Annotated in this window: 45 protein-coding genes and 4 pseudogenes (1 of these 49 running past the window's edge); 22 read left to right on the top strand and 27 right to left on the bottom strand. The window is 74.7% G+C overall.

The window, feature by feature from the left end; genetic code table 11:
- Positions 1-1,114 carry the 3' portion of an MFS transporter gene (locus ACIQI7_RS31085; RefSeq protein ID WP_401116516.1) on the top strand. 410 nt of this gene lie to the left of the window's left edge, so only the last 1,114 of its 1,524 coding nucleotides appear in the window; its start codon lies off the left edge, out of view; the stop codon is at positions 1,112-1,114.
- Between the two features lie 211 nt (positions 1,115-1,325).
- Here the strand turns inward: ACIQI7_RS31085 and ACIQI7_RS31080 are convergent, their stop codons facing one another.
- From ACIQI7_RS31080 to ACIQI7_RS31070, 3 genes are all read right to left on the bottom strand, one after another.
- Positions 1,326-2,060: a DUF305 domain-containing protein gene (locus ACIQI7_RS31080; RefSeq protein ID WP_401116513.1), complete on the bottom strand. Its 735-nt coding sequence runs from the start codon at positions 2,058-2,060 to the stop codon at positions 1,326-1,328.
- Positions 2,057-2,722 carry a DUF3105 domain-containing protein gene (locus ACIQI7_RS31075; RefSeq protein ID WP_387758082.1) on the bottom strand — a complete coding sequence of 222 codons (666 nt, stop codon included), beginning with the start codon at positions 2,720-2,722 and terminating at the stop codon, positions 2,057-2,059. The genes ACIQI7_RS31080 and ACIQI7_RS31075 overlap by 4 nt, the downstream gene beginning before the upstream one ends.
- A gap of 102 nt (positions 2,723-2,824) precedes the next feature.
- Positions 2,825-3,364, bottom strand: coding sequence for a hypothetical protein (locus ACIQI7_RS31070; protein WP_401116509.1), 540 nt, complete (start codon positions 3,362-3,364; stop codon positions 2,825-2,827).
- 316 nt (positions 3,365-3,680) lie between these two features.
- Between ACIQI7_RS31070 and ACIQI7_RS31065 the strand changes: the two genes are divergently transcribed.
- Positions 3,681-5,396 (top strand): hypothetical protein, encoded by a 1,716-nt coding sequence (locus ACIQI7_RS31065; protein WP_401116506.1) that lies wholly within the window; start codon positions 3,681-3,683, stop codon positions 5,394-5,396.
- Positions 5,397-6,192: 796 nt separating this feature from the next.
- Here the strand turns inward: ACIQI7_RS31065 and ACIQI7_RS31060 are convergent.
- The 4 genes from ACIQI7_RS31060 to ACIQI7_RS31045 all read right to left on the bottom strand — a co-directional run bounded on the left by ACIQI7_RS31060 (position 6,193) and on the right by ACIQI7_RS31045 (position 10,383).
- Positions 6,193-6,792 carry a TetR/AcrR family transcriptional regulator gene (locus ACIQI7_RS31060; protein WP_401116503.1) on the bottom strand — a complete coding sequence of 200 codons (600 nt, stop codon included), beginning with the start codon at positions 6,790-6,792 and terminating at the stop codon, positions 6,193-6,195.
- Positions 6,793-6,887: 95 nt separating this feature from the next.
- Positions 6,888-7,934 carry an agmatine/peptidylarginine deiminase gene (locus ACIQI7_RS31055; RefSeq protein WP_401116500.1) on the bottom strand — a complete coding sequence of 349 codons (1,047 nt, stop codon included), beginning with the start codon at positions 7,932-7,934 and terminating at the stop codon, positions 6,888-6,890.
- Between the two features lie 20 nt (positions 7,935-7,954).
- The gene (locus ACIQI7_RS31050) at positions 7,955-9,676 is read right to left on the bottom strand and encodes an urease subunit alpha (protein WP_387758090.1); all 1,722 of its coding nucleotides are present in this window, start codon (positions 9,674-9,676) and stop codon (positions 7,955-7,957) included.
- Positions 9,673-10,383, bottom strand: coding sequence for an urease subunit gamma (locus ACIQI7_RS31045; protein ID WP_387758092.1), 711 nt, complete (start codon positions 10,381-10,383; stop codon positions 9,673-9,675). Before ACIQI7_RS31045 ends, ACIQI7_RS31050 begins: the two co-directional genes overlap by 4 nt.
- A 780-nt stretch (positions 10,384-11,163) precedes the next feature.
- On the opposite strand from ACIQI7_RS31045, the gene ACIQI7_RS31040 reads away from it, so the two are divergent.
- Both ACIQI7_RS31040 and ACIQI7_RS31035 read left to right on the top strand, forming a co-directional pair.
- Positions 11,164-11,550: an ATP-binding protein gene (locus ACIQI7_RS31040; protein WP_387758094.1), complete on the top strand. Its 387-nt coding sequence runs from the start codon at positions 11,164-11,166 to the stop codon at positions 11,548-11,550.
- A gap of 486 nt (positions 11,551-12,036) precedes the next feature.
- Positions 12,037-14,268, top strand: coding sequence for a SpoIIE family protein phosphatase (locus ACIQI7_RS31035; protein ID WP_401116495.1), 2,232 nt, complete (start codon positions 12,037-12,039; stop codon positions 14,266-14,268).
- A gap of 50 nt (positions 14,269-14,318) precedes the next feature.
- On the opposite strand, the gene ACIQI7_RS31030 is transcribed toward ACIQI7_RS31035, so the two are convergent.
- The 5 genes from ACIQI7_RS31030 to ACIQI7_RS31010 all read right to left on the bottom strand — a co-directional run bounded on the left by ACIQI7_RS31030 (position 14,319) and on the right by ACIQI7_RS31010 (position 19,502).
- Entirely contained in the window at positions 14,319-15,416 is a 1,098-nt protein-coding gene (locus ACIQI7_RS31030) for a DUF2637 domain-containing protein (RefSeq protein WP_401116492.1), read from the bottom strand.
- Between the two features lie 214 nt (positions 15,417-15,630).
- Positions 15,631-16,614, bottom strand: coding sequence for a (2Fe-2S)-binding protein (locus ACIQI7_RS31025; RefSeq protein ID WP_401116489.1), 984 nt, complete (start codon positions 16,612-16,614; stop codon positions 15,631-15,633).
- A 160-nt stretch (positions 16,615-16,774) separates the two neighbouring features.
- A complete protein-coding gene (locus ACIQI7_RS31020; protein WP_401116486.1) occupies positions 16,775-17,641 on the bottom strand; it encodes a hypothetical protein in 867 nt (288 codons plus the stop codon).
- A 197-nt stretch (positions 17,642-17,838) separates the two neighbouring features.
- Positions 17,839-18,687: a hypothetical protein gene (locus tag ACIQI7_RS31015; protein ID WP_401116483.1), complete on the bottom strand. Its 849-nt coding sequence runs from the start codon at positions 18,685-18,687 to the stop codon at positions 17,839-17,841.
- Between the two features lie 173 nt (positions 18,688-18,860).
- Positions 18,861-19,502: an NTP transferase domain-containing protein gene (locus ACIQI7_RS31010; protein WP_401116480.1), complete on the bottom strand. Its 642-nt coding sequence runs from the start codon at positions 19,500-19,502 to the stop codon at positions 18,861-18,863.
- A 258-nt stretch (positions 19,503-19,760) separates the two neighbouring features.
- On the opposite strand from ACIQI7_RS31010, the gene ACIQI7_RS31005 reads away from it, so the two are divergent.
- On the top strand, positions 19,761-20,525 hold the full coding sequence (locus tag ACIQI7_RS31005; protein WP_401116477.1) for an HNH endonuclease family protein: 765 nt from the start codon (positions 19,761-19,763) through the stop codon (positions 20,523-20,525).
- Positions 20,526-20,616: 91 nt separating this feature from the next.
- Positions 20,617-22,191, top strand: a complete 1,575-nt coding sequence (locus ACIQI7_RS31000; RefSeq protein ID WP_401116474.1) for an alpha/beta hydrolase — start codon at positions 20,617-20,619, stop codon at positions 22,189-22,191.
- 65 nt (positions 22,192-22,256) lie between these two features.
- On the opposite strand, the gene ACIQI7_RS30995 is transcribed toward ACIQI7_RS31000, so the two are convergent.
- Complete coding sequence (locus ACIQI7_RS30995; RefSeq protein WP_401116471.1) at positions 22,257-24,644, bottom strand: glycosyltransferase family 39 protein; 2,388 nt, start codon at positions 24,642-24,644, stop codon at positions 22,257-22,259.
- Positions 24,645-24,717: 73 nt separating this feature from the next.
- Complete coding sequence (locus ACIQI7_RS30990; protein WP_387758114.1) at positions 24,718-25,839, bottom strand: alpha/beta hydrolase; 1,122 nt, start codon at positions 25,837-25,839, stop codon at positions 24,718-24,720.
- A gap of 247 nt (positions 25,840-26,086) precedes the next feature.
- On the opposite strand from ACIQI7_RS30990, the gene ACIQI7_RS30985 reads away from it, so the two are divergent.
- The 4 genes and pseudogenes from ACIQI7_RS30985 to ACIQI7_RS30970 all read left to right on the top strand — a co-directional run bounded on the left by ACIQI7_RS30985 (position 26,087) and on the right by ACIQI7_RS30970 (position 29,637).
- The gene (locus tag ACIQI7_RS30985; RefSeq protein WP_401116467.1) at positions 26,087-27,052 is read left to right on the top strand and encodes a hypothetical protein; all 966 of its coding nucleotides are present in this window, start codon (positions 26,087-26,089) and stop codon (positions 27,050-27,052) included.
- Positions 27,053-27,165: 113 nt separating this feature from the next.
- Positions 27,166-27,915, top strand: a pseudogene (locus ACIQI7_RS30980) (trypsin-like peptidase domain-containing protein); the annotation flags it as partial.
- A 204-nt stretch (positions 27,916-28,119) separates the two neighbouring features.
- A pseudogene (locus ACIQI7_RS30975) lies at positions 28,120-28,848 on the top strand (putative Ig domain-containing protein); the annotation flags it as partial.
- Positions 28,849-28,971: 123 nt separating this feature from the next.
- A complete protein-coding gene (locus ACIQI7_RS30970) occupies positions 28,972-29,637 on the top strand; it encodes an HAD family hydrolase (protein WP_387758116.1) in 666 nt (221 codons plus the stop codon).
- Here the strand turns inward: ACIQI7_RS30970 and ACIQI7_RS30965 are convergent.
- Positions 29,625-30,368, bottom strand: coding sequence for an SDR family NAD(P)-dependent oxidoreductase (locus tag ACIQI7_RS30965; protein WP_401116463.1), 744 nt, complete (start codon positions 30,366-30,368; stop codon positions 29,625-29,627). The two genes, ACIQI7_RS30970 and ACIQI7_RS30965, sit on opposite strands and share 13 nt — an antisense overlap.
- Positions 30,369-30,471: 103 nt before the next feature.
- Between ACIQI7_RS30965 and ACIQI7_RS30960 the strand changes: the two genes are divergently transcribed.
- On the top strand, positions 30,472-31,326 hold the full coding sequence (locus ACIQI7_RS30960; protein WP_401116460.1) for a helix-turn-helix transcriptional regulator: 855 nt from the start codon (positions 30,472-30,474) through the stop codon (positions 31,324-31,326).
- Here ACIQI7_RS30960 and ACIQI7_RS30955 read toward each other — a convergent pair.
- The gene (locus ACIQI7_RS30955; protein WP_401116457.1) at positions 31,302-32,201 is read right to left on the bottom strand and encodes a LysR family transcriptional regulator; all 900 of its coding nucleotides are present in this window, start codon (positions 32,199-32,201) and stop codon (positions 31,302-31,304) included. The genes ACIQI7_RS30960 and ACIQI7_RS30955 overlap by 25 nt on opposite strands.
- Positions 32,202-32,269: 68 nt before the next feature.
- On the opposite strand from ACIQI7_RS30955, the gene ACIQI7_RS30950 reads away from it, so the two are divergent.
- Both ACIQI7_RS30950 and ACIQI7_RS30945 read left to right on the top strand, forming a co-directional pair.
- Positions 32,270-33,001 carry an SDR family NAD(P)-dependent oxidoreductase gene (locus ACIQI7_RS30950; protein WP_401116454.1) on the top strand — a complete coding sequence of 244 codons (732 nt, stop codon included), beginning with the start codon at positions 32,270-32,272 and terminating at the stop codon, positions 32,999-33,001.
- Between the two features lie 103 nt (positions 33,002-33,104).
- Positions 33,105-34,025: an aminoglycoside phosphotransferase family protein gene (locus tag ACIQI7_RS30945; protein ID WP_401116451.1), complete on the top strand. Its 921-nt coding sequence runs from the start codon at positions 33,105-33,107 to the stop codon at positions 34,023-34,025.
- Between the two features lie 137 nt (positions 34,026-34,162).
- Here ACIQI7_RS30945 and ACIQI7_RS30940 read toward each other — a convergent pair whose 3' ends face one another.
- Together ACIQI7_RS30940 and ACIQI7_RS30935 are read right to left on the bottom strand one after the other, a co-directional pair.
- Positions 34,163-36,007 (bottom strand): CocE/NonD family hydrolase, encoded by a 1,845-nt coding sequence (locus tag ACIQI7_RS30940; RefSeq protein ID WP_401116448.1) that lies wholly within the window; start codon positions 36,005-36,007, stop codon positions 34,163-34,165.
- A gap of 238 nt (positions 36,008-36,245) precedes the next feature.
- A pseudogene (locus ACIQI7_RS30935) lies at positions 36,246-37,193 on the bottom strand (hydrolase); the annotation flags it as partial.
- Positions 37,194-37,439: 246 nt separating this feature from the next.
- On the opposite strand from ACIQI7_RS30935, the gene ACIQI7_RS30930 reads away from it, so the two are divergent.
- Positions 37,440-38,552, top strand: a complete 1,113-nt coding sequence (locus ACIQI7_RS30930; RefSeq protein ID WP_401116445.1) for a HoxN/HupN/NixA family nickel/cobalt transporter — start codon at positions 37,440-37,442, stop codon at positions 38,550-38,552.
- A 92-nt stretch (positions 38,553-38,644) separates the two neighbouring features.
- Here the strand turns inward: ACIQI7_RS30930 and ACIQI7_RS30925 are convergent, their stop codons facing one another.
- Complete coding sequence (locus ACIQI7_RS30925) at positions 38,645-39,583, bottom strand: SGNH/GDSL hydrolase family protein (RefSeq protein WP_401116443.1); 939 nt, start codon at positions 39,581-39,583, stop codon at positions 38,645-38,647.
- Between the two features lie 334 nt (positions 39,584-39,917).
- On the opposite strand from ACIQI7_RS30925, the gene ACIQI7_RS30920 reads away from it, so the two are divergent.
- The 4 genes from ACIQI7_RS30920 to ACIQI7_RS30905 all read left to right on the top strand — a co-directional run bounded on the left by ACIQI7_RS30920 (position 39,918) and on the right by ACIQI7_RS30905 (position 44,489).
- Positions 39,918-41,573 (top strand): FAD-binding dehydrogenase, encoded by a 1,656-nt coding sequence (locus ACIQI7_RS30920; RefSeq protein ID WP_401116441.1) that lies wholly within the window; start codon positions 39,918-39,920, stop codon positions 41,571-41,573.
- 194 nt (positions 41,574-41,767) lie between these two features.
- The gene (locus ACIQI7_RS30915) at positions 41,768-42,184 is read left to right on the top strand and encodes a (2Fe-2S) ferredoxin domain-containing protein (RefSeq protein ID WP_387758131.1); all 417 of its coding nucleotides are present in this window, start codon (positions 41,768-41,770) and stop codon (positions 42,182-42,184) included.
- Positions 42,185-42,353: 169 nt separating this feature from the next.
- Entirely contained in the window at positions 42,354-42,608 is a 255-nt protein-coding gene (locus ACIQI7_RS30910; protein ID WP_387758132.1) for a hypothetical protein, read from the top strand.
- A gap of 213 nt (positions 42,609-42,821) precedes the next feature.
- Entirely contained in the window at positions 42,822-44,489 is a 1,668-nt protein-coding gene (locus ACIQI7_RS30905; RefSeq protein ID WP_401116438.1) for a fibronectin type III domain-containing protein, read from the top strand.
- A 100-nt stretch (positions 44,490-44,589) separates the two neighbouring features.
- On the opposite strand, the gene ACIQI7_RS30900 is transcribed toward ACIQI7_RS30905, so the two are convergent.
- Both ACIQI7_RS30900 and ACIQI7_RS30895 read right to left on the bottom strand, forming a co-directional pair.
- Complete coding sequence (locus tag ACIQI7_RS30900) at positions 44,590-44,922, bottom strand: YnfA family protein (protein ID WP_387758136.1); 333 nt, start codon at positions 44,920-44,922, stop codon at positions 44,590-44,592.
- 30 nt (positions 44,923-44,952) lie between these two features.
- Positions 44,953-46,167 (bottom strand): pyridoxal phosphate-dependent aminotransferase, encoded by a 1,215-nt coding sequence (locus tag ACIQI7_RS30895; protein WP_401116434.1) that lies wholly within the window; start codon positions 46,165-46,167, stop codon positions 44,953-44,955.
- Between the two features lie 97 nt (positions 46,168-46,264).
- On the opposite strand from ACIQI7_RS30895, the pseudogene ACIQI7_RS30890 reads away from it, so the two are divergent.
- A pseudogene (locus ACIQI7_RS30890) lies at positions 46,265-46,618 on the top strand (winged helix-turn-helix transcriptional regulator); the annotation flags it as partial.
- Between the two features lie 312 nt (positions 46,619-46,930).
- Positions 46,931-47,722: an SGNH/GDSL hydrolase family protein gene (locus tag ACIQI7_RS30885; RefSeq protein ID WP_401116431.1), complete on the top strand. Its 792-nt coding sequence runs from the start codon at positions 46,931-46,933 to the stop codon at positions 47,720-47,722.
- On the opposite strand, the gene ACIQI7_RS30880 is transcribed toward ACIQI7_RS30885, so the two are convergent.
- Entirely contained in the window at positions 47,719-48,375 is a 657-nt protein-coding gene (locus ACIQI7_RS30880) for a GNAT family N-acetyltransferase (protein ID WP_401116557.1), read from the bottom strand. The genes ACIQI7_RS30885 and ACIQI7_RS30880 overlap by 4 nt on opposite strands.
- A 128-nt stretch (positions 48,376-48,503) precedes the next feature.
- Between ACIQI7_RS30880 and ACIQI7_RS30875 the strand changes: the two genes are divergently transcribed.
- Positions 48,504-49,430, top strand: a complete 927-nt coding sequence (locus ACIQI7_RS30875; protein ID WP_401116428.1) for a pentapeptide repeat-containing protein — start codon at positions 48,504-48,506, stop codon at positions 49,428-49,430.
- 60 nt (positions 49,431-49,490) lie between these two features.
- Here ACIQI7_RS30875 and ACIQI7_RS30870 read toward each other — a convergent pair whose 3' ends face one another.
- From ACIQI7_RS30870 to ACIQI7_RS30850, 5 genes are all read right to left on the bottom strand, one after another.
- Positions 49,491-50,051, bottom strand: a complete 561-nt coding sequence (locus ACIQI7_RS30870; RefSeq protein WP_401116425.1) for a DinB family protein — start codon at positions 50,049-50,051, stop codon at positions 49,491-49,493.
- 170 nt (positions 50,052-50,221) lie between these two features.
- Complete coding sequence (locus ACIQI7_RS30865) at positions 50,222-50,959, bottom strand: tyrosine-protein phosphatase (protein ID WP_401116422.1); 738 nt, start codon at positions 50,957-50,959, stop codon at positions 50,222-50,224.
- Between the two features lie 23 nt (positions 50,960-50,982).
- Positions 50,983-51,672 (bottom strand): TetR/AcrR family transcriptional regulator, encoded by a 690-nt coding sequence (locus tag ACIQI7_RS30860; RefSeq protein WP_401116419.1) that lies wholly within the window; start codon positions 51,670-51,672, stop codon positions 50,983-50,985.
- 112 nt (positions 51,673-51,784) lie between these two features.
- Positions 51,785-52,126: a hypothetical protein gene (locus tag ACIQI7_RS30855; protein ID WP_401116416.1), complete on the bottom strand. Its 342-nt coding sequence runs from the start codon at positions 52,124-52,126 to the stop codon at positions 51,785-51,787.
- Positions 52,127-52,186: 60 nt separating this feature from the next.
- Positions 52,187-53,086 (bottom strand): aminoglycoside phosphotransferase family protein, encoded by a 900-nt coding sequence (locus ACIQI7_RS30850; protein WP_401116412.1) that lies wholly within the window; start codon positions 53,084-53,086, stop codon positions 52,187-52,189.
- Positions 53,087-53,451: 365 nt separating this feature from the next.
- Between ACIQI7_RS30850 and ACIQI7_RS30845 the strand changes: the two genes are divergently transcribed.
- On the top strand, positions 53,452-55,926 hold the full coding sequence (locus ACIQI7_RS30845; protein WP_401116409.1) for a Tex family protein: 2,475 nt from the start codon (positions 53,452-53,454) through the stop codon (positions 55,924-55,926).
- Positions 55,927-56,136: the final 210 nt, after the last annotated feature.

Below are 56,136 nucleotides of genomic sequence, written 5' to 3'. Positions count from 1 at the left end.
CAGCGTCGCCCTGGTGGCGCGCGGCGTCCCCGAGCGCGCGATGCGGCGCGCGCTCGGCATCCAGGCCTCAGCCCAGGGCCTCGGCCTGGCGCTCGGACCCAGCCTCGGCGGACTGCTGGTGGAGCACGCCTCGTGGCGCTGGGTGTTCTGGGTCAACGTGCCGATCGCGGTCTTCGGCATCGTGGCCGGCTGGTACCTGCTGCCCCGCACCCGCACCTGCGCGTCGGACGCCCCGGCCGCCCCGGCCGCCGTGCCGGGCCCCCGCCTCGCCGGGGCCGGCCGCAGCGAAGCCCGTCTCTCCGAAGCCCGGCACAGCGAAGCCCGTCTCTCCGAAGCCCGACTCGACGGGCCCCGCGAGGACGCCCGCTTCGACCTGCCCGGCATGCTGCTGCTCACCGGGGCGACCACCGCGCTGCTGCTCGCCCTGTCCACCGCCTCCGGACTGCCCCTGCCCGGCTGGGCGGTGGCCGCCCTGCTGCTCGCCTCCACCGCCCTCACCCTGGCGCTGGTGCGCCAGGAACGGCGGGCCGCCCGGCCGATCCTGGCACCCGGCCTGATCAACACCTCGGGTGTGCGCTCCGGCCTGGTGGTGGCACTGATCGGCTACCTACTGCTGTTCTGCCCGCTGGTGCTGGGCCCGGTGCTGCTCACCGGCGCGGGGGTGTCGACGGCCCACGCGGGCCTGGTGGTCACCCTGCTGCCCGCCGCGTTCGCGTTCGCCGCGACGGTCGGTGGCGGGCTGCTGCCCCGTGCCTGGTCGGACGTGACCAGGTGCCGCCTCGGCGCACTGCTCGCGGCCGCCGGACTGCTGCTGTTCGCCGTGCTTCCGGCCTCGGTCGCGGCGGCGCCCCCGCTGCTGATCGCCGGGTACGGGCTGGGCCTGCTGCTGCCCGCCAACAACGCGCTGGTGATGCGGGCGATCCCGGCGCAGTGCTCGGCGGTCGGCGGCGGCATGGTGAACATGGCCCGCAGCCTGGGTACGGCCCTCGGCATGGCGCTGTCCGTCCTCGGCGTCCACCTGGCGGGCGCCGAGTCCGGTGGGCGGACGGTCCTCCTCATCCTCGCCGCCGTCGCGGCCGCGGCCGCGCTCCTCACCCGGCCCGCCCGGGCCTGAGGGCCACGGCGGGGAGGAACCGGCAGAACGGCGGACGGCCGGGGCGCGGCGGGGACGGTACGGGACCGTCCCCGCCGGCGCCCCGGCCGTCCGGGGAGAACGCGGGGCTCACGGAGCACACGGAGCACACGGCCTGCGGAACGCCCGCAATGCCCGCAACGCCCGGAGCGCGCCCGAGGCGGCCCAGCCGCGGAGGGTGCGGAGCGGTCGCTCAGGAGGCGGGTACGCCGGGGGCGGCGCCGCGCTCCTTGAGCATGTCGGTCATCAGCTGGAGCTCGGAGGTCTGGCCGACCACCATCGACTGCGCGAGCCGCTTCTCCGTCTCGTTCCCGGCCTTGTCGACGTAGCCCTGGGCCATCTCGACGCCGCCCTTGTGGTGCTCGATCATCAGCTGGAGGTAGTACACCTCGGCGTCCCGCCCGCTGAGCGTGCGCAGCTTCGCGATCTGGGTGTTGGTGGCCATGCCGGGCATCAGCGAACCGTCGTGGGCCTGGTACTCGTGGCCCATCTTCATCCACGCCATCGGCGTGGCGGTCGCGTGCTGGGACAGCCCCCACTGGTCGAGCCAGCCCATCATCATCCCGCGCTGGTTGGCCTGGGTGTTGATGATGTCGAAGGCCAGGGTGCGGGTCGGCTCGTCGGCGGTGCGGTCCCGGACGACGAACGACAGGTCCACGGCCTGCTGGTGGTGGGTGGCCATGTCGCGGGCGAACCCGGCCTCGGGGGAGTCGTCGGCCGGGACGGACAGCGTGGACGAGCCGGACGCGGAGGTCCCGCTCGCCACCAGGGCCGGCACCCCGAGCGCCAGCGCCACGGCGGCGGCCAGCGCGGCCGGCCACCACATCCGGCGGCGGTGCGAGGGGCCGCCCTCCTCGACGGCGTCCGCCTCGGCGTGCGCGGCGTCCTCCGTCACGGCCCCGTCGGGGCGGCCCGGCTCGGCGGTCACATCTGCCCCATGGTGCAGGAGGCGCCCGGCTCCTGGGTCTGCTTGCCCTGGACGTACTTGGTGAAGAACTGCTCCACCCGCGGGTCGCTGGCGCTCTCCACGATCAGCTGGGTGCTCCAGGCGTTGAGGGTGATGGTGCCCTCCTCGTCCGGGTACGGGCTCATCAGCGAGTACGGGGTCTTCTTGACCTTGTCGGAGAGGGTCTTGAGGTCGTCCGGCGTGGCCTTGCCGTTGTACGTCACCCAGACCGCGCCGTGCTCCAGCGAGTGGACGGCGCGCTCGTTCTCGACCGGCTGGTCGTAGACGTGGCCCATGCAGTCCAGCCAGATCGCGTTGTGGTCGCCGCCGACCGGCGGGGTCATCGGGTACGTGACCTTGTCCTTGACGTGGGTGCGGCTCAGTTCGCCGAATGTCTTCACACCCGGGATGTCCGCGTTGGCGGCGGTCTCCTTGTCCTTCTTCTTCTGGTTCTGGTCCATGACGACCCAGGTGCCGGTGGCTATCGCACCGATCACCAGCACGCCTGCCGCCACCGAGGCGAAGATCTTGTTGCGGCGGTCGCGGCGCTGCTCGGCGGCGCGCAGCTCGGCGATCCGGGCGCGGCGGTCGCCGCCGGCCTGCTTGCCGCCGGGCTTGTTGGACTGCTTGGAAGCGGAACCCATGGTGGTCGTCCTTGTCCCCGCCGCACCGGGTCGGTGGCGGCGGTCAGCTGGAGTGAGAGGAAGGGCGGATCCGTCGGCGGTCGTGCCGACGGCGGGTTCCACTCAGGACCGGTGGACCTGGAGTTCGTGCAGGTCGGGAACCGGGTGCGAGCCGTCCAGCAGACCGGTCGGCACCACCCGGGGCAGCGCCTCGGGCGCGGCGGGGGTCAGCGGTGACACGGCGGGCTGCGGCTGCGGCGGCGGGTTCGGCAGCTGGGCGTCCTGCGGGCAGTACGGGTGGCTGGAGCAGCCGTTGTTGCGCGGCGGCTGGCCGTCGGCGGTGCAGAGGATCCAGTGCCCCTGCTCCTCGGCCGTCCGGTGGTGGTCCGAGGACTGCGCGGACTTGGTGACCTTCGCGGCGCGGCCGCTGTGGGAGGTCTGCCCGGTGGCGACCTGGACATTGACCACACTGACGACGGTGACGGCGCCGACCGTGGCCGAGGGCGGCGCCGGATGCCCGGAGCCGTCCGCCGCCTTCGCCGGGCCCGCGCAGGGCAGCAGCGTCAGCAGCGCGGCGAGCAGCAGGACCAACAGCCGACCCACCGGGCGGCCCGCGGACGCGGCCCTCCCCGGTCGGGGTGAACTGGGGGCCGACGCGGTCATGCGCACATTTAATCAGCCGAACGAGTGATGCGATGCCCCCCATTGGCCCCCATTTTCGGCGGCCAGGACACCCGGATGGCCAGGAAACGCCCTGCTCCGGACACATCCGGCAAGCGCGGACGGAACGGAAGCGGACGAACCGATGACGTACCCGGCGCCGGTCCGGCGAACCGGCTGGTGAGCGCGGTGGCCGGGACTTTCCGGTGGGTGACCGGTTGTCGCCGAAACCCGGACAGGGCCGTCGCGGGTGGAGAACAATGTCGTCAGCCCGGCCCGCCGGGGGCGGCGCGACCACGGAACGACCAGGAGCCGTCAGATGAGCAAGCAGGGTGCACCCGCACAACCGCACCGGCCGGACGACGGTTGGTGGGACGCCGTCTACGACGGTCCGACGGGCACCCTCCCGGACACCCCGCACGCCGACCCGGGGGACGGCAGCGTGGACGACTGGTTCGACACGGCGGTCGGGCTCATCGGGCAGCAGCGGTCGGCGGAGCCGGAGGCGCAGCCTGAACCGGAGGCGCAGCCTGAACCAGAAGCGGAGGCGAAGGCGGAATCCGAGCCGGAGACGCCCGGTGAGCCTGACGGTTCCGAGGGGCCGGCGGGCTTGCCGGGCCCAGGGGGCTCTGAGATCTCAGCGGGCTCGGACAACCGGGACAGCATCGACGACTGGTTCGACACCGCGGTCGGCGTGATCGGAGGCACGGAGGGGATCGGGAGTCGGACCTCCACCGAGACCCACCAGTTCCCGGCCCCCGCCTTCGCCGACGACGCACCGAAGGCGGCACCGGAGCCGGAGGCCGTACCGGTCTCGGACCCGGTCTCCCTGGAGAAGCCCACCCCGGTGCCCACCCCCGAACCTGCGCCCGAGCCCGAGCCCGTCGTCGAGGCACAGCCCGAGGCCGGACCCGATCCCGAACCTGCGCCCGAGCCCGAGCCCGTCGTCGAGGCACAGCCCGAAGCTGGGCCCGAACCCGATCCCGAACCGGAGCCCGAGCCTGGGCCCGTCCACGCCCCGGAGCCCGACTCCGACCCCGACCCTGAGCTCGTGGTCCAGGCCGCGGCCGTCCCGGACCCCCGCCTGGCCGTCCGCGCACCGCTCGCCGACGGCGGCGCCGCCGTCCCCCACGTCGGCGAACGCCCTCCGACCTACGGACCCGAGCCGACGGCCGTACCCGAGGCGGACCCGGGCGCACTGCGCGCGCTCGTACCGGACACCGTGCTGGACGGCGCCCAGTACGGATCGTCCGTGCTGCGTGCCGCCTCCGTGCGGGGTGACTCCGCGCGCTACCGGGGCGAGCCGCGCCGCGACTCCCTGTTGGTCACCCGGTTCGGCGAGGGGCCCGACGGCCTGCTGCTCGCCGTCCTCGGCGGCTTCGACCGTACGGGCGGGACTGCCGAGGAGGAGGCGGTCACCGCGGGCGCGGTCGCAGCTGCCACCGGGGAGGCGTGCCACCAGCTCGCCGCCGCGATCGGGCGCAGCCGGGCCGGACTGGCCGCAGACCTGCGCGACGGCGCCCGCGACCGGCTCCGCTACGGCCTCCAGCGCCTGGCCACCGGTGCGGCCGCCCCGCTGCGCGCCCTGGTGCCCCGGGCCGAGGGGGACGACAGCTCGTCACCGGCCTCGCTGCACTGCCTGATGGTGTCGCTCGACCCGGAGGCCGGCTACCGCGCGGCCTTCGGCATCGGGCCGGGCGGGCTCTACCTGCTGCGTTCCGGCCACTGGATCGACGCCTACGCGGCCCGACTCCTGCACCACCCGGACGGTCAGCCGCCGGTCCCCGAGGCTCCGGCCCCCGGCCCGCGCCCGTTCCGCTTCCGGCTCGTCCCCGCGACGCCGGGCGACATCCTCCTCCTCTGCGCCCCTGGCCTGGCCCGCCCCATCGCCGACGAACCGGCCGTCGCCCACTTCCTCTCCTCCCACTGGACCCACCCCCACCCCCCGGGCACCGTCGACTTCCTCCGCCAGGTCCAGGTCCGCGCCAAGGGCTACGCCGACGACCGCACAGCCGCCGCCATCTGGACCGAGTGACCCCGGCCCAACCTGCGCGACCCCACCCCCGCACGGGAAGTCGGCCCGGCCGACTTCTCACGCCCCGCCCCCCGCTTCCCCTACCGCGCAGGAAGTCGGCCCTGCCGACTTCCTGCGTGCGGTGCCAGGGCGACCGGGCGGACTCCTTTGCGAAGGTGCCTGGCCCGACAAATATGTAGACCGATCTGCATATTAATTTCCCGGAGGGCCAGGTTCAGAGGCTGAGCGCTGCGCGAAAAGTCGGTCTGATCGACTTCTCGTGTACTGGTGCTCAGGTCGCTGCCGTAGTGGAGAGAGCTCGTGGGTGCATGGGCGAAGCGAATATGTAGACCGGTCTGCATATCCGAGGCAGAGGGAGCGTTGGGTGTTCACGCAGGAAGTCGGTTGGGTCGACTTCCTGTGCGCGGGGCTTAAGAGAGTAAATCTGTAGACCGGTCTGCATATTTATCCCCCAGGGTCACGTTCGCAGGCTCACCCTGCGGGAGAAGTCGGTCTGGTCGACTTCTCGTGTGCAGGTGTTCAGGTCGCCACCGTAGGGAGGGGGTCAGTGGGTGTTCGGGCAGGGCGAATGTGTAGACCGGTCTGCATATTCGGTGGCAGGGAGCGCTGGGTGGTCGCGTAGGAAGTCGGTTGGGTCGACTTCCTATGCGCGGGGGTGCCTGCATGCGCGCGAATCTGTAGCCCGATCTGCACATCCAGCCGGCTAGTCGGGTGTTCGCGCGAGAAGTCGGCCCCGCCGACTTCTCGCGCAGGGCCAGGGCCACCGGCTGGCGGCGGGCGCAGGGGCGCAGGGGGGTCAGGTGCGGAGGAGGATGGTGGTGACGGCGGTGGCCTGGGTGAGGGCGGCGGGGCGGTGGGCGTCGGGGAGGCCGATGGCGATGGGGACGGCGAGGCCGTCGAGCAGGGCGCGGATCTGCACCGCGCGGTCGGCGGCGGGGCCCGGGGTGAAGTGGCCGGTGGCGGTGCCCTCCTCGATGAGGGCGACCAGGTCGGCCTGCCAGGGTGCCTCGATCTCCTGCTGGCCCTGCCGGATCTCGGAGCTCGCGGGGGAGCGGCCCCACACCTCGACCCAGAGGATCCAGCGCGGGTCCCCGGCCCCCTCCGGCAGGTAGAGGCGCAGGTAGGCGTCGAGGCGCTGCCAGGGGTCGAGGGCGCGGTCGGCGAGGGCCTCGCGGCGGCGGGCGCCGAGCTGGTCCTCGCTCCAGCGGAGGGTCTCCAGCAGCAGCTGGTCCTTGCTGCCGAAGTAGTAGAGCAGGTGCCCGGCGCTCATCTGGAGCTGCTTGCCGAGCCCGGCCATGGTGAGTCCGGCGAGCCCGTGTTCGGCGATCGCGGCCCGGGCGGCGGCGAAGACCTCCTCGCGGGGTCGGGCCGGCCGGCGCGGGCGGGGGTCGGCCATGTGCGGATCTCCTCGGTGGCACGGCGCACGGAAGGCTGCCCGGCGCTCGGAAGGCGGCCCGGGTGGGAGCGCGCGGCTCCCACCCGGGTGGGGTGTCAGAGCGCCTTCGGCTGCTGCTGGGTGATGCAGTGGATACCGCCGCCGTTGGCGAAGATCTCGCGGGCGTCGACGAGTTCGACGGTGCGCCCCGGGTAGGCCTCGGCGAGGATGTCGGCGGCCTGCTGGTCGCGCGGGTCGTCGAAGGCGCACAGGATCACGGCGCCGTTGGCCACGTAGTGGTTGATGTACGAGTAGTCGACCGGCTCGCCGTCCTCGTCCAGCAGGACGGTGGGGGCGGGCAGTTCGATGACCTCCAGCGGCCGGCCCCGGGCGTCGGTCGAGGCCCGCAGGACGGCGACCAGCTCGCGGCAGACCTCGTGGTCCGGGTGCGCGGGGTCGGGCTGGACGTGGGCTACCACGACGCCGGGGCGCACGAAGGAGGCGACGATGTCGATGTGCCCGCGGGTGCCGAACTCGTCGTAGTCGCGGGTGAGCCCGCGCGGCAGCCAGATCGCCTTGGTGGTGCCGAGGAAGGCGTGCAGCTCGGCCTCGACCTCCTCCCTGGTCCAGTCCGCGTTGCGGCCCTCGCCGAGCTGGACGGTCTCGGTGACCAGCACCGTGCCCTCGCCGTCGACGTGGATGCCGCCGCCCTCGTTGATCAGCCGGGAGGCGAAGCGCCGCGCCTGCGTCAGTTCGCCGATGTGCTCGGCGATGTGCTGGTCCTTGTCCCAGCGGGCCCAGGACTGCGCGCCCCAGCCGTTGAAGATCCAGTCGGCGGCGGCCAGCGAGCCCTTGCCGTCGATCAGGAAGGACGGGCCGATGTCGCGCATCCACGCGTCGTTCAGCGGGCGCTCGACGATCTCGACCCGCTCGGAGACGTACTTGCGCGCCTCCGCGGTCTCACCGGTGTTGACGACCAGCGTCACCGGCTCGTACCCGGCGATGGTGTCGGCGACGGCGGCCCAGGCCTGGCGGGCGGCGTGCAGCTGCTCGGGGCCGTCGAAGGTGGGGTTGGCGGTGGGGAAGGCCATCCAGGTGCGGTCGTGCGGGTGCCACTCGGCGGGCATCCGGTAGCCGAGCGAGGCGGGGGTGGGGGTGGTCATCGTCGCGTCCTAGGGGAGGGTCAGAGGAAGTAGAGGCGGCTGAGCGAGACGCTGTCGGCGGGCTCGGAGCGCAGCGGCGAGCCGTCCAGGGAGACCAGTCCGGTCTCGGTGACCTCGACGTGGCCGACTCGGGCGTTGCGCACCATGTCGCGCGGCCCGATGCCGCGGGTGTTCCGCACGCCGACACGGCGGCGGCGGGTGGGCAGCCCGTCGGCGGCCCGGTCGAGGTAGGCGCCGTCGGCGGCGGCCTGGGCGACGAAGGCCACCGAGATGTCGGCGGCGGTCGCGCCGTGGGCGCCGAACTGGGGCCCCAGGACGAGCGGTTCGCAGCGGTCGGTGGAGGCGTTGGGGTCGCCGACCACGCCGTACGCCGGGAAGCCGGCCTTGAGGACCAGCTGCGGCTTGGCGCCGAAGTGGTCCGGGCGCCAGAGCACGATGTCGGCGAGCTTGCCGACCTCGATCGAGCCGACCTCGTGCGAAAGGCCGTGCGCGATGGCCGGGTTGACGGTGAGCTTGGCGATGTAGCGCAGCACGCGCTCGTTGTCGTCGCCGCTCTCCGTCGTCCCGTACGAGCCGGTGCCGTCGAGCGGGCCGAGTTCGGCCTTCATCTTCCCGGCCATGGCGAAGGTGCGGCGCACCGTCTCGCCGGCCCGGCCCATGCCCTGGGCGTCGGAGGAGGTGATGCCGATGACCCCGAGGTCGTGCAGCACGTCCTCGGCGCCCATGGTGCCGGCCCGGATGCGGTCGCGGGCCATCGCGGCGTCGCCGGGCAGGTCGGGCTTGAGGTCGTGCGCGGAGACGATCATGTCGTAGTGCTCGCCGAGCGCGTCCCGGCCGAACGGCAGGGTGGGGTTGGTGGAGGAGCCGATGACGTTCGGCACGCCCGCCATCTTGAGCACGTTGGGGACGTGCCCGCCGCCGCAGCCCTCGATGTGGAAGGCGTGGATGGTCCGGCCCTCCAGCACCTTCAGGGTGTCCTCGACCGACAGGCACTCGTTCAGGCCGTCGGTGTGCAGGGCGACCTGGACGTCGTACTCCTCGGCGACCCGCAGCGCGGTGTCCAGGGCGCGGGTGTGCGCGCCCATGTCCTCGTGCACCTTGAAGCCGGACGCGCCGCCCTCGGCCAGCGCCTCGATCAGCGGGGCCTCGTCGGAGGACGAACCGCGGCCCAGGAAGCCGATGTTGACGGGCCAGGCGTCGAACGCGTTGAAGGCGTGGCGCAGCGCCCAGGGCGAGTTGACGCCGACGCCCCAGACCGGGCCGAACTCCTGGCCGATGATCGTGGTGACGCCGGAGGCCAGCGAGGCCTCCATGATCCGCGGCGAGAGCAGGTGGACGTGGGTGTCGATGGCGCCGGCGGTGGCGATCAGGCCCTCGCCGGAGACGATGGTGGTGCCGGTGCCGACGACCACGTCGACGCCGTCCAGGGTGTCCGGGTTGCCCGCCCGCCCGATCGAGGCGATCCGGCCGCCGATCAGGCCGATCGAGGTCTTGCGGATGCCCTGGACCGCGTCGATCACCAGCACGTTGCTGATCACCACGTCGCAGGTGTCCCGGACGGCGGCGGGCTTGAGGTGCAGGCCGTCGCGGGCGGTCTTGCCGAAGCCGGCCAGGAACTCGTCGCCGGGGGCCTGGGAGTCGGACTCCACGCGGACGATCAGTCCGCTGTCGCCGAGCCGGACGCGGTCCCCGGCGCGCGGGCCGTGCACGGAGATGTAGTCGTGGGGAGAGATCGCCGTCACGAGGGCACCTCCGAGTCGTCGAAGCTGGTCAGGTAGCCGGTCGCGCGGGCCTTCGCGAGGGCGGCCTCCTTCGCGCCGGGCGCGTCGAGGGGACCGTCCACGAGCCCCGCGAAGCCGATCGCGACCCGCTCGCCGCCGATCGGCACCAGGCCGACCTCCACGGTGCTGCCCGGGTCGAAGCGGACCGAGGAGCCGGCCGGGACGGCCAGGTGGGTGCCGTAGGCGGCGGCCCGGTCGAAGGCCAGACGCGGGTTGGCCTCGAAGAAGTGGAAGTGCGAGGTGACCGAGATCGGCACCCCGGAGGTGTTGTGGACGGGGAGCAGCAGGGTCTCCTCGACCGGGTCGTAGCCGGTGCCGTCACCGATCAGCGCGCCGCCGGGGGCCTCGTCGCCGAGCGAGCCGGCGCCGCGGAACGGGTCGTTGACGACGGCGAGGCGGGTGCCGTCGTCGAAGACCGCCTCGACCTGGACGACGGTGACCACGTCCGGCACGCCGGGCAGCACGTCCTCGGCGGTCAGCACGGAGCGGCCGGCCTCGATGGCCTCGGCCAGGCGTCGGCCGTCGCGGGCGGCCTCGCAGACGGTGTCCGCGATCAGGGCGGTGGCCTCGGGGATGTTGAGGCGCACGCCCCGGGCGCGGCGGGCGCGGGCCAGCTCGGCTGCTGTGAAGATCAGCAGCCGGTCCCGCTCGGTGGGGGTCAGTCGCACGGTTCCTCGCTCGCGGTCGCCGGGGGAGGGGGTCGGCTCGGGGCCTCGGAAGGGGTCCGGTCCCGGAAGGGGCCCGGTCCCGGAAGGTCCGGGGTTCGGACGTTCCGGGTTCGGATGTTCCGGGGACGATGTTAGAACGTCGTTCAAACTTCTCGGGTCATTGAACCCGCACCGGGCCGCCCTGTCCAGCGTTGCCGCTGCGCGGGCGTTCGGCTTGCTGGGCGGGGGATGGGGGTGAGCGGCCCGGACGGGACGGGGAGCGCCCGCGAGCCCGCGTCCCGGCCCCCGGCGCCCGGCCCCCGGCGCCGGTCGTCCCCGGTCCCGGCGTCCCGCCCCTCCCCGCGCCTCCCGCGCGCGGGAGGCGCGGGGAGGGGCGCGCAGGCGGGCGCACGGTCCGCACGGGCGCCGGGTGTGCGCGGGCTCGGATGGGGGCGTCCTCGAAAACGGCCTCTGCGCTTCGCAAACCTGTCCGGCGCGGGCAGTTGGATCACGCGAACCACCCCGTGCCCCTTTCACCCCACGTGATCGGACGCACACTGTTGCAAACGCCGTCAACTGGGCATGAGGATGAGTGGTCAGATCGAGGGGGCCACCCGGCCGGCGGGGGATCCGGAGGCGGGGGCCTGGGATTCAGGGCGGGGGCAAGGGTTGATGGACGGTCAGTCGCGATTCCCGCGGCAGCGGACGAGCTCCGGCGACGCCTACCGGTCCGGGCCGGTCCAGGGGCCGGTCGGCGGCACCGGGACGACCCTGCCGGGCTCACCGGCTCCGGGTTGTGCCGTGCACCGCCGGCTGCACCTGGCGCTCGACCCGGCGGACCTGGTCGGGGTGGGCGCGGTCCGGCGGCGGCTGCGGTCGGCGCTGAGCCACTGGGGGGTGCCGGAGCTGTCCGACACCGCCGAGCTGCTCACCTCCGAGCTGGTCACCAACGCGCTGCTGCACACCGGCAAGGGCGCGGTGTTCGACGCGGTGCTCGGCTCGGACCACCGGCTGCGCGTCGAGGTGCAGGACGGCACCAGCAGACTGCCCGGCCGCCGGCGCGATCCGGAGGCCGAGTACGCGACCTCGGGGCGCGGGCTGCTGCTGGTGGAGGCGCTCGCGGACTCCTGGGGCGTGCAGCTGCGCGGCGACGGCAAGGTCACCTGGTTCGAGCTCGCCACGCCATGAGCCGGCGGGTCGTCCCGGCGCCGCCGGCCGGCCCCGGCCCGCCACCGCCCGCCGGGTCGTGCGATGGTTCGCCGTCGATTGATTCGCCGTCGAAGGAAGCCCTGAACAGAAGGCGGAACGGAAGATTTCCGGCCCGTTGGCATTGCCGCTCGGCCGAACATTGGCCAGGATGGTGGGAATGTGTGTCCACGTGCGGGAAGCAGCGGGGAGACCGAACCTCGACTGGCCACCGTCCGTCGCACCGTCCTATCCAGCACGACCCATCACACCGCCACGCGGCCCGTCCGGACGGTCGGCGCGGTCCGCCACGGCAGCGGCAGGAGCAGCATGCCCACTGAGCCCGAGTCGCCGGGGCCGGCGCTTCCTCCCGGCGCGGCGCCCACCGTCGAGCCGCGAGCGGTAGAGCCGCGAGCCGTGGAGCCGCGAAGCGTGGAGCCGCGAACCGTGGCCCCCCGGTCCCCGGCCCCGCGGACCGTGGAGCCGCGCGTGGCCGAGCAGCCCGGCCCCACCACCACCGGGAACGGCCGGGCCCGGCCGCCCGCCCAGCCCTCGCGCCGCGGCTCCGTGGTGCGCCCGTCCCCGAGCCTCGCCGCCGCCCGGCTGGCGCCCGTGCTGTCGGGCGGGCTGCCGCCGTCCTCCGCGGACACCATGCCGGACTGGCTGGAGCCCGCGATGGCCGCCAACGGCATCGGCTCCTTCGACTGGGACATCCGCCGCGACGTCCTGGAGGGCGACCAGCGGGCCTGCGCCATCGTCGGACTGGACGCCCTGGAGCACGGCCGCTTCGACCGCACCGCCGCCTCCTTCCTGTCCCTGCTGCACCCCGAGGACGCGCCCGTGGTGCGCCGCCGGGTCGAGCGCGCGGTGGCCGAGCTGGGCCAGTGCGGCGCCTACTACCGCACGGTCGGGGCGAAGGGCGGCATGCGCGCGGTGCGCTTCCGCGGCCGGGTGCTCGCCGACGCCTTCGGCCGGGCCTCCCGGATGGTCGGCTTCGTCTGGGACGCCACCGTCGAGCTGCACAAGCGCGACCACGCCGACCGGATGGCCCTGCTGCGCGAGGAGCGCTCCCGGTTCATCAAGGAGGCGGCGCGCGCCCTCTCCGAAGCCGTCACCGTGCGTGACGTGGCCCGGGTGTTCACCGAGCTGCCGCTGCCCGGGCTGCCTCCGGACGGCCTGGTGCTGGCCTCCTTCGAGGCCGGACGGGCGCAGATCCTCGGCGCCTCCGGCTACCGCGCCGACTCGCTGGCGGTCTGGGACCGCACGGTGCTGCCGGCCGGCCACCCGGCCGCCGAGGCGCTGCGCCACCGCGCGCCGGTCTTCGTCTCCACCCGCGAGGAGTTCCGCGACGGCTACCCGGAGGTGTGGGAGCCGACCAGCCGCACCGGCCGCAGCTCCTGGGCGTACCTGCCGCTGGTGGCCAGCGGCCGGGCGATCGGCGTCTGCGTGGTCAGCTTCGACGACGAGCGCGAGCTGGACGCGGACGAGCGCACCCTGCTGACCACCCTGGGCGGGCTGGTCGCCCAGTCGCTGGCCCGGGCCCGGCTGCACGACGCCGAGCACGAGCTCGCGGCCGGCCTCCAGCGGGTGATGCTGCCGCGCACCGTCCCGTCCATCCCCGGCGTGAGCACCGCCGTGCGCTACATCGCGGCCGGCTCCGGCCTCCAGATCGGCGGCGACTGGTACGACGTGGTGCCGCTGCCCGGCGGGCACGTCGGCCTGGTGATCGGCGACGTCCAGGGCCACGACGTGCACGCCGCCGGGATCATGGGCCAGCTGCGGATCGCGCTGCGCGCCTACGCGGCCGAGGGCCACCCGCCCGCCGCCGTGATGGCCCGCGCCTCCCGCTTCCTCGCGGACCTGGACACCGACCACTTCGCGACCTGCACGTACGCCGAGGTCAACGTGGACTACGGCGTGGTCTACGCCGTCCGGGCCGGCCACCTCGACCCGGTGGTGCGCCGCGCGGACGGGACCGCCGCCGTGGTGCCGGTGGCCGGCGGGCTGCCGCTGGGCATCGACCCGGACCAGGAGTACCGGGTCACCCGCTTCAGCCTGGACCCGGGCGAGACCGTGCTGCTCTGCACCGACGGCCTGGTCGAGGCGCGCGGCATGGACCTGGACGAGGGCGTCGCCCGGCTCACCCGGGTGCTCGCCCGCCCGCTGCCGGACGCGGCGGAGGCCGCCCGCGACCCGCTGGAGGAGCTGGCCGACCGGATCTCCTCCCAGGCCGCCGACTACGGCGAGCGCGAGGACGACATAGCGCTGCTGCTGCTGCGCTGGGACGGCCCGGCCGGCGGTCTGGCCGCCCAGCAGCTGCGCCGCCGGATCGGGCAGGCCGACCTGGCGCGGGTCGCCGAGGTCCGGGCCGAACTGCGCGACGCGCTGCGCCGCTGGGGCGTGGCCGAGTTCATCGACACCGCCGAACTGCTCTCCTCCGAGCTGGTCACCAACGCCATCCGACACACCGACCGGGACGCCATGTTCACCGCCCGGCTCTACCGGGAGCCGGAGGCGGACGGCGGCCGGGCCCGGCTGCGGGTCGAGGTGGAGGACGAGTCGGACCTCTGGCCGACCCGCCGGACGCCGGGGGAGCAGGCCTCCTCCGGGCGCGGGCTGATGCTGGTCGAGGCGCTCGCGGACTCCTGGGGCGTGGAGCCGCGCGGCTCCGGCAAGCGGATGTGGTTCGAGCTCAGCGGGTTGGCGGCGGCCGCGGCCTGATCCCCCGTCCGGACCCCCGGGGCACCGGCGTGCCGCCCGGGCCCGGGCGGTCAGCCGAACTGCTGCTCCAGGTCCTTCAGTTTGCGCTCCAGCGAGTCCAGCCGGGGCAGCGTGACGGTGTCGTCCTCGGTGGTGAGGTCGACGGTGCGCCGCCCCGAACGGGCCGGCAGGCCCGGCTGGACGACCGCGCCCTCGGCCGGTGCGGTCGGAGCCCGCTCCGCCCCGGTCCGTTCCGTGACCGCCCGTTCCGTGACCGCCCGTTCCGCGACTACCCGTTCCGTCCCAGGAGGTGCCGTTCCGGCGGCCGTCGCGGGCTCCGGTCCGGAGGACAGCTGCCGAGCCGCGCCGCCGCCGCGCCGCCAGGCGCTGTGGGAACGGTTGATCGCCCGGATCTCGGCCCGTTCCCGGCGCCCGGCCAGCTTGCGGCGCTGCTTCTCGACGGCGCGCTCCCGCTTCTCCTCGCGCACCTCGTCCACCGCCTCGTCCAGGCTGCGCACGCCCTCCAGCAGCATCAGCGACCAGGCCGCGTAGGTCTCGCGCGGGGCCCGCAGCCAGCGGACGACGCGGATCTGCGGCAGCGGACGCGGCACCAGGCCCTGCTCGCGCAGTGCGGCCCGGCGGGTCTGCTTCAGCGCCCGGTCGAACAGGATCGCGGCCGAGATCGACATGCCGGAGAAGAACTGCGGGGCGCCGGCGTGGGTCAGGCCGCGCGGCGCGTGCACCCAGTTGAACCACGCCGAGGCGCCGGCGAAGAGCCAGACCAGCAGCCGGGAGCCGAACGCCGCGTCGCCGTGACTGGCCTCGCGGACGGCGAGCACCGAGCAGAACATCGCGGCACCGTCGAGGCCGAACGGGACGAGGTACTCCCAGCCGCCGGACAGGCCCAGGTTCTGCACCCCGAAGCCGACCAGGCCGTGGAAGGAGAGGGCGGCCGCGACGCCGGCGCAGCAGAACAGCAGGGTGTAGGACGCGCCGCCGTACAGGGATTCCTTGCGGCGGCGCCGTTCCTCGGAGCGCTCCCAGGAATCCGTGCCGGTGGTGGAGGTAGTGGATCCCCGGCTGCGGAGCAGGGCCACCAGGAGCGCGCTGACCAGCAGCCCCACGACCACGGTGATCGCCCATCCGAGCGGTATGTCGGACAATTTCATCGCTGGAATCGGCCTCGCTTTCCTGCGTCGCTCTCCTGCGTCCTGACGGCGGGGACCATCATGGCGGATGCTCGGCGGGGGAACGGCTGATTCTCCGTCAATGCGCTGAGGAGAGGGATTTCTGACCCGGCTACCATCGCATTGTCATATGAATTTGACGTGGATTCTTCCCGCAATCACGGGCTTTTCGGACCTGCCCTCGGACGGATATTCGTCAACGTCGCGTGACGCGCGGGCAGCCGGCGCACATCTCCCGCGGATCCGCGGTGTAGACGAGGCAGCAACTGGCCCGGGACCGCTCCGTGCCCGGAGCGCCGCCGTCCCCGGGCGCCGGGGGCGCGAAACCGGCGCCCGGGGTGAAGGGGGCCGGGGCCGGCGCGGGGCGGGTGCCCGCGCCGGGTGGGTGTGCGGGGGCGAGGGGCTCGCCGGGCGCCAGCAGCGCGGACAGTTCGGTGCGCGCCCGCTCCTGCTCCCCGAGCAGCCCGGCCGCGTACCAGAGCCCCTCCACCACGGCGTCGGTGGCCATCGCCCACAGCACCCGGGGCCCGCGCCGGGCCTCCGGGCCGAAGGCGGTGAGCACCGGGGCCAGGAAGGCCCCCAGCGCGGACCGCAGGGCGGCGGCCAGCGCCCGCTCGTCCGCCACCGTCCGGGCCTGCCCCGGGCCGACCGCCGATCCCGCCGCCGAGCCGACCGCCGAGCCGTCCGCCGACCCCGCCGCCGAGCCGACCAGCGGGCCGGCTGCCGGCCCCGCCGCCGGGTCGTCCGGCAGACAGGCGAACCCCACCGGGCGGACCGTGAGTTCGACCCCCTCCGGACGTCGGCGCAGCGCGACGTCCCCGAGGGCCGGCAGCGGGACCCGCCGCTCCAGGAACCACGGCAGCGTGAACAGCAGCGAGACCGGCCATACGAAGCGGTGCAGCCCGAAGCCGGCCGCGACGTCCGGGCGCAGCGGCTGCCCGTAGCGGGCGAGGCCCTGCCGGGCGTCGTGGGCGATCAGCTCGCGCACCGCCTCGGGGCGGGTGGCGAGGTCGGCGGCGGGCAGCCAGCCGTCGCCGCGCCGGGGTGGGGCGCAGCGCACCGTGAGGACGGGGGTGAGTCCGGACAGCCGGTGGTACGAGGGGGCGCCCGGGGCGGTGGGGCCGGGAGCGGGGGCGGGGGTGCGCGGCCGGGGGCCGGGCCGGGCGCTGCTCACGGTCATGGACGGCCCCATCGGGTCGACCGGGGCGCCCATGGTCCGCCCGGCGGCGCCCGGTGCAGCGGCGGCGCCGGACGCGGCCGGACCGGGGCATGGCGGTGCCCGGGGAACGGCAAGGCGACCTGGCCGAGGTACTGCTCCCCCCGGCCAGGTTAGCCTCACCTTAGCTGATGCCGCCCCCGGTCTCGCTCACGATGCGCCCGTCCGGGGGAGGCCCCGGCGTACGGATGAGCTGCCGCGCGAGCCAGACCGGCACCCCGCCCAGGGCGGCCACCAGCCGGCTGGCCTCGGCCCGCAGCCGCGCGGCCTCGGGCGGCTCGGACACCTCGGCGAGCGCCGCGAGCGCCGGCGCCACCCCCACCGTGAAGCCGAGTTGCTCGCGCAGCCGCAGCGAGGCGTCGAACCCCTCCCGGGCGTTCCCGCGGTCCCCGCGGGAGAGCGCCAGCGCGCCCAGGTGCCGCCAGGTGTACGAGCGCAGCAGTTCGTCCCCGCGCTCGCCGGCGCCCTCGTGCGCCCGGCGGTAGGCGATCCAGGCGGCGCTGCGGTCGCGCAGCAGGTTCTCGGCGACCAGCCCGCGCCGGAAGTCCAGCAGTGGGCGGCCCGGGGCGTCCGGCGGCAGCAGGGCCGAGGTGCGGCCGAGCGCGGCCTGCGCCTCGTCCAGCCGGTCCCGCGGGCCGAGCACGCTCGCCACGTACGCGAGGAAGCCGCGGGCGCAGGCGGCGGCCGCGCGCTGCTCGGTGCCGGAGGCCAGCGCCTCCGCCAGGCGCAGCGCCTGCTCCGCCTGGGTCCAGTTCGCGGCGGTGAACAGGCACTGTTCGATGAGGAGTTCGGCTCGTCCGAGGGCCGCGTCCGGGTCGTGCTCGGCGGCCGGTCGCAGCAGTTCGGCGGCCTCCTGCCAGCACCCCCGGGACCTCAGCCGCCACACGGTGTCACCCGGCTCCTCCGCTGCCGCCCTCCCCCGCCCGACCGGCCCGCTCGGGTCCCATCCGTGCTCCGACAACGCCACCTCCTTGTGTGCGCCATCCGGCATGGGCGCGGACCTGCCCCTGGGGCCCTGCCGTCACGACCCGTGCGCATGACGACGGCAGGGCGAAAGGCCCGCGCTGTGGCGGCAATTCAACACGGGGGTGAGCTTGTGCACCAGATCACGAGCGAAGGTTGTTGCTTTTGGAAGAAGAATGATCTAGAGGAGGCGGAGCGGGGCGGTCCGGTGGGCCGCCCGGTGGGTCAGGAGGTCCAGCCGGTCTCCATCAGGGCCTCGGCGGCGCCGTTCGCGGGCTGCGGCACACCCGCCAGGTCAAGGCTGAACAGGGCGACCAGCAGCTGTTCGCCACGCACGGTGGCCTGGTGCGAATAACCCGCGAGGGTGAACATCGCGGCGGCCGTCTCCTCGGCGTGCAGGGTCTGCAGCCACAGGCACTCGACCGACTTCACGTCGGCGGGCTCGGTCCAGGTGTCCACCTGGGCGACCATCCGGCTGCCCAGCAGGGTGACCCCGTCGCGCTCCTGGGCCTCGGTCAGCTCCAGGTCGTCGAAGCCCAGCCACTCCAGGTAGCGGGCGGCGGTGAACACCGCGTCCTGGGAGGTGCGCACCGGGTGCGGGCGGAACGGCGCGCGGTGGCGGAACGGGCGGGAGCGGCCGGCCGAGGGCGGCGCGGGCGGGGCCGGGGCGGGCGCGCTCGCCGGGTGGGCGGGGTACGGGCGGGCGGCGTGCGGGCCGGGGGCGGCGAGCGGGGCGGCGCCGCCGGTGCCCAGCCGGGTGGTGCGGTCCACCGGCAGCCGGACGGTGGCGCCGCAGTTGCAGGTGAACTCGGGCTGCGGCCACTGGTCGGAGCGGCCGCAGTGCGGGCAGCGCATGCTCAGCCAGGAGTCCTCCCAGGAGCGGAAGCGGACCTGCACCGGCACCCCGCCGCGCAGCAGCGGCACCTTGAGCGAGGCCCCGCACGGGCAGGGCAGGGAGGGCGGTTCGTAGAGGTGCTCGCGGCGGCAGGCGGGGCAGCGGATCGCCCGGGCGCCACCGCCCGGCCCCGGCCGCGTGGGGTCGTGTCCGGTGAAGTCGTCGGGCAGTCCGGCCATCGCGGGCTCCGTCCGTCGGTGTCGGGTGGGTGGGACGTCTCCCATGCTCCCGGAAATGTCCGGCGCCGGACGCGGAATGGGGCAATCCTCAGGGACGGATCAGGGGATCCTGCCCGCTCTGGTAGGGGCGGAATCCTTCCCGAGGGGGATGCTCGGCAGGCCGTGCGGGACGCTCACCCGGCGGACCAGCGGGCCAGGTCGGCGGGGGTGTCGAGGTCGTCCGGGACGGCGACGTCGGCGCACTCGACCAGCACCAGCTCCGCCGCGTGCGCCGCCAGCAGGGCGCGCGCCCCGGTGTCGCCGCGGGCGCCCGCCGCCGCCTCGGCGAAGTGCCGGGCGCCGATCAGCACCGGGTGCCCGCGCCGCCCGCCGTAGGCCGCCGCGGCCAGTGCGGCGCCGGCCCGGTGGGCGGCCAGCAGCCGGGCCACCGCGGCCGGGGTGACGCCCGGGGTGTCCACCAGCATCACCAACGCCGCCGAGGCGTGCGGCGGCAGCGCGGCCAGGCCGGCCCGCAGCGAGGTGCCCATGCCCTGCGCCCAGTCCGGATTGCCGACCAGCCGGCAGCCCGGCAGGTGGGCGGTGGCCCGCACCCGCCCGGCCTCCGCGCCCAGCACCACCGTGACGTCCGCGCAGCCGCCGGCCCGGACCACCGCGACCGCGTGCTCCACCAGCGGCCGCCCGCCGTACCGGAGCAGCGCCTTGGGCCGCCCGCCGAGGCGCCGCCCGCCCCCGGCGGCGAGCACCAGGGCGGCGACCGGGGCGGCGGCAGGGGCGGGCCCGGGGGCGGGTCCGGCGGGTGTCGGCGCGGTCTGCATGGGGACAGCGTGCCCGGTCGGGGCCGGGGCGCGCATGGTGGGAACCCACAGCGCCGCCCCGTACACGGGGGCCGTGCACCGGCGGTCCCGCGCGCTTGGTCCCGGCCCGCCCCGGCCGGGCCGGGTCAACGGCGCGGGACCTGAGCGGGTGTGAGCTTCGACATGCTCCCGGGGCGCCGCGTGGCGTCGCCTTGACCTGCCCCGGGGCGGCTGATCTGCTGGTTCGCCGTCAACCCGCCCTGATCCCGGGAGTTCTCCGTGCCCGCCCGCCGCACCACGCTGTCCGCCGCCACCGTGTTCCTGATATGCGCGCTCGCGCTGGTCGGCTGGCTGATCGGCGGCCGCGACCACCAGCCGAGCGACCCCCGACCCGGCGGCACCGCCGCCGCCGCGGGCACCAGCCCGCTGCAGAACCCGGACGGCACCAAGCCCGGCCTGGCGCCGCTGACCACCCCCGAGGACCGGAAGGCCGGCCGGGACGTCATCGCCAGGGTCGCCACCGCCGCCGTCGGCACCAAGGACGGCTACGACCGCGACGAGTTCGGCCCCGCCTGGACGGACAACGTCGCGGGCGTCCCGTTCGGCGGCAACAAGTGCGACACCCGCAACGACCTGCTCGCCCGGGACGGCACCGCCGTCGAGCACAAGGACGGCTCGGCCTGCACCGTCACCGCGATGACCATCTGGGACCCGTACACCGGCAAGAGCGTCCAGTGGACCAAGCAGCAGGCCTCCAGGATCCAGATCGACCACGTGATGCCGCTCTCCTACGACTGGCAGATGGGCGCCGCCAAGTGGGACAAGGCCAAGCGCGTCCAGATCGCCAACGACCCGCTCAACCTGATCCCCGCCGACGGCTCGCAGAACGCCTCCAAGGGCGACTCCGGCCCGGCCGCCTGGCTGCCCGCCAACACCGAGATCCGCTGCGCGTACGCGGTGCGCTTCGCCCAGGTCTCGCTGAAGTACCAGCTTCCCGTCACCGAGGCCGACAAGAAGGCCATGCTCCAGCAGTGCGACGGCTGACGAACCGCCGATCCCCGGCGCAGTGTCGACGTCCGGCCGGGAAGGCGGGTGCGGTGTGCCCCGGTCCGGGGCCGGGTGGTATTCGTGGGCGGTGGCCCCGAAGACTTCCCGGCACCGCCGGTCGCCCAGGCACGCCGTGCCCGCCCTCGCCGCCGCGCTCGCCCTCGCGCTGGCGGGCGGCTGCACGGGCACCGCCCGACCGGCCGACCGGCCGCCGCTGGACGAGCGGGTCGCCGCCACCGCAGACCCCGCCCTGCGCGCGCTCTACGACCAGCGGATCGACTGGCACCGGTGCCCCGGCGACGACGGCACCGGCCCGGACCGGGCCGCGGTGCGCTGCGCCGCCCTCAGGGTCCCGCTGGACTACGCCGACCCGGGCGGCCGAACCCTCGACGTGGCCCTCGCCATGGTGCCCGCCGCCGACCGGGAGCGGCGGCTCGGCGCCCTGCTGCTCAACCCCGGCGGCCCCGGCAACTCCGGCGTGGAGACGGTCCGTTGGGGTTGGAAGGGCTACCAGGGGCCGCTGCACGACCGGTACGACCTGGTCGGCTTCGACCCGCGCGGCGCCGGCGACACCACCCCCGTCCACTGCCTGGACGACCGCACCCGCGACCAGTGGAACGCCACCGACGACCCGGCCCACGACCGCGCCCGGATCCTCGCCGAGGCCTGCCGCACCCGGCACGCCGAGCTGCTCCCGCACCTCGGCACCCGCGACACCGCCCGCGACCTCGACGTGCTGCGCGGCGCCCTCGGCGAACGCCGGCTGGACTTCCTCGGCTACTCCTACGGCACCCACCTCGGCGCCCGCTACGCCGAGGAGTTCCCCGAGCGCACCGGCCGGCTCGTCCTCGACGGCGCCGTCGACCACAGCGCCCCCGCCGCCCGGCTCGGCATCGAACAGGCCGCCGCCGCCGAGGCCGGACTCCGGGCCTTCGCCGCCGCCTGCGCCACCGAGGACGGTACGGCCTGCCCGCTCGGCGCCGACCCGGCCACCGCCCCGCAGCTCCTCGCCTGCTTCCTCGACGGCCTGCGCGACCGTCCGCTGCGCACCGCCGACGGCCGTACGCTCACCGCCGCGCTCGGCTGGGACGCCGCCCTGAACGTGCTCGCCGACGGCCACCGCTCCTGGCCCCGGCTGCGCGCGGCCCTCGACCCGGCCGTCACCCGGGGTGCGGCCGACGGCCTGCTCGCCCTCGCCGACGGCGCCGCCGGCCGCGGCGAGGACGGCCGCTACCGGACCGCGGCCGACGCGTACGCCGCCATCTCCTGCGCCGACGGCCCGCCGCCGCCCACCGAGGCGGAGCTGCGCCCGGCCCTCGCCGAACTCGCCGCCCGCGCCCCGCTGACCAGTGGACACGACCCGGTCGGCACCCTGCTCGACCCGGACTGCCGCCCCTGGCCGTTCCGCACCCCCGAACCGGCGCGGCCCGTCCGGGCGCCGGGCAGCGCGCCGCTCCTGGTGATCGGCTCCACCAGCGACCCGGTCACCCCGTACGCCTGGGCGCAGCGGCTCGCCGGCGGCCTGGAGCACGGCGTGCTGCTCACCCGGGACGGCGACGGGCACACCGGGTTCGACAAGAGCGGCTGCGTCCGGGACGCGGTGATCGCCTACCTGGTGGACGGCCGGCTGCCGGCGGCGGGCACCCACTGCCCGTCCGACTGATCGGCCCGGAGGCGCGGAAGGGGGCGTGTCGCGCGAACGCGGCACGCCCCCTCGGGGGTTCGGGCTCAGGAGGCGGGGGCGGTCAGGTCGTAGAACGGGGTCGAGCCGACGGTCCTCGCGGTGAAGTGGGCGGTCACCCAGGACTCGATCTGCGCGGACTCGTTCTGCTGCCCGGCCGCGCTGCCGCCCGCGCTGCCGCCGAAGCCGCGCCGGGAGCCGCCCGCGCCGATGAACCAGTGCACCTTGCCCTCCTGGACGTACTTCTGGAAGCCGGCCAGGGTCAGTGAGGGGTCGGTGCCGTTGAAGCCGCCGAGGGCCATCACCGGTTCGCCGGTGGCGAGTTGGTAGCCGGCGGCGGTCTGGGAGCCGATCGCGGCGGCCGCCCAGGTGTAGCGGTCGGCGTTCTCCTTGAGCAGGGCGGCGACCTCGTCGGTCACCTTGGGGCCGTCGAGCAGACCGCCCATGCCACCGGGGGGCGGGCCGCCGGCCGTCCCGCCGCCGGAACCGTCGGCCGTGCCGCCGCCCGGGAAGCCCTGCCGGCCGTCCCGGCCGCCCTGGCCCGCCGGACCGCCCTGGCCGCCCGGGCCGAACCAGCGGCCGTTGCCGTTGCCGTCGCCGCCGCCCGGGAAGCCCTTGGCGCCGTTGCCGCCCCTGCGCCCCGCGCCGCCCGGCCCGAACGCGCCCGCCACGCCCGGCCCGGCGGTCACGATCGAGCCGGTGTGCGGGGTGTTCACGGTGTCCACCGCGTACGCCGCCGGGCCGCCGAGCGCCGCCGCCAGGCCCAGCAGGCCCGCCACCGAGGCGATCCGCGCGCCGGCCCGGCCGGAGAGCCGCCCGGCCGCGGCCCCGGCAGAGCCGGTGGTGGAGGGCCCGCCGTCCGAAGGCCCGCTGGCGGACGGCCCGCTGGCGGACGGCCCGGCGACCGACGGCCCGGCGGCCAGCGCGGCCGCCGCCACCAGCCCGCCGACCAGCACCGCCCAGCGCAGCCACGGCAGGAAGTCCGGGCTGCGGCCGAGCAGCACGAACGCCCACACCGCCGTCACCGCGAGCGTCCCGGCCAGCGCCAGGGCCCACGGCAGCCGGTGCCGGGCCCGCCACAGCCCGTCCACGCCCATGCCGACCAGCGCCGCGACGGCCGGGGCCAGCGCCACCGTGTAGTACTGGTGGAAGATCCCGGACATGAAGCTGAAGACCAGCGCGGTGGAGAGCAGCCAGCCGCCCCAGAGCAGGAACGCCGCGCGGGCGGTGTCGGTGCGGGTGTGGCGGCGGGTCGCCCAGAGGCCGACCAGCAGCAGGATCAGCGCGGCCGGCAGCAGCCAGGCGATCTGCCCGCCGATGTCGGTGCCGAACATCCGGGTCAGTCCGGTCTCGCCCCAGCCGCGCCCGCCGCCGGGCATCGCGCCGTTCGGCAGGTCGAGCCCGGTCGGCATCCGGCCGCCGCCGCCCACGCTGCCGGTCTCGTCGCCGTTGATCCGGCCGAGGCCGTTGTAGCCGAAGGTGAGCGAGAGGAAGCTGTCGTCCTGCGAGCCGCCGACGTACGGGCGGGCCGAGGGGGGCAGCAGCTCGACGACCGCCACCCACCAGCCACCGGCCAGCACCATGGCCGCGCCCGCGAGCAGCAGCTGCCGCACCCGCCGCCACCGGTCGGTGGGCGCGACGGCCAGGTAGACCACCGCGAAGGCGGGCAGCACCAGGAAGGCCTGCAGGGTCTTGGTGAGGAAGGCGAGGCCGAACATCACCCCGGTGAACACCAGCCACCGGGTGCCCGCCGCCTCGACCGCCCGCACCAGTCCGTACGCGGCCAGTGTGAGCAGCAGCACCAGCAGCGCGTCCGGGTTGTTGAAGCGGAACATCAGCGCCGCGACCGGGGTGAGCGCCAGCGCGGCGCCCGCCAGCAGGCCGCCGAGCGGGGAGAACCGGCGGCGCACCGTCGCGTACAGCACGCCGACGGTGGCCGTGCCCATCAGCACCTCCGGGACCAGCACCGACCAGGAGGAGAGGCCGAAGACCCGCGCCGAGAGCGCCATCGGCCACAGCGCGGCCGGGGGTTTGTCGACGGTGATGAAGTTCGCGGCGTCCGAGGAGCCGAAGAAGAAGGCCTTCCAGTTCTGGGAGCCGGCCTGGACGGCGGCCGAGTAGAAGGAGTTGGCCCAGCCGGAGGCGCTCAGGCCCCACAGGTAGAGGAGGGTGGTCGCGGCCAGCAGCGCCAGCAGGGCCGGGCGCACCCAGCGCGGGTCGTCCGCGCGACCTCGCCAGGCGCGGGCCGGGAGGGTGCGCAGCCGGCCGGACCAGGAGGCCGGGCCCCCGGGGCCGGCGGGCGGCGGGGGCTGCTCGGGGAAGAGCGGTGCCGGGTCCGGTCGGGCCGGGGCCGGCCGCGGCACCTCCGGCGGCGGGTGGTTCGCGGCCTCGGGCCACGGTTCGCCGGCCGGAGGGGAGTAGCTGCTCGTGGTCATGCGCCATACGGTCGGTGGCGCTACTGAGAGAACGGTGAGACGGACCTGTGAGGCGGGTGTGATCTGCCGGACGTCACGCGGACGGCGGCATGGTGATCTGCCGGCCCAGCCACTCCAGGGCCGGGGGGATCTCCCGGGTCCAGGTGTGGAAGTTGTGGCCGGCGGTGTCCAGGGTGATGGTGGACATCTTGGTGGGGGCCTTGAAGGCGGCGACCATGGCCTTGGTCTCGTCGTAGTTGTTCTCGTCGTACGCGGTGGTCAGCAGCAGCGAGACCGGGGCCGGGGGCTGGTTCTTCAGCCGCCACAGCAGGTCGTTCTCCTGCTTCAGCTGGGCGCTGCCGCCGAACAGGTCGCCGGTGGTCGGGTCGTGGGCGGCGCTGTAGTAGCCGGAGAGCGCGACGGCCGCGCGGTAGGAGTCGGGCTTGCGCAGCGCGAACTTGAGCGCGCAGTAGCCGCCGGTGGAGTTGCCGATCACCGCCCGGTTGGCCGGGTCGGTGCCGATCCGGTAGGTGGTGGCGAGGGCCTTGGGCAGGTCGGAGGTGAAGAAGGTCTCCACCTGGGGGCCGTTCGGCACGTCCACGCACTCGGTGTCCCGGTCGCCGACCAGGGTGGGGCGGGTCATCACCAGGACGGTCGGCGGCAGCTTCTTCTGCTCGATCGCGCTCAGCGTGGACGCCGGGTACTGCATCAGCGAGATCAGCTTCTCCGGGGTGCCCGGGTAGCCGGTGAGCACCAGGGCCATCGGGAAGCGCTGCTTGGCGTAGTCCGGCTGGAAGTACTGCGGCGGCAGGTAGACGTACGCCTCGGTGGTCAGACCGCTGCCGGCTCCCCTGACGTCGACCTTCTGGATCAGGCCGGAGCGCTCCGGGTCCGAGCCCTGGGAGGAGTAGAACTTCTCCTCCCCGGTGACGGCCACCCCGGAGGCGTTGGGCTGGTGGTCGACCACCGTGCCGAGGCCGCCGCTGGTGCCGAGCAGGTCGGTCCAGGAGCTGTAGAAGCCGAAGTAGCTGTTGGCGATCAGGCCCATCGCGGCGAGCACCGACACCTGGGTCGCCAGGAACGCGCCGATCCGGCCCAGCCAGGCCTTCCAGCCCCTCCCGCCGAACCGCGGCCAGAGCCACATGGTGGCGGCGAAGACGGCGATCGCGAGGACCGAGGCGATGATCTGGAGCGGGAGTCCGGTGAGACTGAGCACGGGCCCGATCGTAGTTGACCACCTGGGAGCCTCCTGGACGGGCCCTTCCGATGATCCGCTGGTCGCCTCGGTGGGGTCGGCCTGGACGGCACGGAGGCCACCCGGCCGACCGCGGACACCGCCCCCGAGCCGTAACCCGACGGTGCGACGGCCGGGAATCGGGTTGACGGTGTGGTGCGGGCTCGGGACCATGTGTGCCCGTGCGGCTGCGCGGTGTGCGCGCAGGGCGGGTTCCCGGGGGTGGGGCATGAGGTTCGTGAGGTCCGAGCGGTTCGTGGGGAAGGCCGGCGTGGCCGTGGGCGCGGCGCTGGTGCTGGCGGCCTGTTCCGGTGGCGGGGGCGGCGGTTCGGCGGGGTCGGGGCCGGCGGGTTCGGCGGGTTCGTCGGCCGCCGCGAAGCCGACCGCGAAGCCGACGCCGACGCCCACCCGGGTGCCGTACGGCCCGGTGCTCAGTGCGAGCGTCGACCCGGTCACCACCGCGCTCGCCCAGGTGGCCGGCGCCAAGAGCGTGGCCGACCTCGACACCGTGCTCGGCGGCATCGCCACCAGCGCCCAGGGCGCCGCCAAGTCGCTGGGCAGGGCGGACGAGCCGCCCGCGGTCACGGCGGCGCAGACCGAGCTGGTGGCGGCGATGTCCTCGCTCGCCACCGACGCGGGCAAGGTCCGCAGTGACATCACGTCCCACAAGGTCTGCGCGCTGAGCTCGGCCGAGGCCGAACTGGGCAGCTCCCAGGGCCTGGCGGCGGTGTCGGCGGCGCTCACCAAGATGACCGCGGCCGGCTACCAGACCACCTTCGCCGTCCCGCCGCTGCCCCAGCAGCAGTCCCGCTCGCTGGACAACGGCACCATGGTCCGCAAGGGGAAGCTGCGCGGCGAGGGCGTGTTCAAGGTCGAGAACGGCGGCCGGACGGACGCGGTGGTCTCGCTCGCGCTGAACGGCAAGGCCGTGCACTCGGTGTTCGTGGGCAAGGGCCAGAACGCCGACGTCGAGGGCGTGGAGGACGGGACGTACGAGGTCTTCGTCTCCGGGGGCGCGGACTGGGACTCCGACGCCAAGGCCTTCACCCAGAACTGCCACTTCACCAAGTTCGAGGACACCTTCCCGTTCGAGACCGGGCGGACCGCGACCTCCTGGGAGATCACCCTCCAGCCGGTGGCCGACGGCAACGCCAAGACCAGCGACGTGGACCCGAACGCCTTCCCGCAGCCGTAGCCGCAGCCGTTGCCAGCCGCAGCCGCAGCCGCAGCCGTCGCTGTGGCTGGATTCCCGTCCCCTCCCCGGCACCGGCCCGTAACGGGCATACCGGGACGGGTCGTTGCCGTCGGATGGCACGCCCCGTCCCGGACAGTGCGAGTTCGGTCAGAGTGGTTGACCGCTTTGAAGTGACCATGGCACTTTCGTGCGGCGTGGGCGTCGGCGACCAGTCGTACACCCCGCGATCCCCCACAAGGAGAGCCATGTTCAAGAGACTTGTCGCGGTGGCCGGTACGAGTGCCGTCGTCGCGGGCGGCCTGGCCTTCGCGGCCGCCCCCGCGCAGGCCGTCCAGGCGGCCGACCTGACGTCCACCATCGCCCTGAGCAACTGCTCGGCCTCGCTGGTCCGTTACCCCACCTCGGTGGCCGGCGACCGGGCGATGATGCTCACCAACGGACACTGCCTGCCGACCATGCCCGCGGCCGGGCAGGTCATCCAGAACACCACGGCCAGCCGCAGCGGCACCCTGCTCAACGCCTCCGGCGGCAGCCTGGGCACCGTCCAGGCCGACAAGCTGCTCTACGCGACCATGACCGGCACCGACGTCGCGCTCTACCAACTCACCGACACCTACGGGTCGATCAGCTCCAAGTACGGCGCCGCCGCGCTGACCATCAGCGACACCCACCCGGCCGACGGCGCGTCGATGTACATACCCTCGTCGTACTGGAAGCAGGTCTGGAACTGCTCGGTCAACGGCTTCGTGCCGACGCTGCGCGAGGACGAGTGGACCTGGCACGACTCGCTGCGCTACAGCTCCGGCTGCAACACCACGCACGGCACCTCCGGCTCGCCGATCGTCGACTCCGCCAGCGGGCGGATCATCGGCATCAACAACACCGGCAACGACGACGGCGCCATGTGCACCCTCAACAACCCGTGCGAGGTGGCCGCCGACGGCACCACCAAGGCCTACAAGGGCCAGAGCTACGGCGAGCAGACCTACTGGTTCACCACCTGCCTGAACTCCAGCCGGGTCATCGACCTCAACGTCTCCGGCTGCCTGCTCACCAAGCCGGCCGGCAGCGGCGCCGTCTCGGTGACCAACCCGGGCAACCAGTCCACCGCCGTCGGCGGCGCGGTCAACCTCCAGATCAACGCCTCCGGCGGCACCGCCCCGCTGTCCTACGCCGCGACCGGCCTGCCCGCCGGCCTGTCGATCAGCTCCTCCACCGGCGTGATCACCGGCACCGCCTCCACCGCGGGCAGCGCCACCGTGACCGTCACCGTGACGGACGCCGCGGGCAAGTCGGCCTCCACCTCCTTCACCTGGGCGGTGACCGGCGGCGGTGGCGGCGGCTGCACGCCGGCCCAGCTGCTGGGCAACGCGGGCTTCGAGTCGGGCACGGCGACCCCGTGGACGGCGTCGAGCGGCGTGGTGGACAACAGCTCCTCGCAGGCGGCCCACGGCGGTTCCTGGAAGGCGTGGCTGAACGGCTACGGCTCCACCCACTCGGACTCGCTGTCGCAGACCGTGAGCATCCCGGCGGGCTGCAAGGCGACGCTGAGCTTCTGGCTGCACATCGACACCGCCGAGTCGGGCAGCACCGCGTACGACAAGCTGACCGTGACGGTGAACGGCACCGCGCTGAAGACCTACTCCAACGCGGACGCCGCGGCCGGCTACCAGCAGCGCACCTTCGACCTGTCGGCCTACGCGGGCCAGACGGTCACCGTGAAGTTCGCCGGGACCGAGGACGCCTCGCTCCAGACCAGCTTCGTGATCGACGACACCGCCGTCCAGACCAGCTGAACCGGTAGCGTCCCGAAGGCCCGGCGGCCGCAGCCGCCGGGCCTTTTCCGTCGGTCCGCCGCCGACTCCCGTACACCGCCCGGAAGTCGGCGGAACGGGCCGGGGCCGCCCTATGCTGGGCGGATGATCAAGCCGATTGAGCTGGTGATATTCGACTGCGACGGCGTCCTGGTGGACAGCGAGGTGATCGCCGTCCGGGTGCTGGTGCGGCTGGGGGAGGAGTACGGCTGGCCGTTGACCGCCGCGGAGGCGATCGAGCGGTTCGTCGGGCGGTCCGAGGCGGTGAACCGGGCGACGGTCGCCGAGCGGCTGGGCGGGGACACGGCGGCGGTGTGGAGCAAGCGCTTCGTCGAGCTGCACGCCGAGGAGGTCGACGCCGGGCTGACCCCCGTGAACGGCCTGCCGGAGGCGCTGGCGGCGATCACCCTGCCCACCTGCGTGGCCTCCAGCGGCACGCACGAGAAGATGCGCCACACCCTGGGCCGGACCGGCCTGTACGACCGCTTCGCCGGGCGGATCTTCAGCGCCACCGAGGTCGAGCGCGGCAAGCCCGCACCCGACCTCTTCCTGCACGCCGCGCGCTCGATGGGCGTCGACCCGGCCGCCTGCGTGGTCGTCGAGGACAGCCGGCCCGGCGTCGAGGCCGCCCGCGCCGCCGGGATGCGCGCGCTCGGCTACGCGGGCGGCGTCACGGCGGCGGAGCGGCTGGCCGGGCCGGGCACGGTGGTCTTCGACGACATGCGGGCCCTGCCCGGGCTGATCGCCGCCGGTGCGGTTCACCAGGGGTAGGTGCCGCCCTCCGGGTGGAAGAACGACCCGCTCGCCCCGGCCGCCGCCTCGCCGAGCTGCCGGGCGATGCGGCGGCCGCCCTCCTCGGCACTGGCGGGACCGCTGTGCTCGTTGAGGTCGGTCGCGCAGTAGCCCGGCTCCAGCACGCTGACCTTGATGCCGGAGTCGCGCAGCGCCCGGGCGTACACCAGGGTGACGGCGTTGAGCGCGGCCTTGGAGGAGTTGTAGGCGAGCAGCGCCGCGTGCTCCCACATCGGGTTCTGCGGGTCGCCCAGGAAGGAGAAGCTGCCGAGGCGGCTGGAGACGTTGCCGATCAGCCCGGCCGGCGACCTGCGCAGCAGCGGCAGCATCGCGTTGGTGACGGTGACGACGCCGAACACGTTGGTCTCGTACGTCTCGCGCACGGCCTCGACGGGCAGCTCCTCCGGCGCCCGCTGCCAGTCCCGGGCCACGCCCGCGTTGTTGACCAGCGTGTCCAGCCGGCCGTACTCGGCGTCGATCAGCCCGGCCGCGGCGGCGGCGGTCGCCGGGTCGGTCACGTCCAGGCGGACGAAGCGGGCGTCCAGGCCCCGGGCGGTGAGTGCGGCGGCGGCCGCCGTGCCGCGCTCCGGGTCGCGGGCGCCGATCAGCACGGTGTGCCCGGCTCGGGCGAGTTCCCCGGCGGTGGCGAAGCCGATGCCCTTGTTGGCGCCGGTGATCAGGGCGATGCGGTGCTGCGCTGAAGTGGTCATGGCCCCACCCTGGCCGGGTGCGGCGGGGGCCGGGAGAGCCCTGTCGAGGGTGGTACCGGCGGTCCCATGGTGGCGGGGGCCGGTGTCGGGGCAGACTGGCGGCGTGGAACACGTCGACCGGGCGGAGCTGGCCGCCTTCCTGCGGCGCCGGCGCGCCCGCGTCCAGCCGGCCGACGTCGGCCTGCCGGCCGGCGGGCGGCGGCGCACTCCCGGCCTGCGCCGCCAGGAGGTCGCGCAGCTCGCGGGCATGTCGGTGGAGTACTACATCCGCCTCGAACAGGGCCGGGGGCCGCGGCCGTCCCGGCAGATGATCGGGGCGATCGGCCGGGCGCTGCGGCTGTCCGACGACGAGCGCGCCCACCTGCACCACCTGGTGGGCGAGTCGCCGCTGCCGCCGCCCGGACCGGTCCGGGACGTGCGGCCCGGCATCCTGCACCTGCTCGACCGCCTGGACGACACCCCGGCCATGGTCTGCAGCGCCATCCGCGAGGTGCTCGCCTGGAACGCCATGGCGGCCGCACTGCTCGGCGACTTCTCCGCCCTGCCGCCGGCCGACCGCAACCTGGTCTGGCGGTTCTTCACCGACCCGGTGGCCCGCGCCCTGCACGATCCCGAAGGCGCCGCGGCCTTCGCCTGCGGGGCGGTCGCCGACCTGCGCTCCGCCACCGCCCGCTACCCCGCCGACGGCGGGCTGCGCGCCCTGGTCGACCGGCTGCTCGCGCACAGCGCCGAGTTCCGGGAGCTGTGGGAGCGGCAGGACGTCGAGGTCCGCCGTTCGACGAGGAAGCGGATCATCCACCCCGTGGTCGGCCCGCTCGACCTCGACTGCGAGGCGCTGCACGACCCGCACCGGGACCAGTGGACGATCTTCTACACCGCGGCTCCCGGTACGCCCTCGCACTCGGCGCTGCGGCTGCTGAAGGTGGTGGGCGGTCAGGACCTCGCGGTCCGGGGCTGAGTGGCGGTGCCGGCCCGGACGGGCACGGCGGCGGGCGTGGGGCCGTCCGCGGCGGGCGCCCCGCCGGGCGGCGGGCGCAGGGTGGCGGTGGCGATGTCCAGGAAGGCCGCCACCGGGCCCGGGCGGTCGCCCTCCGGCACCGCCAGGCAGATCCCGACCGGCGGCGAGTCGGTGACCGGCAGGTAGACCAGGCCGGGGCGGGAGTACGAGCCCGCGACGCTCACCGGGACCAGCGCGATGCCCTGCCCGGAGGCGATCAGCTCGAACTTCTCGTCCAGCGAGGAGGTCCGCCGCGTCCGGGCGTCGAGGACCGGCTCGCCGTCGAGGTCGGCCGTGGTGAGGGCGGTGCGGCCGGCCAGCGGGTGGGTGACGGGCAGGCAGGCCACCTTGGTCTCCTGCCCGACCGGGACGGTGTGCAGCCCGGTGTCGTCGAACGGCCGGCGCAGCAGCCCGAGGTGCGCGCGGCCGTCGCGCAGCGGGGCGTCCTGCTCCCACCAGCGCAGCGGCAGGACGTCCACCGCGACCTGCGGGTGGCGCGCGGTGAACGCCCGGATCGCCTCCGAGACGTGCAGGCCGGGGGAGAAGGCGACCACCAGCCGCTGCTCGCCGCGCGCGGCCTCCTGGACGCGGCGCAGGGCGGTGCCGACCACCGTGCCGATCAGCGTCGCCTCCTCGTACAACCGCCTTCCGGCTTCGGTCAGTTCGACGCTGCGGGTGGTCCGGGTGAACAGCCGGCAGCCCAACTCCCGCTCGAACGAACGGATCTGCCGGCTGAGCACCGGCTGGGTGATGAACAGCTCCTGCGCCGCCCGGCCGAACTGCCGGTGTTCGGCCACCGCGACGAAGTAGCGGAGCTTGCGCAGGTCCAGATCCATGCCCGCACGGTATCAACGCGTCCGGAAGGGCATTGGACGCCCGGCCCCGGTGCTCCGAGACTCGACCCATGACCCACACCACCGACAGCACCGGCCGCGCCGACGCCGCCGACCGCACCGGGACCGCCCTCGTCATCGGCGCCTCGCGCACCCTGGGCCTGGGGATCGCCGCCGAGTACCTCCGCCTCGGCTGGGACGTCATCGGCACGGTGCGGGGCGCCGAACGCACCGGCCTGCACGAGCTCGCGGAGACCGCCGGCGGACGGCTGACCGTGGAGTCCCTGGAGATGACCGACCCGGGGCAGACCGCGGCCCTGCGCGAGCGGCTGGCCGGGCGCGCCCTGGACCTGCTCTTCGTCAACGCCGCCGTCACCCGCGGCGACCTGCCGATCGGCGAGGTGCCGACGGAGATGTTCACCGAGGTCATGGTGACCAACGCGCTCAGCCCGATGCGGGTCGTGGAGTCCCTGGGCCCGCTGGTCGCGCCGACCGGGACCATCGGCGTGATGTCCTCCGACCAGGGGAGCGTCTCCCTCAACACCGAGGGCGGGCAGGACCTGTACCGGGCCAGCAAGTCCGCGCTGAACCAGCTGATGCGCTGCTACGCCGTCCGCCAGGCCGGCAGCGCGCGGTCCCTGCTGCTGATGGACCCGGGCTGGGTGCGCACCGAACTCGGCGGGCCCGACGCCGAACTCAGCGTGGAGCAGAGCGTCCCCGGGGTGGTGGCGACGATCGAGCGCCACCGCGGCCGGCCCGGCCTGCGGTTCCTGGACCACGAGGGGAACGTGGTGCCCTGGTAGCGGCAGCTCCGGTGGCCAGGGTGCCCAGGCGGGCCCCGAGGGCGGGGCGCCCGGCGCCAATGCGGTTGCCGGGACCGGCCGTCCGGTGGCAGGGTCGGGCCCCATGGCCTCCTCCCGCAAGCTGCACCCGGACGAACTGGACATCGACGAGGCGCTGGTGGGCCGGATGGTCGCCGAGCACTTCCCGCAGTGGGCCGGCCTGCCGGTCGAGCCGGTGCTGCCGGCCGGGACCAGCAACGCGATGTACCGGCTGGGGCCGGAGCTGGTGGTGCGCGTCCCGCGGATCCCCGGGGTGGTCGAGGAGATCGCCAAGGAGGACCGCTGGCTGCGGCGCCTGGCCCCGCGGCTGCCGGTCCCGGTGCCCGTCCCGCTGGCCGTGGGCGGACCGGTGGACGGCTGCCCCTGGCCCTGGTCGGTGCTGCGCTGGCTCGACGGCACCACCGCGGACCCCGGACGGATCACCGAACCGCTCCTGCTGGCAGGCGACTTGGCGGCCTTCGTGACCGCCATCCGGCGGATCGACCCGACCGGCGCCCCCGCCGCCTACCGCAGCGAGTCGCTGGCCGAGCGCGACGCCGCGACCAGGACGGCGGTCGCGGCCGTGCCCGACCTGGTCGACGCCGCCGCCGTGACCGCCGCCTGGGAGCACGCCCTGCGGGCCCCCGCACCCGCCGGCCCGCCGGTCTGGATCCACGGCGACCTCCAGCCCGGCAACCTGCTGGTGGACCCGGACGGCCGGCTGGGCGCCGTCATCGACTTCGGCTGCGCGGGCCTGGGGGAGCCGGCCGTCGACCTGATCCCCGCCTGGTACGTCCTGCCCGCCGCCGCCCGCACCGCCTTCCGTACGGCCGTGGCCGCCGACGACGCGACGTGGGACCGGGCCCGCGGCTGGGCCCTGTCCATCGCCCTGCTGGAGGTGGCCTACTACCGGGACAGCGACCGGAGGATGACCGGCATCGCCCGCCGGGTGGTCGCCGAGGTGCTGGCCGATCACGCCTCCCCGGCCGGCAGCCGCCACTCGTAGGGGAACAGGTCCCGCTCCCAGCCGGGGAGGCGGCGAGCCCGGCGGCCGCCCGCGGGGTGCGCAGGTGCTCGCACTCCCCGGCCCCGTGCTCCTGGGACGGGCGTTGTCAGACCGCGAACGGCCCGTGCCCGGTCCGGCTACCGGGGCACTCGGTGCTGCCACTCCCGGGCGAACACCACGGAGCCCGCCTCCAGTGCCCGCAGCTGGACGACGCTGATGAAGTGCCCGGCGTCGCAGCGCAGTTGGGTGCGGGTCTGGACGGTCACGTCCCAGCCGATGTCGGGCCGCTCCAGCCGGACGGTGTGGTCGGTGCGGGCCTGGGCGCTGAGCGGGGCGCCGGTGAGCACCCGGTAGGCGGTGACGGTGTGTTCGTCGCGGACCAGGCCGTCGGGGTGGGTGCGGGTGCCGTCGGTGGCGGGGGAGAGCTCGGTGCGCCACTCGTGGCGGCCGATGTCGTGCACGGTGAGGTGCTCGGGCCGGGCGGTGAGCGGCTCGGTGAGGTGGACGTCGAGCGGATCGGGCAGCGCCGGGGCCTCGAAGGTGAGGGGCGGGACGCCGACGTCGGCGGCGAGGTGGCGCACCGGCAGGCTCAGCACGGAGCGGGACGGGTCGACGCCGTACCCGGTGTCCTCCGCCGGGGGCCACACCCAGGGCCAGTAGACCGAGGAGAGCGCCAGCCGCAGCCGGTGCCCGGCCGGGACCGCCCGGGCGCAGGCCGCGAGCTCGACCTCGGCGTCGGGCCCCTCGGCGACCAGGATGCCCCGGGTGACCAGCTCCGAGGTGCCGTCCGGGCCGACCGCGCACAGCCGTACCGCGACCTGGACGGGCGCCCCGTCCTCGCGCAGCCGCAGCCGTGCGGTCGGGGTGCCGAGCAACTCGACCGGTTCGGGCAGCGGCTGGGAGTCGAAGCAGACCGAGCGGCCGTCCTCCTCGCGCTGGTCCGGCGGCAGGTCGGCGGGGCGGCCGTGCGGTACGTACGCGCCGGCGTTGAGGCCGGTGTGCTGGGGGGAGCGGACCCGGACGTACCGCTCGTCGGAGGCGGTGCCGGCGGCGCGCAGCGGCCCGTCCAGGCCGTAGTGGATCTCCCGGACGTCGGGGGAGGGCCAGGCCTCGTCGCCGGTCCAGCGGTCGCCGAGCCGGCTGCGCAGGGCGGGCTGCTTGAGGGCGTCGGTGTCGGCGCCGCGCAGCCAGTGGTCCCACCAGCGCAGGGCGTCGGGCAGGGCGTCCTCGGGCAGGCCGTGCGGCCAGGGGCCGATCAGGGCGCGCGCGGTGGGGGACTCGGCGAGCAGCCGCAGCACGAAGGAACAGGACGGGTCGCCCCAGCCGGCCACCGCGAGGGCGGGCACGGACACCGGGACGGTGCTCTCGCCGGCCGCGAGCCAGTCCTCGACGGGCGGCCGCAGCGACTCCAGCCGGGCCAGCCAGCCGGCCCGCCAGGCGTCGCCGACGTGCCGCGGGTCCGGCGGCAGGGCGGCGTCGGCGACCAGGGCGGTGAGCCGGGTGTGCAGGTCGGCGGCGAGCACGGCCCCGCCGAGCCGGTGGCCGCCCTCGGGGCAGGCGGTGACCACGGCGCCGACGGTGTCGGGGGTCCGGGCGGCGAGCCGCAGGGCGGTGGTGCCGGCCGCGCCGACGCCGAGCAGGCCGAGCCGGCCGTTGCACCAGGGGCGGTGGGCGAGCCAGTCGACCACGGCGGCGCCGTCGGCCAGCTCCTGGTCGCCGCCGGGTTCGCCGGGGACGCCCTCGGAGTTGCCGTGCCCGCGGGTGTCGACCCGGACGGCGGCGTAGCCGTGGCCCGCGAACCAGGGGTGGCGGCGGGCGTCCTCGGCGGCGGTCCGGTCGGTGAGGCGGCCGCCGGAGTACTCCAGCACCGCGGGGCCGGGCTCGTCGCCGACCGGCCGCCACAGCCGGGCGGCCAGCCGCGTCCCGTCGGGCAGCGGGATGCGCAGGTCCTCGCGGGTGGTGTGGAAGGGGTAGGACGGCATGGCCGCTCCCATCGGTCCCGGGCGTCGGTAATCCGACAGTAGGGGAGGGAGCGGACCTTTTCCTGATGAGGGGGCCTGGTGAACGGAGGCCCCGCCGGGGGCTCCCGCCGGGGCGGCTCCCCGCCGAGGGCCGCCCCGGCGGGCGGCTCCGGGGCGGGAGGCTCCCCGCCGGGCGCGCCCCTCCCGTCGAGCGGCGGGCGGTGAGGGGCGCGCGGCGGGGCGCGGCCGGTCGGGCTCAGGCCTTGCTCAGCCAGGCGGTGGCGTTGAGGGCGAGCGCGGCGTTGGTGCCCGCCGGGTCGTCCCAGCCGTTGAAGAGGGTGTTGCCGGACTGGCCGGTGCCGTCGTCGGCCGGGGAGCTGTCGCCCCAGATCGCGACCCGGCCGGAGCCGAAGGTGCTGGTGACGAAGAACGCGCCGGTGTTGCCGCTGTAGCCGGTCCGGTAGACCAGGCCCTTGACCGTCGGGTTGTCGGCGGGCTTGAGGGTGAAGGTGGTGCCGCTGCGCAGGATCGAGCCGGTGACGGTGCCGAAGGTGCCGTGCAGCACGGGGTCGGCGGCGTCGCTGGTCGCGCGCGGGTTGTCGGTGGAGATGTTGAGCAGGTCGACCGAGAAGCCGAAGGGGTCGTTGTTGTTCACCCCGTTGCTGGTCAGCAAGTCGTTGATGATCTTCGGGGAGTCCCAGCCGTCGTTGTTGCGGTCGCTGTTGAGGTGGTCGGAGATCAGGAACAGCCCGCCGCCGTTCTGCACGAACCTCATGATCGCGGTCTTCTCGCTCGCGCTGAACCGGATGTTGGGTTCCGGGATCACGAAGGTGTCGAAGTTGGCGAGGTCCAGCGCGGCACCGGTGCCGTAGCTGATGGTGGAGCCGGCCGGGAGGCTCTTCAGGCTGTACTGGCCGGTCTTCTGGAGGGCGACGCCCCAGGCGGACAGGGCGCCGGTCCAGCTCTTCTCGGTGGTGGGGGCGGCGTTCTGGGCCAGCGGGTCGGGCTGGCTGGTGCTGATGATCCAGTCGGCGTTGCCCGCGGTCTCGGCCTTGCTGTTGTCGAACAGCACCCGGTGCGGGGTGGCGCTGACCGCGGCGGCCGTGGTGGCGGTGGCGGTGGGGGCGGCGGTGGCGGGGGCGGTGAGACCGGCCGCGAGCAGCGCCGCGCCGGCCAGGGCCGCGGCGGTTCGGATACGGATCGTCATGGGCCGTTCCTCCGTGGGGAGTTGAGGGTTCGGCGCTCAGTTTTCGCGCGTAGAACGGAAGTATCCGCGCGTAGAGCCCGTGGTGAAAGCCCTGGAAGGTTACGAAGCCTTGTACGGGTCGTGACGATCTCCGGGAGGGGGTGGCGGCGGGGGGAGGCGAATCCGTAATTGCGCATGACTTGCAACTGCGTGCATCGAGGCGGAAAGATGGCCCAGCTCCGACCGCCCGAACGAAAGGACACGATGATGACCGCCCCCCGTTGGCGCGACCGGCTCAGCCGTGAGGAGTGGATCCGCCTGGCCGGAATGGGCGGCTTCATCCTCGCGCTGCACGTCATCGGCTGGTTCACCCTGATCGCGCTGGTCGAGCCCGAGCACTACGACGTCGGCGGCCAGGTGTTCGGCGCGGGCATGGGCCTGACCGCCTACACCCTCGGCATGCGGCACGCCTTCGACGCGGACCACATCGCCGCCATCGACAACACCACCCGCAAGCTGATGGGCCAGGGCAAGCGCCCGCTGTCGGTCGGCTTCTGGTTCTCGCTCGGGCACTCCTCGATCGTCTTCGGCCTCTGCGCGCTGCTGGCCCTCGGCGTCCGCTCGCTGGCCGGCCAGGTGGAGTCCGACGACTCGGCGCTGCACGAGCTGACCGGCCTGATCGGCGTCGCCGTCTCCGGCACCTTCCTGCTGCTGCTCGGCCTGATCAACCTGGGCGCCTTCAACGGCATCCTCAAGGTCTTCCGCCGGATGCGCCACGGCGACTACGACGAGGCGGAGCTGGAGCGCCAGCTGGAGCGGCGCGGGCTGATGAACCGCATCCTCGGCCGGGTCACCAGGGCCGTCACCAAGCCCTGGCACATGTACCCGGTGGGCCTGCTGTTCGGGCTGGGCTTCGACACCGCCACCGAGGTGTCCCTGCTGGTGCTGGCGGGCGGCGCGGCGGCCTTCTCGCTGCCCTGGTACGCGCTGCTCACCCTGCCGATCCTGTTCGCGGCCGGAATGAGCCTGCTGGACACCATCGACGGCTCGTTCATGAACTTCGCGTACGAGTGGGCCTTCTCCAAGCCGGTCCGCAAGATCTACTACAACCTGACCGTCACCGGGCTGTCGGTGCTGGTCGCGCTGGTGATCGGTTCGATCGAGCTGATCGGCCTGCTCGGCGAGAAGCTGGACGTCACCAGCGGCCCGATCGCCTGGATCGGCGGGCTGGACCTCAACTTCGTCGGCTACGCCATCGTCGGACTGTTCGTGCTCACCTGGGCCGCGGCGATCGCCTACTGGAAGTTCGGCAACGTCGAGGAGAAGTGGTCGGCCGGGCTGGCCACCGCCTCCGCGACCGCCTCCGGCGAGTCCGACTAGCGCGCCCGCGCAGCCGAGGGCCGGTGACCGGGGTCTGGTCACCGGCCCTCGGGGCTGTCGGGCCCGGGCGCGCCGGCGCGGCGCGGGCGGCGCTACTTCAGCGCGGCGAGCACCGCCTGCGCCATCACCTGCTCGCCGGTCGCGTTCGGGTGGAACGGTACGGCGGGCGAGCCGGGCAGCGCGCCCTCGATCCAGCGGTCGTCCGAGCAGACGTCGTGCCCGAGGGTCGGCGTCGCGGTGTCCACGTAGGTCGCGCCGTTCGCGGCCGCGGTGGACTTCAGGGCGGCGTTCAGCGTGTCGAGCACCCCGTGCATGTACTCGACGTCGCCCGGGGTCACCGGCTGGCGCAGGACGCAGGTCGAGCCGTCGGCGGGCAGCACCGACGGGTAGCCGACCAGCAGCACCTTGGCCCCGGGGGCCTTGGCGTGGATGCGCCTGAGGGTGTCGGCCAGCTGCGGGGTGATGGTGGTGCGGATCCGCTCGGCCAGGTCGTCGGTGCCGTACTGCCAGGACATGGTGCTCCAGTCCCAGTAGCCGTGGTGGTAGACGTCCTTGCAGGGCGTGCCGAACGGGTTGACGACGGCGCCGGCGACGCAGGTGGCGACGAGTTCGCCGAGGCCGAGGTCGCTGGCGGCCAGGTCGTTGCCGCCGATCCCGAGGGTGACCAGGTCGGTGTCGGCGGTCACCGCGTCCAGCTGCGGGTCGTTGACCCGGATGAAGGCGTCGTACTGGGGCTGCGTCATCGCCTTGATCTTGGCCGCGGAGCAGGTGACGTCGCTGTACCGGCCGGCCTTGAGGGCGGCGGCGACCAGGTGGCCGTAGTTGCGGTCGGAGCGCAGGCACAGGCCGGCCGACTGGCCCGGCACGCCGGCGCCGGCGGCGTAGGAGTCGCCGAGCGCCACGTAGTGCTTCGGCGCCGCGACGGCGGCCTGGGCGGTGGTGGAGGTGAGCGCGAGCGCGGCGCCGAGGGCGACGGCGGCGAGCGCGGTGGAATTCCGGAGGTGCCGGGATTTCCGGGCAGGGCGGAGCACGGTTCCTCCTGGGGGAGAGAAACGACGGGTGGGGGTCGTGCCGAGCCGGGCCACAGCTACTCGCAGGTAAGTTACTGCCAGGTTTCCCGGGCGTCCATGGTTCGCGCGGAAATCGCCGATATTCCGTCAGGCGGCCCGGACGGCATTTCGCATTTCGCTCCACCGCGTATCGTTCGGGCCCCGACGTCAATTCCGAAACGACCCGGAGCGGAATTCGGCCCGGCGCTCGTTACCCGCGGGTTGACCGGACGTCACCGCAGACCGCACTATCGGGCGCACAGCGACGGCGCGTCCCGGGCGCGCCGCCACCGCGAGCCGCGACGGAGGACTGCGCATGGCCCTGGACGCCGACGTCATCGTCATCGGGGCGGGCCTCGCGGGCCTCGCCGCCACCGCCGAACTCGCCGACGCCGGACGGAAGGTGATCCTGCTCGACCAGGAGCCCGCGACCGGTCTCGGCGGCCAGGCGCACTGGTCCTTCGGCGGCCTCTTCCTGGTCGACTCGCCCGAGCAGCGCCGGATGCGGATCCGCGACTCGCACGCCCTCGCCCGGCAGGACTGGTTCGGCACGGCCGGCTTCGACCGGCCCGAGGACGCCTGGCCGCGCCGCTGGGCCGAGGCGTACGTGGACTTCGCGGCGGGCGAGAAGCGCTCCTGGCTGCACGGCATGGGCGTGCGGTTCTTCCCGGTGGTCGGCTGGGCCGAGCGCGGCGGGTACCTCGCCGACGGGCCGGGCAACTCGGTGCCGCGCTTCCACATCACCTGGGGCACCGGGCCCGGGCTGCTGGCGCCCTTCGTCCGGCGGGTCCGCGCGGCCGCCGCGCGCGGCCTGGTGGACCTGCGCTTCCGGCACCGGGTCACCGGGCTGTCCGCCACCGCGGGCGCCGTCGACACCGTCACCGGCGACGTGCTGGTGCCGAGCCCGGCGGGCCGGGGCGAGGCCAGCTCGCGCGAGGTCGCCGGTGGCTTCGAACTGCGCGCCCAGGCGGTGGTCGTCACCTCCGGCGGCATCGGCGGCAACCACGACCTGGTCCGCAAGGCCTGGCCGGCCCGGCTCGGCACCCCGCCCGCCCGGTTGCTCTCCGGCGTGCCCGCGCACGTGGACGGGCTGATGCTGGAGGTCGCCGGCCGGGCCGGGGCCAACCTGATCAACGGCGACCGGATGTGGCACTACACCGAGGGCATCGCCAACTGGGACCCGATCTGGGCCCGGCACGGCATCCGCATCCTGCCCGGCCCCTCCTCGCTCTGGCTGGACGCGCGCGGCCGGCGGCTGCCCGTCCCGCTGTTCCCCGGTTTCGACACCCTCGGGACGCTCGAACACATCATGACCACCGGGTACGACCACACCTGGTTCGTGCTCAACCAGCGGATCGTCGAGAAGGAGTTCACCCTCTCCGGCTCCGAGCAGAACCCCGACCTCACCGGGAAGTCGGTGCGTGGCGTGCTCGGCCGCGCGCTGCCCGGCGCCCCCGGCCCGATCCGGGCCCACCTGCGGCACGGGCCGGACTTCGTGGTCGCCGGCAACCTCGCCGACCTCGCCCGCGGCATGAACGCCAGGACCGGCGGGTCGCTGATCGACCCGGACGAGCTGCGCCGCACCGTCGAGGACCGCGACCGGCAGCTGGCCAACCCCTTCTCCAAGGACCTCCAGGTCACCGCGATCCACGGCGCCCGCCGCCACCTCGGCGACCGGCTGATCCGCACCGCCGCCCCGCACCGCATCCTCGACCCGGCCGCCGCTCCGCTGATCGCCGTCCGGCTGAGCATCCTGACCCGCAAGTCGCTGGGCGGCCTGGAGACCGACCTGTCCTCCCGGGTGCTGCGGCCGGACGGCGAGGTGCTGCCGGGGGTGTACGCGGCGGGCGAGGCGGCCGGGTTCGGCGGCGGGGGCGTCCACGGGTACCGCTCGCTGGAGGGCACGTTCCTGGGCGGCTGCCTGTTCTCCGGCCGCACGGCGGGACGGGCGGCGGCGCGGGCGGTCGGCTAGCGGTCGGCCGGCGGTCGGCCCGGGGCTCGGACGGGCGCGGGGACGGGGAGCGCTCCGGGGTCGTGCCCCGGTGCGCCCCTCCCTCGTGCGGACCGCACCCGATCCGCCCCGCGGCGGGGCCGCGACGGGGTGACAGGTACAGTGCGGAGGCCGGTGCGCAGGGCGCCGCAGACCAGGAGGGGTCAGGAGAACCGATGAGCCGCCGAGACCGCGACGGTGCCCGGGACCGCAAGCGGGGCGCCGGCGCCCCGGTGACCGTGACGGTCTGCCGGGGCTGCTGCTGCGGCACCGAGGCGAAGCACCCCGGGGTGGACCACGCGGGCCAGTACGAGCGGCTGCGGACGGCGGTGGGCCCGGCGGGCCGGGTCCGGGCGGTCAAGTGCCTCGACGTGTGCACCCAGTCCAACGTGGTGGTGGTCGGCCCCTCCGCCGAGGGCCGGGCGGCGGGCGGCCGGCCGGTCTGGCTGGGCTTCGTGCTGATGGACGAGATGATCGACGACATCGCCGCCTGGGTGCGCGCGGGCGGTCCCGGCCTGGCCGACCCGCCCGGGCTGCTCGACCTCCAGCTGATCTCGGTCTCCCGGCGGGTCCGCGAGGGCCTGCCCGAGTGAGGCCGCCTGAGGCCGCCCGCCGGGCCGGTTGACTGATCGTCAGATCGCATCGGCCGGGGGTGGTTCGCGGCCTTCACCACTACGATGACCGGTGGTGTCCGGCCGTTCCGGGCGGCGCCGAGCCGTCTTCGGACGGTACCGAGCCGTTTCCGCGCGAGGGAGGAAGCCGATGACGACGGTCTGCCGCATCTGCGCGGGCACCGGCCGGACCGCCGGTCTCAGCTGCCGGACCTGCCAGGGCACCGGCACCACCGAGGTGGGCGGCGGGGGCGGCAACTGCTTCCTCTGCGACGGCACCGGGGTGTACGTGCGCTACCGGGTGGACGCGACCGGCGCCAAGCACGCCTACCGGGACGAGATCTGCCGCACCTGCGACGGCACCGGCAACCGGGCCGCCAACCAGTGGGACGAGCCCTCCGGCTGACCCTCCGGGCCGGGTTCCTGCCGACAGCCGGGGCCGCCGCCGACACCCGCTCGGACCGGGCGGCGCGAGGGAGCCATGATGCGGCGTCGGGACGGTACGGACACGTCCTTTGCCGAATCATGGTCGAACAATTGCGTTCGAATGACCGGCGCGCTGCGACCCGTTCACCCGGCGTCCGTGCGCGATCAACGAACCGCTGGAAGAGTCCCGCGCATGGATATCCCCAACATGGGCGTGCCGGCCGAGCTCGCCGACCGCATGAGCATGGCCGAGCAGCACGAGTACCTGCGGGCCCGCTTCTCCCGCCGCCGGATGCTGCGCGCCGGTGCCGTGACCGTGGGCGCCGTCGCCGTCGGCGGCGCGCTGGGCCACGGGACGGCCTTCGCCGCCCCGGCCGGCCCGCAGCTGCTCACCGGCGGCACGACCGACGGCGTCGACGGCTCGCTGGTCGCGCCGACCGGCCGTCACCTGCAGTTCGGCCCCGAGCCGGACACCCAGTTCCGCATCTCCTGGCAGGTGCCGGCCCCGGTCAGGAAGCCCTTCCTGCGCTTCGGGCGGACCCCGTGGGAGCTGAGCCACAAGGTCCAGGCCGAGGTCCGCGCCCTGCACACCCCCGCGCTGACCCCGAACGGCCGGCCGGTGGACCAGTACTACCTGCACGTGGCGCTGGAGGACCTGCGCCCCGACACCACCTACTACTACGGTGTCGGCCACGACGGCTTCGACCCGGCCTCGCAGCAGCGGATCTCCACCCTGCACACCTTCCGCACCGCGCCCGCCCGCGACCACCGCTGGGGCAAGGTGTACGAGCCGTTCACCTTCACCGCCTTCGGCGACCAGGGCGTCAGCGCGCACGCGGCCGGCAACGACCACGTCATCAAGGCCCAGAACCCGGCCTTCCACCTCCACGCCGGCGACATCTGCTACGCCGACCCGGCCGGTTCCGGCACCGACCCGGACAAGTCCGTCTTCAACGCGCGGACCTGGGACGACTTCCTGGTGCAGACCGAGCCGGTCGCCGCCGACGTCCCGTGGATGGTCGCGTACGGCAACCACGACATCGAGGCGTGGTACTCGCCGAACGGCTACGGCGGCGAGAACGCCCGCTTCTTCCTGCCGGACAACGGCCCCGACCCGCGCGCCGTCCCCGGCGTCTACACCTTCCGCTACAAGAACGTCGGCGTGGTCTCGCTGGACGCCAACGACGTCTCCTACGAGATCCCGGCCAACCTGGGCATCTCGGCGAACAAGCAGACCAGGTGGCTGGAGCGCACCCTCAAGGACCTGCGCGGCGACGAGACCGTCGACTTCGTGGTGGTCTTCTTCCACCACTGCGCCTTCTCCACCACCGTCGCGCACGCCTCCGAGGGCGGCGTCCGCGAGGCCTGGGTGCCGCTGTTCGAGAAGTACCGGGTGGACCTGGTCATCAACGGCCACAACCACATCTACGAGCGCACCGACGCGATCCTCGGCAACAAGGTCTCGAAGCAGGTGCCGAGCGGCGCCACCATCGAGCCGGCCAAGGACGGCGTGGTCTACGTCACCGCGGGGGCGGCCGGCCGCAGCCTGTACAAGTTCGACGTGCCGGACACCTACGAGGGGCACGAGAACCACCAGGACGAGGTCAGCACCTACTACTGGAGCAAGGGCCGGGTGAAGACCCCCGAGACCATCCAGTGGTCGCGGGTGCGCTACACCGGCTACTCCTTCATCAAGGTCGACGTCACCCCGAAGCACCTGGGCCAGAAGTCGGTCATGAAGGTCACCGCGCTGGCCGAGGACGGCACGCAGATCGACAACTACACGATCCTGCGCGAGGTCGGCGAGGGCTGGGACTCGAACTCGGACGACGACGGCCAGGGCGGCGGCTGGGGCTGGTAGTCCCGGCGGGGCCCCGGCGCCGGAGGTGCGGCGCCGGGGCCCGCACCGCCCGGCGCCGGCCGTCCCGGCGCGGGGCCCGTACGCCTCGGTGCCGGGGGCCTCAGCGCCGGGGTCCGTACATGATGACGGCGACCCCGGCCAGGCAGATCAGCGCGCCCAGCACGTCGTAGCGGGTCGGCCGGAAGCCGTCCACCACCACGCCCCACAGCAGCGAACCGGCCACGAACACCCCGCCGTACGCGGCCAGCACCCGGCCGAAGTGGCTGTCCGGCTGCAGCGCCGCGACGAAGCCGTACGCGCCGAGCACCACCACGCCCACCCCGGCCAGCCACCACGGCCGTTGCTCGCGCACGCTCTGCCAGACCAGCCAGCAGCCGCCGATCTCGGCGAGCGCGGCGAGGACGAACAGGGCGACGGAGCGGAGGACGGCCATGGCCCGAGCGTACGGGGACGCCGTGGCCGTTCAGCCCTGGCGGTAGGTGGCCAGGAAGCGCCCGATCCGGTTGACGGCCGTCTCCAGGTCGTCGGCCCGGGGCAGGGTGACGAAGCGGAAGTGGTCCGGGCGGGGCCAGTTGAAGCCGGTGCCCTGGACGACGTGGATCTTCTCGCGCAGCAGCAGGTCCAGCACGAACCGCTCGTCGTCGACGATCCGGTGCACCGCCGGGTCCAGCCGGGCGAAGGCGTACAGCGCGCCCTTGGGCTTGACGCAGCTGACGCCGGGGATCTCGTTGAGCGCCTTGACCGCGATGTCGCGCTGCTCGGTGAGCCGCCCGCCGGGCAGCACCAGGTCGTCGATGGACTGGTGGCCGCCGAGCGCGGCCTGCACGGCGTACTGGGCGGGCACGTTGGGGCACAGCCGCATGCCGGAGAGCATGGTCAGGCCCTCCAGGTAGTCGGTGGCGTGCTGCCGGGGCCCGGAGACGACCAGCCAGCCGCTGCGGAAGCCGGCCACCCGGTAGGACTTGGAGAGGCCGTTGAAGGTGAGGGTCAGCACGTCGTCGGCCAGGGCGGCCAGGCAGTGGTGCTCGGTGCCGTCGTAGAGGATCTTGTCGTAGATCTCGTCGGCCAGCACCATCAGGTGGTGGCGGCGGGCCAGGTCGAGGATGCCCTCCAGCAGTTCCTTCGGGTAGACCGCGCCGGTGGGGTTGTTGGGGTTGATGACGACGATCGCCTTGGTGCGGGCGGTGATCTTGGCGGCGATGTCGTCCAGGTCCGGGTACCACTCGGCCCCTTCGTCGCACAGGTAGTGCACGGCCTTGCCGCCGGCCAGCCGCACCACGGCGGTCCAGAGCGGGTAGTCGGGCATCGGTACGAGCACCTCGTCGCCGTCGTCCACCAGCGCGGTGACGGCCATCTGGATCAGCTCGGAGACGCCGTTGCCGAGGAAGACGTCGTCGACGGTGACGCCCTCGACCCCGCGCTGCTGGTAGTACTGCACCACCGCGCGGCGGGCCGGCAGGATGCCGCGCGAGTCGCTGTACCCGTGCGCCTTGGGCAGGTTGCGGATGATGTCCTGGATGATCTCCTCGGGAGCCTCGAAGCCGAACGGGGCCGGGTTGCCGGTGTTCAGCCGCAGCACGCTGTGCCCGGCCTCCTCCAGCGCGTTCGCCTGGTCGACCACCGGGCCGCGGATCTCGTAGCACACGTCATTCAGCTTGCTGGACTGCCGAAACTCCATCTGCGGCCTCCCGACCGTCACCACCGCTCCGCTGCTTCAGCTTTGTTCTACCAAGTGTGTACTTGGAAAGTCCAACCTCTTGGCTATGCTGATCCGCATGTCACGCCGAAGCTACGACCAGTACTGCGCCGTCGCCCGCGCCCTGGACGCGGTGGGGGAGCGCTGGAGCCTCCTGATCGTCCGTGAGCTCCTCGGTGGCCCGCGCCGCTACACCGACCTGCACGCCGACCTGCCCGGCGTCTCCACCGACATCCTGGCCACCCGGCTCAAGCAGCTGGAGGGGGACGGGCTGGTCGTCCGTCGCCGACTGGAACGGCCCGCCAATGCGATGGTCTACGAACTGACCGGGCGCGGCCGCGAACTGCGGCCGGTCGTCGAGGCGTTGGGGGCGTGGGGGCTCGCCGCCCTCGGTGAGCAGCGGCCCACCGACGCCGTGCGCGAGCACTGGTTCACGCCCCGGAGGGCGGCGGAGGAGACGGCGGCGGTCCCGGCCGGCTGACGGCGGTCGCGCCGGCCGGCGGTCGATGCCCGCGGGGTGTGCCCGGAGGGGGTGTGCCCGGAGGGGGCAGGGGCGGCGGCAAGGCCCCCGTCGCCGGCCGCCGCCCCGTGGCCCCAGAATGGCCCGGGCCGATAAACGAACACTCGACGTGCGATGAGCGCCGGGGCCCGCCGCCGCTCCCGAGTGGGCACACACGTACGATCGTCGGATCACGAAGCCGTCTCGGGAGACCACTCGGGAGACCAGGAGAGCGGAGGCCAGCCCGTGCCCACCCCCTACCGCAGCTACGTCGCCGTCGGCGACTCCTTCACCGAGGGCATGTGCGACGACCTGTTGCCCGACGGTCACTACCGGGGCTGGGCCGACCGGGTCGCCTCGGCGCTGGCCGGCGAGACCTCGGCGACGGCCGGTGGGAACGGCGGCTTCCGGTACGCCAACCTCGCCGTCCGCGGCAAGCTGATCGGCCAGATCCACGACGAGCAGCTCGCCCCCGCCGTCGCGATGGGCGCCGAGCTGGTCACCCTGGCCGGCGGCCTCAACGACGTGCTGCGCCCCGGCTGCGACATCGACGCGGTCGAGCGGCAGCTCGGCCGCTGCGCCACCGAGCTTCGCGCCGGCGGGGCCACCGTCGTGCTGTTCACCAGCACCGACCCCACCCGCCGTCTGGCGGGCAGCGCCCGGCTGCTGCCCGCGATCCTGCGGATGAAGGCCTTCGTCCAGGAGCTGGGCCGGCAGGACGGTTTCGCCGTGGTCGACCTGTTCTCCGCGCCCTGCTTCGACGACCGCCGGCTGTGGGCCGAGGACCGCCTGCACCTCGCTCCCGAGGGCCACCGCAGGGTCGCCGCGGGCGTGCTGGAGGCGCTCGGACGCCCCGCCGCCTTCGACTGGCGCGCCCCGCTGCCCGCCGCCGCCCCGGCCGGCCGCGCCGAGCGGCTGCGCGAGGACGCCCGCTGGCTGGGCACCCACCTCGGCCCGTGGATCGGCCGCCGCCTCACCGGCCGCTCCTCCGGCGACGGCCGCCCGGCGAAGCGGCCGGAGCTGCTGCCCTACTCCTAGGCCTCCGGGCGTTCCGGCTGCAGGACCAGGCTCGCCATCGGGGCGTGGGTGGTCCAGCCGAGCGCCGTGTAGAGCGCCTGGCCCTCCGGCGTGCCGACCAGCACGCCGGTGCGCGCGCCCCGCTCGTACGCGGCGGACTGGAGCGTCCGCATCACCAGCGCGCCCAGGCCCCGGCGGCGGTGCTCGGGCACGGTGGTGATCTGGTCCGGTACCGCCACCGGGCCGGCCAGGCCCGCCTGGCCGCGGGCGGCGAGGTGCCCCTCCCCGGTGCGCACCAGCGCCCGGAGGACTCCGCCGCGCTCCCAGGTGGTCACGCAGTAGCCGGCCGGGGCCCGGGGCCGCTCGGCGGTGAGCGGGACGCTCATCAGGAAGCCCGGCACGTCCAGGCGCCACCGCTCGTCCAGCCAGGGGCGCACGGTCGCGTCCTCGGTGAACAGCTTCAGCCAGGTGGTCGGCGCGGTGACGGTCTCGCCGAGCTTGCGGACGTCGGCCTCGGTCGGCTCGGGCAGCACGTGCCGGCCCACCTCGCCGGCCGGTGCCCCGACGTCGATGCTCCAGCCCCAGGGCTGGTCGACGGGCTCGGCGGAGCCGCGCGAGACGGTCCAGCCCGAGATCCACATCCGGACGAGTTCCCTGATGCCCGGGTCCTGCATGGTGCCCACCCCTGTTTGTAATAGTCTCTAGGTCACTTCGTACCTTACAGGCGTCGAGGGTCGTCTGCCCAGTAGGATTTCCGGGTTCACCGCGCCGTCCGGCGCTCGGCTGGAGGAAGGACCGGAACGTGCGCGAGACCGAACCGCCGCAGGACCCCACGGCGGCCGCGCCGACCCCGCTCGAATCCGACTGCGGCAGCTGCTTCGGCCTCTGCTGCGTCGCCCTGCCGTTCGCCGCCGGCAGCGACTTCGCCATGAACAAGGCCGCCGGCAGCGCCTGCCACAACCTCCGGACCGACTTCGGCTGCGGCATCCACGCCCAGCTGCGCGACCGGGGCTTCCAGGGCTGCACCGTCTACGACTGCTTCGGTGCCGGGCAGCGGGTCTCCCAGGTCACCTTCGGCGGCCGCAGCTGGCGCGAGGAGCCGGACAGCGCCAAGCCGATGTTCGACGTCTTCCCGATCGTGCGGCAGCTGCACGAGCTGCTCCACTACCTCACCGAGGCGCTCGCCTTCGACCCCGCCGGCGCCGTCCACGACGAGCTGCGGCAGGCGCTGGCGGAGACCGACCGGCTGGCCGGCGGCACCCCCGAGGAGATCCTCGCCGTCGACGTCCCGGCCCACCGGCAGCGGGTCAGCGAGCTGCTGCTGCGCGCCAGCGAACTGGTCCGCGCCGCCGTCCCGCGCCGCCGCGAGCACCGGGGCGCCGACCTCTTCGGCGCCCGGCTGCGAGGCGCCGACCTGCGGGGGGCCAACCTGCGCGGTGCCCTGCTCGTCGCGGCCGACCTCTCCGGCGCGGACCTGCGCCTCGCCGACCTGGTCGGCGCCGACCTGCGGGACGCCGACCTGGCCGGCGCGGACCTCACCACGGCCCTCTTCCTCACCCAGGCCCAGCTCAACGCCGCCCGCGGCGACGCCACCACCCGCCTCCCGGCGGGCCTCACCCGGCCCGGCCACTGGCCCGAGACCGCCCCGGTCCCGAAGGCGCCCCGCCGGGCCGGCGGCCCCCGCCCGTCCCGGAGCCCCCGACCGTCCCGGGCCCCGCGCCGCACGTAGGGCCCGGCGCCGCTGGTCCCGGCACAGCGGGCGGGGGCCCACAGCAGGTAGGCCCCGGCGCTACTGGCCCACCCGGCCGTCGACGCACTCGCGCAGCAGGTCGGCGTGGCCGCAGTGCCGGGCGTACTCCTCGATCCGGTGCACCAGCAGTTCCCGGATCGCGATCCGGTCCCTGCCGACCCGCTCGCCCAGGTCCTGGTGCCCGGCCAACTCGGCGTCCAGCGCCGCCTGTTCGCGCTCCAGGTCGCGGAACGCGGCCTCCACCACGGCCTGGTCGCCGACCGCCTCGTCGAAGTCCGCGTCCCGCCCGCCGTACAGCCTGGGCAGCGGCTCGCCGTCGGTGATCCAGTTCCGCCAGTCCCGTTCGACCTCGGCCAGGTGCCGGACCAGCCCGAGCAGCGACATCGTCGACGGCGGGACCGAGCGGCGGGCCAGCTGCTCCGGGTCCAGGCCGTCGCACTTCATCCGCAGGGTCAGCCGGTAGTTGGTCAGGCAGTCCTGGAGCGCCCCGAGTTCACCGTCGGGGCCGGGCCCGTCACTGTTGCGGGGGTCGTCGTCCGGATCGGCCCACATGTCGGGGTGAACGGTCGCCGCTGTCCATCGCACGGGTTGTTCGGTCATGCGGTGCATGATCGTCCGTGACCACGCCGTCCCGCCACCGGGTTGTGCCGCGCCCCGGTCCTCGCCCGGTCCTCGCCCGGGCCGCTGCCGACGGTGCGGGCGCGGGTGGGAAGTCGGACGGGCCGACTTCCCACGCGGCAACGTCGTCTGCTCAGGCGGTCGGCAGACGGTCAGTGGCCGGTCAGCAGCCGGGCGCGCAGGGCTTCGATCTGGTCGCGGTCGACGCCTAGGGCGCCGGTGAGGTAGCCCTCGACCGAGCCGTGGCGCTCGGCGAGGTCGGCGAGGACGAGCCGGATGACGGTCTCCGGGGCGCGCCCGTAGCCGGGCCAGCGCAGGGTGCGGCCGGGGTGGGCGGCGTGCCACTCGGCGACGAGGTGCGGGGTGGCGAGCTCGGTGAGCGCGAAGTCGGCGGCGATGTCGTCCTCCCCGACGCCGAGCAGGGTGTGCAGCAGGGCGGCGATCAGCCCGGTGCGGTCCTTGCCGGAGGCGCAGTGGAAGACCACCGGGGCCTCGGCGGCCGTGATCACGTCCAGGACCTGGCGGATCTCCTTCGCCCCGTCCTCGGCGACCTCGGCGAAGCGGTCGGCGAGGTAGCGCCAGGGGTCGAGCTCCGGGTCGATCTCGGCCTGGTCGTACGGGCGGTGCTCGATCGAGAGGTTGTGGTACTCCAGGCCCTCGAACTCCGGCACCCGGCCCTTGGCGGCGATCTCCCAGGGGTAGCGCAGGTCGATCACGGTCCGCACCCCGAGGGCCCGCAGCCGGTCGAGGTCCTCGGGGGTGCCGAGCTTGCCGAGCGAGTCGGAGCGGTACAGCAGCCCCCACCGGACGGACCGTCCGCCGGCGGTCGGATAGCCGCCCAGGTCACGGAAGTTGTGCAGGGCGTCGAAGGGGACGTGGCGCGTTGTCATGCGCGCACTCTAGCCAGCGGGCCTCAGCCGGCGGCCGGCCGGTCCCCGCCACCGGTCCGGTCCTCGTCGCCGGTCCGGTCCCCGGCGGCCGGGCCGTAGCCGTGGGCGAGCAGGTCGAAGGCGCGGGTGGCGTCGCCGACGGCTTCGGCGTGCAGGTCGTCGGCGCTGCGGCCGTCCTGGATGCGGCGCCAGTTGTGCAGGGCGAGCACCCGCTGGGTGGCGGTGACCTGGGCGGCGAGCAGGGCGGCGGCGAGGTCCTGCGGCCCGGGCAGGCCGGCGGCCTCGCGCAGCGCCTCGGCCAGCGACCGCTCGGCGCGGGCCACGTACTCGCCGACCCGGGCGGCCAGGCTGGGGGTGCCGTAGACCAGGGCGGTGAAGGCGAGCACCGCGGGGTGGTCGTTGAGGCCGGTGACCGGGTCGCGCCGGGCGAGGCCGGACAGGAAGTCCCGCAGCAGCGCGTCCAGCACCGGCTCGCCGGGCAGCCGCCCGCGGACCACCTCGGCGGCCTGCTCCTGGTGGTCGGCGAAGCGGTGGACGACCAGGTCCTCCTTGGTGGGGAAGTAGGAGAACAGCGTCGGCTTGGAGACCTCGGCGGCCGCCGCGACGTCCGCCACCGACACCCGGTCGAAGCCGTGTTCCAGGAAGAGCGCGATGGCCGCCTCGGAGATGACCCGCCGGGTCCGCTCCTTCTTCCGCTCCCGCAGTCCGCTCATGCGGGACAGGCTAACAGCGGGGATTGACCGGGGCAGGTTTCTGGCCCGGTATGACAATCCGCGGAGCCCGGGACGCGTCCCCGGCCGGAGCCCCGGAAGCGCTTTCGGGGTCTCAGGCCGTGGGCGAGCCCGTGATCTGGCGGACCGGCTCCACCACCGGCGCGCCCGCCGTGACCGGCGAGGCCGCGCCGGAGATGTCGCCCAGCGCGCGGCGCGGGACCGACGGCGAGGCGGTGTCGCCGTCGCCGGCGGCCTCCAGCGACCCGTCCGGCACCTCGCGGTCCTCGGCCGGCAGCTGGTCGCGCAACGGCCGGACAGTGGTGGCGAGTTCGCGCGGGCCGGACGGCGCGGCGACGGGCGCCCGGTTCTTGACGATGCCGATGTCGTGGTCGCCGTACTGGTTGACGGAATCGCCGAGGTGGAGTTGCTCGATCTGCCAGGGGTGATGGCTCACCAGAGCGGTGGCCGCGGAAGCGGACGCGCCCGCGCCGCGCCCCGCTCCACACGCGCCGCTCTACACGCTGCGGTCGGCGAGCACCTCGCGGACGACGTGGCGGGCGTTGGCGGTCAGCGCCTGGTCGGTGTGGCGGTAGTACGGGATCGTCACCAGGGCGATGGAGAACGCCCAGGCGCGGCCGCGGGCCCACATGGCATCGTCCGCGTGCAGGGCGGCGCGGAAGGCCGGACGGGCGGTGGCGGGCAGCAGGTTCCAGGCGGCGATCAGGTCGGCGGTCGGGTCGCCGACGCCCATCAGGGCGAAGTCGATGACGGCGGAGAGCCGGCCGGTGCGGGCGAGCAGCAGGTTGCCGGGGGTGAGGTCGCCGTGCAGCCAGACCGGCGGGCCGGCGTACTCGGGGAGGCGAAGCGCCTTGTCCCACAACGCGGTTGCGGCCGCGGTGTCGATCGAGCCGGAGAGCTGGGCGATGGCCGCACGGGTGGCGCCGTCCCGGGAGGCGAGCGGCGCGCTGCGCTGGGAGGCCGGAGCGCCGGCCGGGTCGACGGCGCGCAGGGCGTTGACGAAGCCGGCCAGGTCGCGGGCCAGGCCCTCGGGCGCGGCCAGCGCCCCGACCACCGGGTTGGCGCCGTCGAGCCAGTGCAGCACCGACCACTCCCACGGGTAGCCGGCGGCGGGCCGGCCGACCGCGAGCGGCGCGGGGACCGGCAGCGGCAGCCGCGGCGCCAGCCGGGACAGCCACTGCTGCTCGCGCCGCGGGCCCCCGGCGGCCCACCCCACCCGGGGCAGCCGGACGGCGAGTTCGGGCCCGAGCCGGAACATCGCGTTGTCCGCCCCGGGGGCGGGGACGGGGGTGACGGGGAGGCGCTCCCACTGCGGGAACTGGGCGGAGATCAGCCGCCGCACCAGGGCCGCGTCGACCACCGGTCCGTCGGGGTGCATCCGGGTGGCAGCGCACATGCCCGGCAGCGTACAGCGCCGGTCGTCGCCGTTCAGCAGGATCCCCGAACTGCCCCGGACTTCTCGGCTGATGGGATGGTCAGCGGTCAGCGGTCAGCGGTCAGCGGTCAGCGGTCAGCGGTCAGCGGTCAGCGGGCGGCGGACGGCGGACGGCCGGCGGGCGGGTTCCCGGCCCCGCCCGCCGGCCCGGGAACCCGCAACCGCGCCCCGCCCGAGCCCCGGTGGAGCCCCGCGCCGGTCCTCCGACCGGTCCCGCGACGGCGCGCCACGCCCGGCCGCCCCGGGTGCGGCCGGGCGCCGTCGTCGGCACCTGCCAGAATGCAGGGCGTACGGCGCAAGCACTGAAGGAGAAGGTGACCGGCTTCGTGACCACGCCAGTCGAACAGGGGGCCCGGCAGGCCCAGCAGGCGATCGAGCGGAAGATCGCCGAGGAACTGGGCGTCCGCGAAGGGCAGGTGAAGGCGGCGGTCGATCTGCTCGACGGCGGCGCGACCGTGCCCTTCGTCGCCCGCTACCGCAAGGAGGTCACCGGCTCCCTCGACGACGCCCAGCTGCGCGCCCTGGAGGAGCGGCTGCGCTACCTGCGCGAGTTGGAGGACCGCCGGGCGGCCGTCCTGGAGTCGATCGAGGCCCAGGGCAAGCTGGACGACGCGCTGCGCGCCCAGGTGCTCGCCGCCGACTCCAAGGCCCGCCTGGAGGACATCTACCTGCCGTTCAAGCCGAAGCGGCGCACCAAGGCGCAGATCGCCCGCGAGGCCGGCCTGGAGCCGCTCGCCGACACCCTGCTCGCCGATCCGGGCCAGGACCCGGCCGCGCTGGCCGACCAGTACCTCAACGACTCCGTGGCGGACCGGAGCGCCGCCCTGGAGGGCGCCCGGGCGATCCTGGTCGAGCGCTTCGGCGAGGACGCCGACCTGGTCGGCTCGCTGCGCGAGCGGATGTGGACCCGTGGCCGGCTGGTCGCGAAGGTCCGCGACGGCAAGGAGGGCGACGGCGCCAAGTTCGCCGACTACTTCGACTTCGCCGAGCCGTACACCAAGCTCCCCTCGCACCGCATCCTGGCGATGCTGCGCGGCGAGAAGGAGGAGGTGCTCGACCTCGACCTCTCCCCGTACGACGGCGAGTCCGAGGGCGACCTGCCCGGCGAGAACGACTACGAGCAGCGGATCGCCGCCCGCTTCGGCATCGCCGACCGCGGCCGCCCGGCCGACAAGTGGCTCGGCGACACCGTCCGTTGGGCCTGGCGCACCCGCATCCTGGTCCGGCTCGGCATCGACCTGCGGGCCCGGCTGCGCGCCGAGGCCGAGGAGGAGGCGGTGCGGGTCTTCGCCGCCAACCTCCGCGACCTGCTGCTCGCCGCCCCGGCCGGCACCCGCGCCACCATGGGTCTGGACCCGGGCTTCCGCACCGGCGTGAAGGTCGCCGTGGTCGACGCCACCGGCAAGGTCGTCGCGCACGACACGATCTACCCGCACCAGCCCGCCAACAAGTGGGACGCGGCCCTGGCCACCCTGGCGGCCCTGGCGAGGAAGCACGACGTCGACCTGGTCGCGATCGGCAACGGCACCGCCTCCCGGGAGACCGACAAGCTCGCCGAGGACCTGCTCAAGCGCCACCCCGAGCTGAAGCTCACCAAGGCGATGGTCAGCGAGGCCGGCGCCTCGGTCTACTCGGCCTCCGCCTTCGCCTCGCAGGAGCTGCCGGACCTGGACGTGTCGATCCGCGGTGCGGTCTCGATCGCCCGCCGGCTCCAGGACCCGCTGGCCGAGCTGGTCAAGATCGACCCCAAGTCGATCGGCGTCGGCCAGTACCAGCACGACCTGAGCGAGGTGAAGCTCTCCCGCTCGCTGGACGCCGTGGTCGAGGACTGCGTCAACGCCGTCGGCGTGGACGTCAACACCGCCTCGGCGCCGCTGCTCACCCGGGTCTCCGGGATCACCGGCACCCTGGCCGACAACATCGTGGCCCACCGCGACGCCAACGGGCCGTTCCGCACCCGCAGGCAGCTCAAGGACGTCGCCCGGCTCGGCCCCAAGGCCTTCGAGCAGTGCGCCGGCTTCCTGCGCATCCCCGGCGGCGAGGACCCGCTGGACGCCTCCAGCGTGCACCCCGAGGCCTACCCGGTGGTGCGCCGCATCCTGGCCGCGACCGGCGGGGAGCTGCGCGAGCTGATCGGCAACGGCGAGCGGCTGCGGGCGCTGCGCCCGGCGGACTTCGCCGACGACACCTTCGGCGTCCCGACCGTCACCGACATCCTCGGCGAGCTGGACAAGCCGGGCCGCGACCCGCGTCCGGCGTTCCGCACCGCGACCTTCAAGGAGGGCGTCGACAAGATCGGCGACCTGGAGGTCGGCATGGTGCTGGAGGGCGTGGTCACCAACGTCGCCGCCTTCGGCGCGTTCGTGGACGTGGGCGTCCACCAGGACGGGCTGGTGCACGTCTCGGCGCTGTCGAGGAACTTCGTCAAGGACCCGCGCGAGGTGGTCAAGCCCGGCGACATCGTCAAGGTCCGGGTGCTCACGGTGGACGTGCCGCGCAAGCGGATCGGGCTGACCCTGCGGCTGGACGACGAGGTCGGACGCGAGCGGGGTGGGGACCGCGGCGACCGCGGTGACCGCCAGGCCCGCCCGCCGCGACAGGAGCGCCGCAGCGGCGGACAGGGCGGCCGCGGCGGCCAGGACCGGCGCGGGGGCGGTGGTCAGGGCGGCGGCCAGGGCGGCGATCGCGGCGGCTTCGGCGGCGGCGCTCCGGCCAACAGCGCCATGGCGGACGCGCTGCGCCGCGCGGGTCTCACCGGCGGCGACGGCGGCTCGGGCGACCGCCGCTCCGGGCGGCGCTGAGCCGCCCCGGGGGTACGGACGACGCGCGACCGTACGACGGGCGACCGCACGACGCACGACCGCACGACGCACGACCGCACGGACACACCCCGGCCGGGGGGGGGGGGGGGGGGGGCCCCCCCCCCCCCCCCCCCCCCGCCGGCCCGCCCCCCCCCCCCCCCGCGGGGGCGGCGGGGGGGCCCCCGCCCACGAGGGGCGCCCCCCCCCCCC

The organism is Kitasatospora sp. NPDC092039 (assembly GCF_044756065.1).
Lineage (GTDB): Bacteria > Actinomycetota > Actinomycetes > Streptomycetales > Streptomycetaceae > Kitasatospora.
This window is presented reverse-complemented; position numbering and strand designations above follow the sequence as displayed.

What these genes read in the sequence shown, in the direction of transcription:
- ACIQI7_RS31075 (WP_387758082.1), bottom strand. Translation starts at nt 2,722, where the DNA reads ATGGGTTCCGCTTCCAAGCAGTCCAACAAGCCCGGCGGCAAGCAGGCC.
- ACIQI7_RS31070 (WP_401116509.1), bottom strand. Translation starts at nt 3,364, where the DNA reads ATGACCGCGTCGGCCCCCAGTTCACCCCGACCGGGGAGGGCCGCGTCC.
- ACIQI7_RS31065 (WP_401116506.1), top strand. Translation starts at nt 3,681, where the DNA reads ATGAGCAAGCAGGGTGCACCCGCACAACCGCACCGGCCGGACGACGGT.
- ACIQI7_RS31060 (WP_401116503.1), bottom strand. Translation starts at nt 6,792, where the DNA reads ATGGCCGACCCCCGCCCGCGCCGGCCGGCCCGACCCCGCGAGGAGGTC.
- ACIQI7_RS31055 (WP_401116500.1), bottom strand. Translation starts at nt 7,934, where the DNA reads ATGACCACCCCCACCCCCGCCTCGCTCGGCTACCGGATGCCCGCCGAG.
- ACIQI7_RS31030 (WP_401116492.1), bottom strand. Translation starts at nt 15,416, where the DNA reads ATGAAATTGTCCGACATACCGCTCGGATGGGCGATCACCGTGGTCGTG.
- ACIQI7_RS31025 (WP_401116489.1), bottom strand. Translation starts at nt 16,614, where the DNA reads ATGACCGTGAGCAGCGCCCGGCCCGGCCCCCGGCCGCGCACCCCCGCC.
- ACIQI7_RS31020 (WP_401116486.1), bottom strand. Translation starts at nt 17,641, where the DNA reads ATGCCGGATGGCGCACACAAGGAGGTGGCGTTGTCGGAGCACGGATGG.
- ACIQI7_RS31015 (WP_401116483.1), bottom strand. Translation starts at nt 18,687, where the DNA reads ATGGCCGGACTGCCCGACGACTTCACCGGACACGACCCCACGCGGCCG.
- ACIQI7_RS31010 (WP_401116480.1), bottom strand. Translation starts at nt 19,502, where the DNA reads ATGCAGACCGCGCCGACACCCGCCGGACCCGCCCCCGGGCCCGCCCCT.
- ACIQI7_RS30995 (WP_401116471.1), bottom strand. Translation starts at nt 24,644, where the DNA reads ATGACCACGAGCAGCTACTCCCCTCCGGCCGGCGAACCGTGGCCCGAG.
- ACIQI7_RS30985 (WP_401116467.1), top strand. Translation starts at nt 26,087, where the DNA reads ATGAGGTTCGTGAGGTCCGAGCGGTTCGTGGGGAAGGCCGGCGTGGCC.
- ACIQI7_RS30970 (WP_387758116.1), top strand. Translation starts at nt 28,972, where the DNA reads ATGATCAAGCCGATTGAGCTGGTGATATTCGACTGCGACGGCGTCCTG.
- ACIQI7_RS30965 (WP_401116463.1), bottom strand. Translation starts at nt 30,368, where the DNA reads ATGACCACTTCAGCGCAGCACCGCATCGCCCTGATCACCGGCGCCAAC.
- ACIQI7_RS30955 (WP_401116457.1), bottom strand. Translation starts at nt 32,201, where the DNA reads ATGGATCTGGACCTGCGCAAGCTCCGCTACTTCGTCGCGGTGGCCGAA.
- ACIQI7_RS30950 (WP_401116454.1), top strand. Translation starts at nt 32,270, where the DNA reads ATGACCCACACCACCGACAGCACCGGCCGCGCCGACGCCGCCGACCGC.
- ACIQI7_RS30945 (WP_401116451.1), top strand. Translation starts at nt 33,105, where the DNA reads ATGGCCTCCTCCCGCAAGCTGCACCCGGACGAACTGGACATCGACGAG.
- ACIQI7_RS30940 (WP_401116448.1), bottom strand. Translation starts at nt 36,007, where the DNA reads ATGCCGTCCTACCCCTTCCACACCACCCGCGAGGACCTGCGCATCCCG.
- ACIQI7_RS30930 (WP_401116445.1), top strand. Translation starts at nt 37,440, where the DNA reads ATGACCGCCCCCCGTTGGCGCGACCGGCTCAGCCGTGAGGAGTGGATC.
- ACIQI7_RS30920 (WP_401116441.1), top strand. Translation starts at nt 39,918, where the DNA reads ATGGCCCTGGACGCCGACGTCATCGTCATCGGGGCGGGCCTCGCGGGC.
- ACIQI7_RS30915 (WP_387758131.1), top strand. Translation starts at nt 41,768, where the DNA reads ATGAGCCGCCGAGACCGCGACGGTGCCCGGGACCGCAAGCGGGGCGCC.
- ACIQI7_RS30910 (WP_387758132.1), top strand. Translation starts at nt 42,354, where the DNA reads ATGACGACGGTCTGCCGCATCTGCGCGGGCACCGGCCGGACCGCCGGT.
- ACIQI7_RS30905 (WP_401116438.1), top strand. Translation starts at nt 42,822, where the DNA reads ATGGATATCCCCAACATGGGCGTGCCGGCCGAGCTCGCCGACCGCATG.
- ACIQI7_RS30900 (WP_387758136.1), bottom strand. Translation starts at nt 44,922, where the DNA reads ATGGCCGTCCTCCGCTCCGTCGCCCTGTTCGTCCTCGCCGCGCTCGCC.
- ACIQI7_RS30895 (WP_401116434.1), bottom strand. Translation starts at nt 46,167, where the DNA reads ATGGAGTTTCGGCAGTCCAGCAAGCTGAATGACGTGTGCTACGAGATC.
- ACIQI7_RS30880 (WP_401116557.1), bottom strand. Translation starts at nt 48,375, where the DNA reads ATGCAGGACCCGGGCATCAGGGAACTCGTCCGGATGTGGATCTCGGGC.
- ACIQI7_RS30870 (WP_401116425.1), bottom strand. Translation starts at nt 50,051, where the DNA reads ATGACCGAACAACCCGTGCGATGGACAGCGGCGACCGTTCACCCCGAC.
- ACIQI7_RS30865 (WP_401116422.1), bottom strand. Translation starts at nt 50,959, where the DNA reads ATGACAACGCGCCACGTCCCCTTCGACGCCCTGCACAACTTCCGTGAC.
- ACIQI7_RS30860 (WP_401116419.1), bottom strand. Translation starts at nt 51,672, where the DNA reads ATGAGCGGACTGCGGGAGCGGAAGAAGGAGCGGACCCGGCGGGTCATC.
- ACIQI7_RS30850 (WP_401116412.1), bottom strand. Translation starts at nt 53,086, where the DNA reads ATGTGCGCTGCCACCCGGATGCACCCCGACGGACCGGTGGTCGACGCG.